The following is a 57,671-nucleotide window of genomic DNA, read 5'->3' on the forward strand; positions in this document are numbered from 1 at the left end:
ACTTAGGGTTTATTCTTTCAAACCTTCCCAGAATTCATTTTCCAGTGGCATTATGAAAGAGTACTAGTTACACTAGCCCCCATACAGTGGCGGGTCCGTGTCGGATTTTCACCGACTTCCCTATTAAGCTGATTACAAACTGTAATCTAGCACCTATTTTCAATCATTATTCGATTTTCACCTATCCTTACTATATTCGACATCGCCGTATTTATCAAACGGATATTTTTTTCCTCTCGTGAAGGGTTTATGTAGTTATGCCTATGACAACTGGTTGTATCGGACAAAAATGTACACAAACCTATCACACATATTGTTTGAGAGAGGAATATTATATCGAAAAGACTAAGCTTTCATAGCGTTTATAAATTTCACTTAATTAACGCCGCTTTAACTTATATGTAACGGAGTGAGAAAATACATGACAAACGTAGAAAGAGCCCTTCCTTTCCAAGGTATTTATAATTTTCGCGATTTAGGAGGATATAAAACAATAGATGGAAAAACAATAAAGTGGAGAAGGCTATTTCGTTCCGCCGAACTAAACGGGGCTACAAACGAAGATATCGTTCATATCTCAAAAAGTGGCATTCGTCATATTATTGATTTTCGTAATGAAGAGGAACTTGAGCATAAGCCAAACCCTACCATCCAAGGGATTACGCAACATCATCTCCCTATCATGCAAGGCCAGTTTGGAGAAGACTTAAAAAAGGCAAATGGTCTTATGTTTATTAAACAATTTATGGACAATAAACAACCAGGCGGCTTTCTTTCTGAAGCGTATAAACAATTTATCCAATCGTCAAAAGAATATGGTCAGATGTTTGACACATTATTACTAGGAGAACCAACACTCATTCATTGTGCGGCCGGAAAAGATCGTACAGGTATTGGTGCTGCTCTTATTTTGTTAGCGTTAAACGTACCGAAACAAACCGTTATGGATGACTACCTTCTCACAAATGACCATTTTACGCTTAGTCAATTAACCAAATCAAAGGACTTTTCTTTTCTTGAAAAAATGAATATTAACTTAGATTATATTGATGCACTTGTTTCAGCAAGAGCAGAATATTTAAATGCCGCTCTACAGGAAATCGATGTGCAATTTGGCGGTCTTGACTCTTACTTCCAAAATGCACTTGGTCTTACACCGGAGAAACGTTCCCAGCTGCATAGCATTTATTTAGAACATTATTGATTCGTTATTTCTTCTTGTCTCTTTCACTTTCTCTTCATTTTATATTCAAATCGCTCATAGATATGAATATAAAGTGAGAGAGGAGACAACATCGATGAGTACAGCTTATATACCTCCGTGGGAAGAGCATTTATTTTGGTTAGAAATTCTTCAGGACCATGCTTATTTTGTAAGAGACCATTTGTCACCTGAAGAAGTACAATGGGTCCAAATGGCCGATGAGTATGTTAACGCGTTTGGAAATGTATTACACCAACTAAGACAACTTGACCCTCAATTACCTCCTTCATCACCAGAAATGATGGAATTTTCTCAAATTTCACTTGAAGTGTCGCAAGGATATTACCAATTTGAAAGCTACATGCAACATTTACGACTACAAAATAAAGTGAATCTAAACCTTACTCCTACATACTTAAATGGGACTTTAAGTGAAAATCGGGAGTATTTACGAATCTTACATTATTACACTCAAGGTCAAGAATATCCACCAATGCCATTTGTGGATTTATTGGATTTATGGTTAGAAGATCAAGTCGGTCATGCCGTCCTTTTACGAAATATTATGGACCCAATTGAAATTGAAGTGACCAGTCAAGCAGACCAATTTATTTCTTTGTTTCGAGGATTTATTTTGCAAAACTTTCATTTGAAAGGTTTTTTACAAGTCATGCCACATGGTCTTCCACGCCAAGATCGACTTGCACGAGACGTTGGTAGAGCAAGCATTGATATGAACTTATTTATTGTAGATGTCGTACAACGGTACAAAGACACTGAAGTCTTAAACCGCACAACTTTACGATTCCTTGAACACCATTTTCCAGAGTCATGTTATTTCATAAAAAAATTAAGCGCTTATGCTCCAGAACTCGCAAATGAGGCGATGTATTGTTCTCTCCAAAAACCTTCTTTTCCTAACCTTAATGAAATGTAATTAGTTCATTATTCCTGAACAAATTCTCTACTACCCACCGAATTGGTGGGTTTTTACATAAAATTTTGCTTAATGAGGAAAAATTAGTTTGTCATGGTAGGATGGGGGTGTCTTATTGTTGAGACGACGACTTAATAAAATCAATCATATAAAAAAAGGACATCATGAAGTATTCACACCAGAACATAATGAAACTTTCTATCAACAATCCATTAGACAATTAAAAAACTCGTTTTCATATCCTAAAAATACGGATTTCAATTGTAGAACACTGTTTATTCATGCTTTAAACAGAGAAACAACTTTATTCTATATTGATGGTATGGTCGATTACAGTGAAATTGAATTTCATATTATTCAACCATTACAGCAATACTCTGGTTCTTATCAATTTGAGTTAGACCTCTCCACTACTTTAGCGGAAAAAGTTTTATCCGTAAAACATATAACGAAAACCGGTCAATATTCAACAATCGTCAATAGTCTACTTAATGGAGAAGCTGTGTTATTTGTTGAAAATATGCCTGTCGCACTTTTACTAAAGACAACAGCATTTGAAATTCGTTCTGTTGAACAACCTCAAACAGAAAAAGTCATTAAAGGACCAATGGATGGGTTTACTGAATCAGCTTCAACAAACCGTTCTTTAATTCGAAAACAATTACGATATGAGGACTTAATTACTGAAACGATTACAGTCGGGAAAAAGGCGATTTCTTCCGTCTCACTTCTGTACATTAAATCAATCGCTAATAATGAAATCATTGAAAATGTTCGAGATCGTATTAATCAAATTGACGTTGATATGGTTCAAGGCGTTGCTATTCTAGAACAACATATTGAAGAAAGACCATATTCAATATTACCTTCTATTCTTTATACCGAGCGCCCTGACAGAGCTGCGGCTTTTTTAAATGAAGGACATGTCGTATTAATAATGGACAATTCTCCGGCTTGTTTAATCGTACCTATCACTTTCTGGAGCTTTTTCCATACAGCCGAAGATACGTATCATCGTTGGGCATTTGGAAATTTTATTCGAATTGTGCGGCTTCTGTCCTTCTATATTGCTTTATTTATTCCCTCGCTTTATATAGCGATATCCAATTATCATATAGAGATGTTTCCAACTGATTTACTTCTCGCGATTGCAGCTACGAGAGAACGGGTACCTTTTCCTGTCATAGTAGAAGTGATCATGATGGAAATATCGTTTGAACTTATTCGTGAGGCAGGCATACGTATCCCAACACCGATCGGACCGACAATCGGAATTGTTGGAGCCCTCATTTTAGGACAAGCCGCAGTAGAAGCAGGGATCATTAGCCCCATTCTAGTTATTATCGTGGCCATTACCGGCTTAGCCTCTTTTGCTATACCAGATATTAACTTGAATTTCACTATTCGCCTAACAAGATTTATTTGTTTGTTTTTTGCTGCAACTTTAGGGTTTGTTGGGTTAAGTATCTTTATAATATTTGCTATAGCCTATGCAAGTAAGTCGAATTCTTTCGGAGTTCCTTTCTTTGCTCCAATGGCTCCACATTCTTCATCATCAAAGGATATTGTTGTCCGACCACCAGTTTGGAAACAATGGCTAAGACCATTTTATGTCAAGCCAGAGCAACAGCAAAGACATGACACTAAAGCAAAAGGAGGATAACATGATTCAGCCAACGGATGGAAAATTGGGTACCCGGGAATTATTCGCCATGCTAGCCCTTATGGTAGGAATTAAGCTTTCCGATGGTACTCCCATGATCCTTATAGAAGCAGGAATGAATGCTACTTGGATGATTCCAATCCTCTCGGGACTAATTGTTATCATCCCTCTTTTGTTTTTACTTTCATTACTAAAAGAACATAAAGATAAACATTTAGTCGATTTAACGTTCACCATCATGGGAAAATATATTGGTTTTTTATTTTGTTTGATAATGCTGGCTGCCATCGTATTTTCAAATGCTTTAAATGAAAGAACAACCGTAAATATCATTAGTACAATGTTTTTTCCTAAAACGCCGATTATTGCTATTTTTTTATTTTTAATAGGGGGAAGTTTTGCAATTGCAAAGCTAGGTCTGGAAGCAACCGGAAGAACGTCTTGGCTTATTTTACCTTATATTAAAGTTGTATTGTTCCTGCTGTTTATATTTATCATTCTTGATATTCGGGTTGAACATCTATTTCCTATCGCTGGTCCTGGGCTTGATGTCATTGTAAAAGAATCCTTCACGTACCAAACGATTTACTTTGAATTTATACTATTGGCTTTATTTTTCACATCGACTCGAACGGAGAAAAATTTTCGGATGGCCTCCTTATTTGGCCTTGCTTTCGTCGTTATGGAAATGGCTGTAACTTATGCATACTTTGTTATGATGTTCGATTATCCATCAGTAAGGGAAATTGCATATCCTTTTCAACAGCTAACGAGAATGTTAGAGGTTGGAACGATCATTACTAGTTACGAAGGGCTTTTCCTTGGTTTTTGGATTATTACATGTGTTCTTCGCTTCGCCCTTTATCTATTGTTTTCAGTCAAAATTGTTGCTTATATGTTTAACATTCAAGATTATAAGCCTTTATTACTTCCTCTTGCGACTTTAACTTTATTAATTGGACTACTACCAGAAAACCCGACAGATACAACGTATTTTTTACGAGACATCATTCTTCTGCAATTTATCTGGCAATTTATAATGGGATTGCCGATTATTTTATGGATTGTTTCAAAGGCAAAGGGGTATTTTCATGCGAAAAATCATTCTAACCTTACTATTAAGTAGTGTTATATTAATGGGCTGCTGGGATCGACAGGACCTTGAAGAATTCGGATATATTGTTGCAATGGGAATTGACTTAAACGATGATAACGAGCATATGGATGTTACATTTCAAATCGCAAACCCTGAAGCTGGTGAGACTCAAACAGCAGGTGCAACAGATGAACCCCCATCAGAAATTATTACGATTACTGCTCCTGATTTTATCGTCGCTCGTGATATGGTGAATTCCTTCATTTCAAGAGAAGTAGTGTTTACACACATGAAAGTATTAGTTGTCAGTGAAGAATTAGCACGTTCAGACCAACTAGTTGATTTTATTAAGCCTTCTATACGGGACCGAGAATTTGACCGAAGATTAACTTTTATTGTTTCTAAAGAAAAAGCTTCTTCATTTCTTCGAGCTAATAACCCAACTTTAGAAACAAGACCACATAAATACTTTGAGATGATGAAAGACCGATGGAAAGAAAGTGGCTTCATACCAGAAGCAACGATGCATGACTTTTTGCACCGACTTGAAGAGGATCAGGGACTTTTCCTAGCTATTTATAGTACATCAGAAAAAGAAGAGGGGACTGATGGCAACGAAGCTCGCTTTAAAGCTGGAGAAATTAATAAAGAAGGTGGAAACCCTGTTCAATCTTACGGAGCAGCCGTCATCAAAAAAGGAAAGATGATTGATTCAATTACCGCAGAAGAAACGAGACTTTCTCTTATGCTCAGACCTTATATTGAAGTTGGTTCTATGATTGCCACTTTTCAAGATCCAAATGAAGAGGATAAACATATTACTGTCCGAATCTTAAATGAAAAATCTCCTGAAATATCTATAAATACCGACCAAGATAATCCTATTATTGAAGTTATCCTCCCCATTCGTTTAGAGGTTTTGGCTATAAAAAGTGAGATCGATTATATTCAAGATTTACGAAAACAAGAGGAACTCAAAAACAGTATTGAAAATCAAATTAAAATTTCTGCTGACCATTTTATAAAGAAAACACAAGAACAATTTAAAGCTGACCCATTCCACTGGTCATTAATTGCTAGAAAGAATTTTTTTACGATACAACAATATTCAAATTATGATTGGATGAGTAAATATCCAAGTGCAGAGGTAAATGTCTCAGTGGAAGTCAATATTAAGGGCTTTGGAAAACAGTTAAGTCCTCTAAATAAATAGATAAGGAAAGGACAAAAAAAATGTATTGGATTTTACTACTCATATGTATTTTCACCAGTTACTATACGGTGATGTACTCGTTATGGTTACGTAAACATCATAAAGGAATAGGGGCTGTACTATTCTTATATGTCCTCATCATCCCTATACTAACATTACCTATATGGCTTTATACGAATAGATAATTATCTTTTATTAAATCTTCAGATCGAGCCAATCCTCTCATTCTTATTTTGCTTTTAAAATCATACGTTTAAGGGAATAAAGCTTATAAATAAAAAAGACAATGTTTGAGGAGATGGTGAGATGACAAAGCTTCCAGCTGGTCCAGCGCGACTTCCGTTTGCCGGGAACTTACTTCAATTCGGAAAAGACCCTTTACAGTTTGTAACAGAGTGCGTGGAGAAATACGACAATGTCATTCGTCTGAAAGTTGAGCAAAACCGTGACACATTTTTATTAACCGATCCAAAAGACATTGATTTTGTATTAAAAAATACAAATAAACTTTTTACAAAAGGCTACTATCGTGATCCTATCTTACATTTAGTGTTAGGAAATGGTCTTGTGACAAGTGAAGGTGATTTTTGGAAAAAACAACGACGTTTGACTCAACCTTTGTTTAGAATGGACGAAATTAAAACCTATACAGAGACAATGAGTGACCATGCGCAACAAATGGTGCATGCGTGGGAAAATGGTGAAATTGACATCCATGCAGAACTAATGGCTGTAACTATGCGTATTGTCGCCAAAACTTTGTTTGACTATGACACAAATGATCATGATGATAGCAACGAAATTAGCGAGTCGATGGAAACCGTTCAAAACGAATATAACAAACAAATGACAAGTGTTACAAAAATGGTCCTAGGTCTGCTGAAGCTCAGCCATGTAAAAACAGCTGGGGACAAACGACTACAAGAAGCTGTAAATCGTCTTGATCAAACGATTTATGAAATGATTGAACATCGTCGCCAAACTAATTTAGATGGACGCCATGATTTACTTTCCATTTTGATGAATGTAGAAGAGAATGGTGACCGCATGACAAACGAACAGCTACGGGATGAAATGATGACGTTTTTCCTAGCTGGTCATGAAACTACTGCTAACACATTAACATGGGCCTTTTACTTATTAGGACAACATCCAGATATTCTAGAACAGCTTCGTAAAGAAGTAAAGGAAAAAGTCGGAGATGCGCCACTTTCAATGGAAAACATTAGTGAACTTTCCTATATGGATAATGTGTTAAAAGAAGTGATGAGACTTTATCCAGCAGTATGGTGGATTTCTCGCGGGCCAATGCAAGATGTTGAATTAAATGGGTATCACATTCCAAAAGGAACTGATTTAGCATTAAGCCAATGGGCGATGCACCGGCACCCTGATTATTTTGACAATCCCCATTCCTTCGAACCTGACCGTTGGGAAGGTGATTTTGAAAAATCATTGCCGAACACCGTTTACTTTCCCTTTGGTGGTGGTCCTCGCATTTGTATCGGAAATCACTTTGCATTAACCGAAGCAAAAATTATTTTAGGAACAATCGTTCAGCAGTTTGATGTGTCGCTATCATCAAAAGAAGAAGTTCAAATTGAACCTGCGATTACATTACGACCGAAAAATGGTGTAAAGGTGAAGATTACAAGGTTATCATAAAAAAAACCGAGAAGCTCTTGTAAAATGAGCTTCTCGGTTTCTCGTTCGGACATTTGTTCCGTTATTTTAATCAAAACCGTTGATTTTCCAATGCTATCGGACATACGTTCCGTTATATCAACACATTATCATGGTTTCGCCTGATTTTTTGGCTAGTAACGGAACTAGTGTCCGATAGCAATCTCTAATGCTCATAATTCAAGCTAATAACGGAACCACCGTCCGATACGAGCTTCCTTAGCAATGTCCTATCTACACCTTACATCAGTGGGGCCGAAAATATTATAATTGCTACGATAAAGAAGAATACAGGGAGGACTGCATTCCCAACTAGCCCAAGAATCGAATATAATCTTTTATAATTCGCATTGCATACACCAATTATCCCTAAAATTAATCCAGCTAAGTAACCCACCCCTAAAACAAAGGCAAGGATAACTGATAATCCAAATTTCAAATCGGCCGCTCCAAATGTATCAGCTTGTTCTTGTGTGACTCCGTCGATAACAAGCATGTCTGTTAACTGATCATATGTATATGGAGTTTCTTCAGACAATGCAACATAATCGCCAACAGCTGACACCAACAATATTATAGAGAGCACTGAACCTAAAAACATAACCCCCGCTAGAATCGTAGAAATGATCCCTAAAACTGAATGTTTCTTTTCTGCTACTTCTTGCCATTCCGTATGATACGGTCCTCTTGGTGTTTGATAATCTTCGTTCATTTTTCCCTCTCCTTGTCGTGTCTGAATTTCATTCACATCTGCATTTCTATTTTATTAAAAAAAATGAAAAAACATTAATCGTTTTTTTTTTTGAAATAAGTCCTTTGACATTATAGCGCTCTTGTTTGGAAAAGTGAATATTTTTCCACAAAAACACTGGTTTATATTGAGTGACTTTAGGAAGATTTCCTATTTTTTAATAATTCATTTTCATCGTGCTCAGTCATGCGTTCGTTATATCAACGCATTTTCAAGGTTTCGCTTGAATTATGGATAATAACGGGCCCATACAGGGTCTCTATTAACTCTTAAATATATTAATTCACATACACATTTCAACAATTCATTAGATTTTCATGTAAAAAATGGATACATTTTTTACATATTCCACTTGGAAACTTGTGTTTTCGAGATGCCTGTATGCATTTTGAAAAATGCACAATTTATAGGTAACCTCCCAGTCTCCGTAGCATCCTCAAATGCTTCAAGCAAATAATCGGAAAAATGTCTGATACTTCTTCCTTAGTTACACTACCCTTTAACTTACATCAATGGGGCAAAAAAATTATTATATGCTACGATAAAAAACAAAATAGGAAGAACTACATTTACTACTAGCCCGATAATCGGATATATTTTTTTATGCTCTCTTTTACATACACCAATAATCCCCAAAACTAACCCAGCTAAATATCCGAATCCTAAAAGAAAAGCAAAGAACACTGAAAATCCAAATTTCATATCGGCCATTTCAAACATTTCCACTTGTTCCTGAGTAATTCCATCCAATAAAACCATGTTTATTATCTCCTCATAAGAATATGAAGTTTCTTCAGACAATGTAACATAATCTCCAACTGCTGATGTTAGTAATCCTAGAGCGATCAATGAACCAAATAACATAAACCCTGCTAGACTCGTCGAAAGGATTCCTAAAACAGAATGCTTCTTTTCTTCTACTTCTTGCCATTCCGTACGATATGGCTCTCGTGGTGTTTCATAACCTTCGTTCATTTTTGCTTATTCATCTCCTTATCATGTCTAAAATATCATTCAAATCCACATGCTTACTTTATTTTTTTAAAACTTTAATCATTCCTATAATGGAAATAAGTCCTTTGACATTATAGCGCTCTTGTTGGCAAAAGTGAATATTTTCACACAAAAACACTGCTTTATATTGAGTGGTATTCAGGAAATTTTACCTATTCAGGTCGGACATTCGTTCGGTTAACTTGGGAAATCCAGTAAAAATGATTTATTTCCTTAAATATAAACAACAAAATGTCCAATATATTCACCCCCGTCCAATCCAACTCAAAAACCACACGTCTAGGAGTCTAGGACGTGTGGCTCTCTTCTTTTTGCACCTTACTTAAACTGTCTTCTCCGCACCAATTCTTCACTAACTTGACTATACATTTTTTCAACACCTGAACTTGTCGCATCGAAGATTATCGCATCCTCTACGCTTATTCCTAAGCTAGTCGCCTCTTTGGCAACATCAAGATTAGCTCCAATGAATAAAAACTCCCATTGATGTTTGTCTTCGTGTTTTTTGATTAATTTTTTTACCTTTTTATAGGAATATTCCTGGCTCGCATTTTCATAGCCATCTGTTGTAATAACAAATAAAACTTTATTTGGACGGTTTTCTTTTTCTGTATTGTTTATTCTTGTGGAAACGGTTGTAATTGTTCTACCGATGGCATCTAGTAAAGCGGTACTACCTCTAACAAAGTAATTGTCTTTTGTTAATACTGCCGTGTCTGCTTCCACTCCATCCCATAGCATTTCATAATTATTGTCAAAAAGAACGGCTGTTACAACGGTTCTTCCTTCTTCTTCGCTTTGTTTTTTTACTAATGTATTAAATCCACCTATCGTATCTTCTTCTAACCCTGACATTGACCCACTTCGGTCAAGTAAAAAAATGATTTCTGTCGTTTGATTCATTTTCATCACCCTTTCGTTATTCATGGTATAATCATAACGAGAATGATGATGAAAATGGTCGCTTGAAAAGCGACATTTTGAGGTGACTATTATGCTTGATTCCACAGTACTTGAAGACATTCAATCGTATCTAGACTTACATCTTCAAATTAAATCGTTTGCACCGCTTGAATCTGAATTTATCGTTTCAGAAATGCTCAATACGACAGACTTAAAGTCGTTTATAAAAACAAAACGAAAACCTACACTAAAAAACGTTCTGTTTACCTATATTGATAAAAAAGGAAAAACTGATGCTGAAATTTATAAAAAAGCTGGTCTTGACCGCAGACATTTTTCCAAAATAAAAAATGAACCTCGGTATCGTCCAAAGAAAAACACGATACTCACCTTAGCCATAGCACTTGAATTACAAATTGATGAAACAGAAGATTTATTAAATTCGGCTGGGTATTCACTGTCACAAAGTGAAACATTTGATTTAATTGTTCAATATTTTATCGAAAACAAAATGTATGACATTCTCCTTATTAATGAAGCATTGGATCATTTTGAAGAAAAGCTGTTAGTTGAATAAAGAAAAATGCGTGAGCGTCTTTTCTTTCAAGCGATGGGCGAAGACCTGCCTGCTTTTCTAGAATAAGCTTTCAAAACTTCACTGCTATAACAAAATCTTTTTTATATGTAAAAAAAGCAAGCTTAATCTCCCTGCTTCTGATTAAACTCGCTTCTCTTTTTTAGTTATCGTTCTTTTATTCGGTTTGCCATGTCATAATATTCCTTTGCGATTTGTGGATACTCTTCAATGATATTCTGTTCTTCATTTGGGTCTTCAAGTAAATTGTACAATTCATGGCTGTCATTATAATTGAAAATGAGTTTGTAATTTTCATTTCGTATCATCCAACAATTTTCCCACTCACAATATTGATAGTCTTTATGGTGCCTTTCCTTCTCAACTAATAAAGGATAGAGCGACTTTCCATCTAGCTTATCTTGCTCATAGTAGACCCCTGCCATATCCAATATCGTTGGATAAAGGTCAACAAGTTCAACTAATCCTTCATAAAGGGCACCATTCCAGGTTGTCGCTGTTGGGTCTGAAATAATGAGCGGTACTCTAATTGAACTTTCATACATCACTTGCTTTTGAAACAACCCATGATCCCCTAACATTTCCCCATGATCGGATGTAAAAATGACAATTGTATTTTTATCTAAGTCTCTGTTCTTCAAACACTGCAACAGCTTCCCTACCCAATGATCTAAATGAGTGATCATCCCTGCATAATGCTTTTTCACTTCAACCACATTATTATCTGTCATGCCTTTTAAATGCTTTTCTTGTCTTTTTTTTATCCAATCCGGTTTTCCTGTATTCTTCGCTTTTATTGAAGGTGGAAATATCGTTTCATCATACAATTCATAATAGGACATAGGAGCATCCCACGGATCATGAGGACTTAAAAAATTGACCGAACAAAACCATGGATATTCTGTTGATACATTATCAATAAATTCACATGCTTTTTGTCCAATAAACGCATCTGCCACATCATCTTCCTCAAGAACTGACGGGGCTGAATACCAAACAGGTTGCTTATCTCGATGTTGATAATCAACCATATACTCTTCTAATTTCCCTCGTTCAAATAAATAATGTTGATACGAACCAACTAGTTCATGTTCATGAATAGGAAACGAGCCTGACCTTGACTTAGCAGAAGACATCTTCCCTTCCGTTTCAAATGGCATCGTATATCCTAAATGATAGTTTATCGGGGCATCCCCGTTTTTTCCGTATTGTTGATCTGGTTTGTGAAGCTCTAGCTTGCCTATCCCTGCCACCTGATAACCCGCTCTTCGTAATGCTTGCATATACGTTTTTTCATCTTTTGGAAAGTGAAAATGATTATTTAACACCCCTAATCGATGCGGATACTTTCCACTCATTACTGATGCACGACTTGGTACACATGTTGGACTATTGCATATGGCTTGGGTAAATCGAATACCTTGTTTCGCTAACTTGTCAATGTTCGGAGTACGCACAGAGGAATTCTGTGCGCATCCGATTGAGTCTGCTCGTAATTGATCGAACATAATAAGTAGAATATTTGGTTGCTGCTTTTTCATTTTATACAGCCATCACCGCTTTCATCTTTTTCTTTAGCATTCTTGCCCCTTGCACTTTCACTTGTAAACAAGGTGAAATTTCGATGTCATATTTTTTTCGTGCGATTACTTGCTTTAATTCAGCAATCGTATTGGCTTCTTCTTTAAATTCATTATAAATACTCCCGAATTGAAGACATTGATGCGTATCACTTCCAGCAACAACAGGAAGCTCGAGTGAATAAGCATATTGAAACAATTCATCTTTCATTTTTAAACCTTGATGATATAAATCGGTAGCATTTAAATCCAGCGCGTCTAATTGCATCAATTGTTCTTTAGGAAGATGAGATAATTTCTTAGACTCTCTAAATGGATGTGCACCAATTTTTAAAAGCTCATATTGGTCAGCTAGCTCTAGTAAACTAGCAAAAGAAATAAAGTTTTCTTTCAAACGATGTGCAGACAACTTCTCATTAATATCTAAAATGTCAGCTCTCGTCCCTATTAGTAATATATGACCAACTTCTGAAATATCGACTTCAATACCTGGGAACACTTTTACACCTTCAACTACATAATAATCTTCTATATATGGATAGTGCTGATCTAGAGTGTCATAGATAACTTCAAAATTAGTTGTGTTAAAATGTTCAGTTAAGGCAATAGCATCTAAGCGATTCTCTTTTGCCATTTGAATATGCTCTTGGAACCCCTCCAACGTAAACTCTGCCTTTTTGCTTAATTTTCCATGTGTGTGAAAATCTATGTTCATTCCTATACTCCTCCTTAAGACCGTGTTGCTTTATATTCTTCATATAATTCGTTCATTTCATCGATAATCTTTTGGCCTCCATCATTCAGCCAACGGTTTACAGCAGTCTCCACATCTTCCATTCCTCTACGTCCGACTACGATTTCTGTCATCATCTGCTCAAATTCAGCATCCAATTGACCACCGATTTTGACATTCGTTTCCGAAATTAAAGCTGGATTATCATCTTCCCATATATATTTTTCATTCATTTCATAATGAGCAGCAAGAGTTTGCTCAAATTCTTCCCCTAACCACCAATATGCTCTATGAAGTTCATTCCATCCACGAATAAGATTCGTCCCAATCGAGGCAGGTTCATGCTCATCCCATGCATCTAGTTTTTCTACCGTCCCATCTTCATGAACAGTATAATGAATACCTTCTATTCCATGGCGTGTAATCTCATAACCATCTGTAATGTTCCATTCATATATCGCTAGAATACGATGAGCCTTTTCTTTACTCACATTGGCATTGATGACCTTTTTGAAAAAACTAGAACGGGTTGGTGTTGTTCGACTCCCATCTGGACCTGCTGGCGGTGGGAAAAATGTTAATTCTGCGTTTGGATCATGTTCTTTTACATCAACAGCTTCTTTTTCATGAACACTGTTTGGATTCACATACTCAATTCCTGCAATGCCATTACTTAATCTTTCATTGGCATCGCGCCAATCTGTATGTAGCATGAAGTCTTTATCAAGTACTCCTTCTTCGTAAGCCTTTCTCATAAAAGAAATATATTCTGTTAATTCATCTAGTTGGGCTTGATATGGGACAAGTTCTCCATCGATATCTTTCCACTCACGCGCTAAGCCAAAAGCCCCACCACGCCAAGCTGTTCCATCTTCTGAAAAAAGACCCATTGCTGAAAAACCAATCGTATCATTTTTTCCTGTTCCGTTCGGGTCTTGGTGTGTAAAAGCATGGGCCACTTCATAAAACTCGTCAATCGTATCAGGAACATCTAATCCGAGAGTATCCAACCAATCTTGACGAATGGCTAACATATTTCTCGTTTGCAAACGGTATTCAGGTACACCGTAATAGTGACCAGATGGATTTAAAATTTCCCACGCCCATGTTGGGTATTCTGCTTCTAAGTCAGGATGGTATTGAAGCAATGGCTTTACATCGTAATAAGCGCCTCTCTCGGCCCAGTCAGAAAACATCCGTGGGTCATTATGTCCAAAACGCCATATATCAGGTAAGTTTCCGCTTGCTGCTAATGTACTTAAATACTCTTCAAAATCTCCACGGTCATAATATTGAATATCAAATGTCACATTAAACTTATCCTCAATTAATTCAAAGACAGGATTATCCTCATATGGAATAGGAGAACCTGTTGTTAACATTGAAATCGTTAAATGCTCCTCAAAATTATAAGGCTCGAAACTATCGTTGTTGCCTTCGCTTTCTATTTTTGTGTCTCGTTCCGTTTTTTCACTACTCGCTTCTTCTTGTTGAGCACAGCCACTTGTAAAAGCTAAAACTAAAAAGAACAGCACCACATTTATAAAACCAAACTTTTTCATTTCAATTCCCTCCACAACGTTTTTATTTTTTTCTCCACACCACATACTCAACTCAACATTCCTACACTACATCATTTGTTTTTTACCCTCTCCCTCCATGGAATACTAGTCTTTAACAGAGCCTAGTAGAAAGCCTTTATTGAAATATTTTTGAAAAAACGGAAAGATAATGAGCAATGGAGTAATTGTAATGACGATGGCAGCCATCGGAACAGCTGGGCTAAACAAAATATCAGCTGTTTCACTCCCTAATAAATCTTCATCTTGAATAATTAATCGTCGCAGCATAACTTGTAATGGCATTCGACTTTGGTCGTGCAAATATAAAACGGCGTCAAAATAAGAGTTCCAGTGGGCGACAATGTAAAATATCGTAAAGGTTGCCAAAGCTGGTTTTGCTAATGGCAATGCAATCGTAAAAAACAAGCGCCACTCCCCACACCCATCCATTCTGGCAGCCTCTTCAAGCTCCCGTGGAATATTTTTAAACAACCCACGCATGACAATTAAATAAAATGGCGAGATTGCACTTGTTAACCAAAGCGCCCAATAACTATCGAGCAATCCAAGACCATTTACAATTAAGTAAAGTGGAATCATGCCACCACTAAAAAGCATGGAAAACAACACTAAAAAATTGATAAACGAACGGCCAGGCAGCCATTCTTTCGATAAGGCATAAGCCATTAACGTCGTAAAAACCATATTAATTACCGTTCCAAAAACAGTAATAATAACAGCATTTTTAAAAGACCTCACAAAAATTTCATTATTCATTAAATAAATGTACGCATCAAAGGTTATTTCTCTTGGAATAATGAAAAATCCCCGTGTTACAAACTGACTTCTGTCGGCAATGGAGCTTCCGTACACATATAAGATAGGAAGTAAAACAGCTAAAGTAATAAGCGTTAAAATGATATATACGGCGATATCAAACATGCGGTCCTCTGTTAGCTTAAATCGTTTCATTAGTAGACCCCTTCTTTTCCTAACTTTTTCGTGATTTGGTTTGCGATAATCACCATCGTTAATCCAACCATTGATTTAAAGAGCCCAACAGCCGTTGTATAACTAAACTGACCACCAATAACCCCCGCACGGTACACATATGTATCAAACACATCCGAAACACTTAGATTCAAAGGGTTTTGTAATAAATAAATATGTGTAAAACTTAAATCCATAAATCCAGCCAGCCTTAAAATGAACATAATAATGACAAGATATAATATAGAAGGTATCGTAATATGCCACATCATTTGAACTCTTGAAGCCCCATCAACCTTTGCTGCTTCATATAATTGTGGATTAATAGAAGACATTGCCGCTAAATACACAATCGCATCCCATCCCATGCCATTCCAAATATTATGTATGACCCACAAAGGACGAAAATAAGTTGGGTCAGTCATTAGTTCGATTCTATTCCAGCCTGAATCAGCTAATAGATTGTTAATTCCACCAGACTGAGTGGAGAACAACATGACTGTAATGCCTACGATAACGACCCATGACACAAAATGTGGTGTGTACAAAATCGTTTGGATTGTTGTCCGAAAATAGCGAACTCTGACCTCATTTAACAGCAGTGCTAATATAATTGGAGCCGGAAAATAAAATAGTAAATCATAAATACTTAAAACAAACGTATTCCACAACAACTTTAAAAACATTCGTTCTTGAAATAGTCTTTCAAAATGAGCTAGTCCAACCCATTCACTTTGAAGAAAACCTTTAAACGGGTCGTAATTCATAAAAGCAACAGACAATCCAAACATCGGACCATATTTAAAAATGAGGAAGTAGAGTATCCCTGGTAATAGCATGAAATATAATGGCATACTTCTTTTTACTAACTTCATCTTTGACTGTTCTTTTATGTTTACAGATTGTTTCATATTCAGTGATGATTCCTTTTGCATCTGTGACCTCCCTTTGATGATGTATAGACATCTACTGTGACTGATGTTACTAGATATTCTTTAAGACAATATTGAATCAATGTAAAAAAATGATAAACTTTGTTACAAGTTTGTTAATTAACCTATTGAAAATACTAATATAAAGCCTTTTAACCTTTTATACACTAAATCATTTCATAAAAAAACATTTCTTCCACACATGTAAAATGCTATAATCAATTCAACATAAGAAGTCTAGAGGTGTTTAAATGAAAGTGCAAACTGAAAAACCAAGCTACCAACTTGTTAAAGAAAAAATAGAGAAAATGATTGATAATGGAGAAGTGAAAGTAGGGGAGAAATTCCCTTCAGAAATTCAAATGGCAAAGAAATTTAATGTTAGCCGCGAGACATTTCGTTCAGCAGTGAAGCTACTCGAAAGTGAAGGTCGTGTTTATGTCAAACACGGGGTTGGTACATTTATTACATCGCCGCTACCTTTTATAGAAAACAGTTTAGAAAAGCTAACAAGAATTGGACAACTCATCCAATTAGCTGGACTCATTGAAGGAGAACAAAAAGAATTTTTTGATATTGTTCCCGCTACAAAAGAATGGGCTGAGTATTTATCCATTCAAGAAGGTGACCTTGTTGTTCATCATGAAAGGATTCGAACCGCCAATGGAGAACCTGTCGTTTGTTCTTTAAATATCATGCCAAAAAGTATTGTCGGTGACACATTTGAACAAAAAGAACTTACTGGTTCATTAACTCTTTTTCTTGAAAAGGAATGTAATATTAAATTCATGCGTAGTGATACCGAATTAGAAGTTCCTCTTCATATCGATCGTTATTGTCAAAAATTACTCATTCACCCTCAAACGACCGTTATGTTATTAAAACAACTCCATTATGATGAGCTCAATCGTCCCGTCATGTTTAGTTACGATTATTTACGAAATGACATTTTTAAATTCCGAGTAAGACGTACACGATAAATCACCATACGAAAAGAGAGTTTAGGAAAAATAACATCCTTAAACTCTCTTTTGTTGTATAGACATCTTCTATTCATTTTTTACATTTTTATCGAAACTATTATTGTGAATACTCTGTAATACTACTTTTACAAAAATTTAACATAACCCTATAACCCTTGCTTTATAAATGTTTATATCCACTTTTCACTTTTTATCGATTCCTCTCTCCTTACGAAATTTTTCTAACAATGATAAAATGCATGTAATTATTAGATGTCTAGAGGTTAATTACATTTCAACACCCGTAAGGAGAGAAACTTTGATGCAAACTTTACTAGAGCTTGACTATTATTTATCCGTTGCGAAGTCTACCATTTTAAAAGCAAGCCACTTAATTCAATATCGCATACAAGAAAATAGATTTAACGTTTTCGAAAAAGCGAGCGAAACAGATTTAGTGACAAGTGTTGATAAAGAAATTGACCAGTTTATTACCACTCGCCTCAAACAACATTTTCCAACGCACGAGTTTATTACAGAAGAAGCGATTTCTCAACAAAACAGTGAACCTTCTTCCAATCAATTCACATGGATCGTTGACCCTATTGATGGAACAACAAATTTTATTCATGGCTTCCCTCACTTTTCCATTTCAATAGCACTGACATATGGACAAGATATTTTAATAGGCATTATATATGACATCATAGTAAATGATATTTATGTAGCTATTAAAGGCCAAGGTGCTTTTTTAAACAATAATTTAATCAGCTGTTCTTCTACCTTTGATTATAAAAATAGTTTACTATCTTTTGGATTTACCGATACAGACTGGAACGATAAAGAAACAATTCTTCCTCGTATCGAAAAACAAATTGGTACATGCCGTTCTCTCCGTATCTCTGGTTCTGCATGTCTTGACTTTGCCTATGTAGCTTCAGGAAAAATCGATGGCATGTGGTATAAAGGATTAAAGCCTTGGGATAAAGCAGCAGGAATTCTTCTTGTCCAAGAAGCAGGTGGAATATGTAGTGATTTTTCTGGTCGCACACACTCTCTATTAAACCGTGCTGAAATCGTGGCAACAAACAGATATATTCATAGCGAAGCCCTTACCTATTTATAGTCTTCCACATAAAAAGGAGAACGTTCCCATGCAAACAAACCAAAAAAAATCATGTTGTACACCACAAAGACAACAAAGTATCTCGGAAATAAGAAAGCGACGTAACCAAGTTACTGCCTCCCATACCTCTCACCCGTATAAAAATATGAAATACTTATCTGGCGGAACATTTATCATGGGGGCAGACTTAAATGAAGGATACTCTTCTGATGCAGAAGGACCAAAACGACCGGTTACAGTGGAACCTTTTTATATTTCACCCTACACAGTAACAAACGAACAGTTTCGCGTATTCGTTCAAGAAACAGGCTATGAAACGGATGCTGAGAAATATGGCTGGTCCTTCGTCTTCCACCTTCTTGTGTCCAAAAAAACCGCAAAAACCGTAAAGGAAATCGCACCACAAACACCGTGGTGGTGGGTCGTGAAGGGGGCTAGTTGGCAATGCCCTGAAGGACCAGACTCAACAATCGACTCCCGGCTTGACCACCCTGTCGTACATATCTCTTGGAATGATGCTATCGCTTATTGTTCATGGTCTGATTGTCGCTTACCAACAGAAGCCGAGTGGGAATATGCCGCACGCGGAGGCTTACAGTCGGCACGCTATCCTTGGGGCGACGAACTCTTACCAAACGGTGAACACCGCTGTAACATTTGGCAAGGAACATTCCCTCATGAAAATACAAATGAGGATGGCTATATAAGCACGGCTCCCGTTCATACTTTCCCACCAAATGGATTTGGATTATACAATATGGTCGGAAATGTGTGGGAGTGGTGCGCCAGTTCCTTTTATCCTCATTCACATCACGAGGACTATCTAAAAGTAAAAGCAATGCGCGGCGGCTCCTTCTTATGTCACGCTTCTTATTGTAATCGGTACCGCAATGCTGCAAGAAGTTCTAACACAGCCGATAGTTCTGCGAGCAATATTGGCTTTCGTTGTGTCATGTCTAAAGAAAAGAGGATGCTTTCATGAACGAAATGAACAAACCACTTCACCGCTTTTGTGAATGGTTGATGTCCTTAGCTTACCTAAACTTACTATGGATAATATTTTCTGCGGCTGGGTTCATTATTTTCGGGATCATTCCAGCTACGATTAGTATGTTTGCTGTTATCAGACAATGGCTGATGAAGGACACCCCACCAACAAGCAAAGCATTTTGGCTTTATTATAAAACGAACTTTTGGAAAGGAAATCTTCTTTTCTTTCCGTTTGTTGGCATCGGGTATTTATTACTCGTAAATTTCCGTTTGCATTTACTAGCAGACTATACATTACCTTTATTCTTGTTTTACTTTCTACTTATTGTTTCAGTAGTGTACGGACTTATATTTATATATATTTTTCCGATTTTTGTACATTTTGAATATCCTTCATCGTCCTATTATAAAAATTCGCTTTTATTCGCTTTTTCACATCCATACTATTCGGTATTGTTAGTCACACTCTCATATGGACACTTTTTACTCATGAATGTTATTCCGATATTCCTTTTATTTTTCGGTGTCAGCCTTTGGAGTTACGTGATGATGAAAGTAGGGTTAATTATGTTTACACCATTACAAGCACGTCCACAATAAGAAAAACGTGGGAGCGTCTTTTCGTTTCAAGCCAAGTGCGGAGCCCTGCCCGCTTTTGACAGTGAAACGTGCAGGTGCGCAGCCTTCGCTCATCTAGAATAAGCTTTCAAAGCATCAGTGCTAGACCATAAAAAAATCCCCCTAAATATAGGGGGACATAATTACACAACTATTTTTTCATTCGTTTGTATCTTTAGAAGAACTTGGCGAACTCTTCTTTCTTCCGCCTTTACAACTTTTATATGGAAACTTTGGTAGATGAATTCTTCACCTTCTTTTGGGATCCGTTGAAATTCCTCAATCACCCATCCACCAACAGTGTGATTATTCGTTTCTGGTGTGTCGATGTTTAAGAACCTTGCAAACTCATCAATCGATACATCTGCATCAATCATATAACTTGTTGAGTCAACTTGTTTTAATTGATTCACACTGACATCATGTTCATCCCAAATTTCTCCTACAATTTCCTCTAATAAATCTTCCATTGTAATTAATCCGGATGTTCCACCGAATTCATCAATGACAATAGCCATATGAATTTTTTGTTTTTGTAATTCATTTAATAACGTCGATATTTTCATCGATTCTACGACAAATAATGGCTTTCTTATGAGATTTCTAATATCGACATTTTCGCGCTTCTTAATATAAGCTGTTAAAAAATCACGCTCAGACAATATCCCTATTACATTATCAATTGTCCCTTCATAAACTGGAATTCTCGAATAATGCTCAGTTAGGAAAATATCCATAATTTCAGGAATCGGTTGATTGACTTCGACTGCAACCATATCTGGACGTGGCTTTAAAATGTCATGCACGATAATATCGTCAAACTCTAAAGACCGATGTACCATTTCTTTTTCCTGTTTCCCAATTACACCTTCGTCTTCACTGATTTGGACAATCATTTTGATTTCCTCTTCAGTAACCGATGGTGTATTTTCTTTATTTTTTATAAAGAAAGTGACTAATTTTTTACATTGCAAAAACAACCAAGTTACGGGATACAATACTATAATTAGATAAAATAAAATTCCCGATGTTTTAAGTGCGTACCCTTCTGCAAATTCTTTTGCTAACGATTTCGGGATAATCTCACCAAAAATTAACACTAAAATCGTCACCACAAAAGTACTAATAAAAACACCTAAACTCGGACCAAACACGTTGATGGCAATTTGTGAAGAAAGTGTTGCCGCTGCAATGTTCACAAGATTATTGCCCACCAACAAAGTCGACAGCGTCTTATCAAAGTTTTCAGCTATAATGACCGCCTTTTTCGCTCCTCTCCTTCCTTCATCTTCATAATTTTTGAGGCGAATTTTATTCACACTCGAAAATGCTGTTTCAGCAGAAGAGAAAAATGCCGATAAACCTAATAACATGACTAAAAACGCAATCAAACTCGACGGAACATCGTCCATCTAAACATCACACTCCAATGAAATAATAGTACTATTATATAGCGAACTTCCCCCGTTCACCACTAATATATCTTAATTTTTTTTGTTTTTTTAGCCAATATTTGTCGAAGGGAAAACGGATGCAACATGGAATAGTTATACATATGAATTTTTGTGGAAATGGAGGTAAAAACTTGGACGCACTAAACCAATTTACTCAAATGCACGATGAATTCATCGAAGTCTGGAATAAAGCTATGAAAACAGGAAACACAACCGCCCTAGACCGAATGACCGAAAATTATTATGTTGCTTTCTTTAATGGAAGCCACAATAAACCAATGTTCTTCACGAAGCAAGATTCATTAGACGGTATGAAACAATCTGTTGAGCATTTTTTAGGGGCGCAAAAACAGTTTAAACATCGAGTCATCCGACTTCGAAATAATGAAAATGCTGTTGTTTTTTATGAATTACTCGTGATTAAAGAAGAAGACATACTCGCAAGACTGTTTACAACCGAAAACTGGCAACTCATCAATGGCCAGTGGATGATCGTGAGGGAAACCGAAGAAGTGATTGCGTAATGTGCGGGTTAGGAATACAGGAGAAAACCGTATCGGACATCTGTTCCGCTATTTTACGTTTTTAGGCTGTTTTTTCAAACCTATCGGACATACGTTCAGTTATTTGGGCAGTAACCGTTAAAATCACTTCAATTTTCAGCTAATAACGGAACAGATGTCCGTTAGATTTTTGAAACTTATGTTTTTTGACTGAATAGCGGAATATATGTCCGTTAAAGTATGATAGATTAAGATAATAATGGGCTTTAGGATTTATCGTCATTCTACTTATCCCCATTACCACACAAAGCATTCCTCAGCCTCCTACCTTTTTTCCACTCCTAAAGAATTTGTTATTTCCCATTGTTTCTCCTTAACTCACTATACTGCACATGAATTCTATTTTCTGGATTCCTATCTACCGTGTACAGAACGATAAGAAACAATAGTTCTAATGGCTTCATTAAAAGATAAACGATATCTGCTGACCATTTCGAATGAATATGCCGACTAATTGGATATCCATACTTATCGTAAACCGCACGAATAACTTTATGTGCTCTCGGTACATATTGTTCTAAAATATTCTCAAATGCGTTCGCAACTAACAATTGACGATTTACAGGGATTCTCCTCCCCCTCCTTATCCCCGCTCGCACTGGCTTTACAATGTTAGGGTGACCGAGTGCTGATACGGTACATAAATAATGTCCATCATTATCCCTACTTATCATTTCTGGCTCTGGAGGTGGAATATTGGAGTAATTAAAAGAACTTGTATCAAGAAACACTCGTATAAAACTATCTGGTCGTTGACCAAATAAAATTAATATAAGATGTATGATTACCATGATTGGAAACAAAGAGACAATCCATACTTTCGACATGCGATTATAGTTATTTGTTATGTTCGCAAAAAATTGGAGAAATATATTTTTATATTTTATATCCATTTCTTCCCGTTCATAAAATTGATCTAGGGAATTTTTTAACCTTGCAATATATAGAAAGCATAATGAACTAAACCCAATTTGTAATAAATACACCGCCAAATTTAGCCCGTTATTTACTGTAACAGTATGAGCCAAATACATGATACCTAGAAATATATTAGTTATCACCAAAGTGCTACAAAACACATATACAATCGGTGAAAGCCAATCATAAAACAAGGTAATGCATGTAAAACTAAATAAGCCTAATGTTAACAAAATAAATATAGAAGGAACGTACTCTATCGCTAATGAAGCATAACCATTCTTAAAGCTCCCTGTTTGCTCATACATCTTTAAAGGTTTTCCCGCTATTTCTCCTGAACCATCAAGGGACAAACCAACGACTAACACATAATACATTGATATTGAAAAAATACTATCAAAAATTTTGTATTTGATTTGTCTTTCTTCTTGTTTTTGTGACCTAGGACTCGGACTCTTTATAAAGCTCTTTATCATTCGAATAAAACTATAAAAAGGCATTACAACAAATAATACATACATTAAAATAAGGTACATCTTATACACCTCTCAGCTTTATATATCATCCCTCCACTATATTAACATAAATATCCAATTGCAATATTCTTCTTTACTCCAAACAAAAAAGGTACTCGCTTTAACTACGAATACCTCTCCATTTAAATCCCTTTAATACTATTTAAAATCCCCTCTGCTACTTCAACATTAATCCTTATCGCATCCCAGCTAAATCCATCTTCGAATCCTTGATGACGGTCGTTATCGAGAAGTTTTATAAACATGACACTATAATAATCCAGTGGCATATGATGCACGGTTATCTCATACCCGTCATCATACTCCTTTATAGAAAAAGTTCCTTCTGTCACAAATCTTACATTTTCTTCGATATAACTATACGTATAATCATCCCTTAATATCATATAAAAATCATCACCATCATTCCAATGCCATGCTCCAAAAACTTCACTATCTATTAAATCCGTTTGCTCTAATCTAGAGCCCTGACTACTGACTGTTTCGCTAGGTGGTGCAATAATGGACTCACTGTTTGGAATTTCTGTTAGTTTAAGATGACTTAAAACTCCCCAATGTGTTCCGATATACCATGTAGAATCTCCGTCCATTTGATAAAGTTCTAAATCATAACCAAAATTCATGGTTATTTCATCTTCAGAAGTCGCTTTAACATTTCCTACTATCCATACAACTCTCATATCGCCTTCTGACTTATCATAGTCAATGATGTTATACGTTTCATAATCGGAATACACATAGTTTTCTGTTATTTCCCATGTCTTTAATCCAATTTGTTTGTCCATCTCCATCGTAACCAATTCCCGCGCTACTTTGAGCAAATCATTTTCATGACTCTCTAGTCCAAGCTCCATTTCGATTTCTTCATTTACCTTCTTCGCTTCTATCTCAGAATATGGCCGTTCTACATCATTTGTTGTAACTTGAACGACATTTTCATTTCCATCTAATACCATGAACACAACACCTGCTATTACCGATAGAAAACCAAATACAATACACGATACTAATAACGGAGAAAAAACATGGTTTCCTTTTGTAAGTTTTACGATGATGATAACTAACGCTAGTAAAATGAAAAGAAATCCTAAACTAAAGAAAAGCATATTTACTATATTCATTTTTCCAACTCCTGAATAGGTACTTAAAACTAATTCTATTTTACTATAAAACCTTTAAATATTATACTAAATAAAAAACGCGATAAGGATTCTTCCTTATCGCGTTTTTTTCAATATATTATTATCGAAGTGTATTCACAGCCGCTCTTTCAATCTCAAGACCTTGCTTATATCGCTCCATAAATTGTTCAAATCCTTCAACATCAATCGGGTCAGGTGACACCGTTTTGACTGTTTGGCCAGCAAACACATGGTCATTTAAAAAGCTCTCTAATGTTTCATTATCGTTTTTGTTTATCATATACGATCCTAACAATGCAATTCCCCATGCTCCACCTTCTCCCGCCGTTTCCATAACAGAAACAGGCACATTAAAAGCTGCTGCTAAAAAGCGTTGGCCGACACCTTCTGTTTTAAACAATCCACCGTGACCTAACACTTCGTCAAGTTCGACTTTTTCTTCTTTAAACAAAATATCCATTCCAATTTTCATCGCACCGAAAGCTGTAAATAAATGTGTTCGCATAAAGTTCGCTAAATTAAAAGTAGAACCAGTAGACCTAACAAACAACGGACGACCTTCTTCAAAATGGGTCATATGTTCTCCTGAAAGATAACCATAGGATAATAAGCCACCAGCGTCAGGGTCCCCGCTAAGAGCCGAATTAAAAAGAGTTTCATATAATTTTGTTTTATCAACTTCGATCCCAAGTGCTTTCGTAAATTCATCAAACAACCCAACCCATGCATTTAAATCAGAAGAGCAGTTATTTGAATGCGCCATTGCGACTAAGTTTCCAGTCGGTGTTGTTACAAGATCAATTTCTGGGTGTACTTTTGATAAATCTTTTTCTAACACGACCATTGCAAATGCTGAAGTTCCAGCCGATACATTCCCCGTGCGTTTGGCGATACTATTTGTTGCCACCATTCCTGTTCCTGCATCACCTTCTGGCGGGCAAAGTGGAATGCCGCTTTGTAGTTCACCGCTGACATCTAATAGTTTTGCTCCCTCTTCTGTAAGAGTACCAGCGTTTTCTCCTGCTACCAACACACTTGGCAAAACATCTTCAAGTTTCCACGGTAAGTTTTTCGAGGCAATTAATTCATTAAATTGCGTAAGCATCGTTTCATTATACTGTTTCGTACTTAGATCAATCGGGAATACACCAGACGCTTCCCCAACACCTAATACTTTTTCACCCGTTAATTTCCAATGCACATATCCAGCCAGTGTTGTTTGGAACGCAATTTGATTCACATGTTCTTCTCCATTTAAAATCGCTTGATAAAGATGAGCAATACTCCATCTTTGCGGGATATTATAGTTTAATAGTTCTGTTAACTGATTGGAAGCTTGCTCAGTCATGTTGTTCCGCCACGTTCGGAATGGAACGAGCAGTTCTCCTTCTTTATCAAAAACCATATAACCATGCATCATTGCACTAAATCCAATAGCTCCAATGGTTTTTATGCTCACACCATATTGTTCTTTCACGTTTTCAATTAATTGTTGATAGCTATCTTGTAAACCCTTCCAAACACTTTCTACAGAATACGTCCAAATATTATTAACCAATTGGTTTTCCCACTCATGACTACCAGAAGCGATCGGTACATTATCTTCTCCGATAAGAACCGCTTTAATTCTAGTTGATCCAAGCTCAATCCCTAGAACTGTTTTCCCACTTTCAATCATTTGTTTTACATCAATACTCATTTCATTTCCCCCAGTACACATAGTTTAGTAAAAATCCAACATTCTATGAAAACAAGAAGCAATATCTATCACATATCGTTGATACCATTATTATAAGAAATAACTTCCTAATTTACAACAAAAAATGTACGTACAACTTTATGTTATTTTTATATTAACTCACATTAAATACGTACAATTAAATGGTTTTAATATTAAAATCCAATACTTGTTTCACGTTTCTCAAATTCGGGTATACAAAAAGAGAATTTTTATCATTCCAGCATCTCCCTTATCATAAACATAGTCATGTACTTGTTTATGACGAGTTTCTTCATATTCAATAAGATTGAGTCAAATGAGAACTACTTCATTCTATCTTTTACCAAAACTTCTCCATAAAATGCCATAATCCCACAGAGAAAGAGAGAATCGAATCGCTATAAAGCTTGATATCATCATATTCTTAAAAAAAATTTATATTTTTAAGTTATTATTCTTTCTTTTTAATCGATAGTTTATTATAATGATTACATAACAATAATTATTCTCATCTAGACTATAGAGAAGAATAATTATAAAAACATTTTTTTCAAAAGAGAGGGGAAAAATATGGATACAAATAACACAGGTGGAAAATGCCCATTTGGTCATGGAAGTGCTACAACACCAAAATCTAGTGGTACAACAAACAGAGATTGGTGGCCAAATATGTTGAACTTAAACATTCTTCATCAGCATGACAGAAAGTCTAACCCAATGGGAGAAGACTTTAACTATGCAGAAGAATTTAGCAAATTAGATTACGATGCATTAAAGCAAGACCTTAGAGACTTAATGACAGATAGCCAAGATTGGTGGCCTGCTGACTACGGTCATTACGGACCATTCTTCATTCGTATGTCATGGCACGCTGCAGGTACATACCGTCAAGGCGATGGTCGTGGAGGAGCTAGCACAGGTAACCAACGTTTTGCTCCACTTAATAGCTGGGAAGATAACGGAAACCTTGATAAAGCTCGCCGTCTACTTTGGCCAATTAAGCAAAAGTACGGTAACAAAATTTCTTGGGCAGACTTACTTGTATTAACTGGTAATGTTGCGTTAGAAACAATGGGATTCAAAACATTTGGTTTTGGAGCTGGACGCGAAGACATCTGGCATCCAGAAGAAGATATCTATTGGGGTTCTGAAACAGAAATGCTAGGGAACAACCGTTACTCTGGTGACCGCGAACTTGAAAATCCTCTTGCTGCGGTACAAATGGGTCTTATCTACGTTAACCCACAAGGTCCAGACGGCAAACCAGATCCAATTGCAAGTGCTCGCGACATTCGCGAAACATTTGGACGTATGGGAATGAACGATGAAGAAACAGTTGCCTTAATTGCTGGTGGCCACACATTTGGTAAAGCACATGGTGCAGGTGATGCTTCTCATGTTGGTCCAGACCCAGAAGCAGCTCCAATTGAAGCACAAGGCTTTGGTTGGTTAAGTTCTCACGGAAGTGGAAAAGGTGGCGACACGATCACAAGTGGTCTTGAAGGTGCTTGGACTGCAAACCCAATCCAATGGGATAATGGCTATTTCGATTTATTATTTGGATATGAGTGGTGGTTAACAAAGAGTCCTGCAGGCGCATATCAATGGCTAGCTGTTGACCCAGACGAAAAAGATTTAGCTCCGGATGCTGCAGACGCATCTAAGAAAGTTCCAACAGTAATGTTTACAACAGACTTAGCATTACGTCATGACCCAGCATATGAGAAAATCGCTCGTCGTTTCCATGAAAACCCTGAAGAATTTGCTGATGCATTTGCTCGTGCATGGTTTAAACTTATTCACCGTGATATGGGACCAAAAGCAAGATACCTTGGCCCAGAAGTTCCACAAGAAGATTTAATCTGGCAAGATCCTGTACCAACAGTTGAGTATGATTTAACAGATGCAGAAGTAGCGGAACTTAAAGAAAAAATCTTAAACTCAGGTCTTTCAACTAGTGAGTTAGTAACGACAGCATGGGCTTCAGCTAGCACGTTCCGTGGTTCAGATAACCGTGGTGGTGCAAATGGTGCTCGCATTCGTCTTGAACCACAAAGAAACTGGGAAGTAAACCAACCAGAACAACTTGAAAAAGTTCTTTCTGTATATGAAAACATTCAAAGCCAATTAGATAAAAAAGTAAGCATTGCTGATTTAATCGTACTTGGTGGTACTGCAGCAGTAGAAAAAGCAGCTCAAGAAGCAGGCTTTGATGTAACTGTTCCATTCGCTGCAGGTCGTGGTGATGCAACACAAGAACAAACAGATGTAGAAGGCTTTGAAGTGTTAGAGCCAGTAGCTGACGGATTCCGTAACTACCAAAAGAAAGAATATAGCGTAACTCCAGAAGAACTTCTTGTTGATAAAGCCCAACTTTTAGGCTTAACAGCTCCAGAAATGACAGTTCTTATCGGTGGACTTCGTGTATTAGGTGCGAACTACGGTGGCACACAACATGGTGTATTCACTGACCGTGTAGGTACGTTATCTAACGACTTCTTCGTAAACCTACTTGATATCGGTGTAGAGTGGAAGCCAGTTGACCATAACCTTTACGAAGGCCGCGACCGTAACACTGGTGAAGTTGTTCGTACAGCAACAAGAATTGACCTTGTATTCGGTTCTAACTCGATCCTACGTGCACTTGCAGAAGTTTACGCACAAGATGATAACAAAGGTAAATTTGTAAGTGACTTTATCTCAGCTTGGGTTAAAGTGATGAACGCAGACCGTTTTGACCTTAAACTTAAAAAAGCTGAATTAGCAGGAAACTAATAAATAGAAAACCGTCATCAAATGTGATGACGGTTTTTTTTTTGAATTTGTGTCCTCTCTAGTGATAGAGAGGGCAGCGTGTAACTGTAGCGCAATGCCAAGAACTGCGATAAGTAGAGAATCGCGCATCGGACATCTATTCCGTTATATGACAAGAATTAGGATTTTTCCGATTCTTAACGGACATGTGTTCCGCTACTTAACCAATCCATCCAGAAAATCCTTACTTTTTCCCTATTTAGCGGAACACATGTCCGATAGCTATTGAAAAACTTGATTTATCTTATAAATAGAGGAATAGATGTCCGTACGTAGTTTTTGTCGTTATAAGAAAAACGCGGAGCGTCATTTCGTTTCAAGCGAAGTGCGGAGCCCTGCCCGCTTTTGACAGTGAACCTCAAGTGCTCTTCTTGGGGTGAAACGTGCAGGTGCGGAGCCTTCGCTCTTCTTGAAATAGCTTTCAATGCTTCACTGCTACACCAAAATTTTATACTTTCTTAACTTTTAAACAAAACACTACAATTCACATTGTAGTGTCCCTTTCATGTTCTTTATTGATTATGCCAATTATCACGCGCTTTTTGCGTATCTCTTATATTCTTTTGCACCGTTATAGCAGCAAACAAACTAAGAACAAAAGCCATACCATAAAAGCCTTTTTCACTTAAAATAATACTCCCCGCATTATATAAGCCGATTGCCATTAAAGAGATAGCAATTACTAATGCTAACCAACTTATCCCATAATAAATATTCGTAACAGGAATCCCTTCATCTCTATCTCTCACCGCTTTTTGTAATGAAACCGCTGAATATAAACCGAAAACTAAAACTGCAAAATAATACCCTTTTTCATTCAATTCCATACCTGCATTAAACAAACCAATTAAATATGAAGAAACCCCTAACAATAACGCAGCCCAAGTTGCTCCTTTAAAAGCAGCCGTCGGTTCACCTTCTCTTCTTTCCAATTTAGGTCTTGGCTTTTCAACGTGCTCTACTTGTTCAACAACCACTTCATTTTCTTCTGACATTTTACTACCCCCAATCATCATTTGTTAACCTTCTCACAACACATAAAAATAATATAAGTGCATGTGCCTTTTATTACTACCTCCATATTATACTTGGTAATAAAGAAACAATAAAGATATTTTTGGATCATTTTTCCACTATAATATTTACATCGCTTGTAAATTTCAATTTTCATCCGTGTTCATACTAATTTTATCGATTATTGGGATGCTAATAATACTTTATGTTGAGGGGGTGTATGGGATGACAAAACGGAATAATCAAGGCGGAAGCGCCAACCAAAGCGTACCAGAGCGAGGCGGACAATTACATGGTGATGCTGGCGATAACAACAAAGGCAATGATTACAACTCAAGACGTGGAAGCAAATCAAAACGAACACATTAAATTCGAATAACAACATGAAAAAGCAACTGAAAAAGGGCATTGTAGTTCATTAGATTAAATTAAAAGAAATGAGCTATTATTTGTGTAAATAAATAATAGCTCATTTCTATCACATCGTTTCCAAAAACAGTAAGTATCGCATTTTCCTCTTAGTTATTAGGCGGTCCAAGCTATCGGACATTCTTTCCACTATTTGAGGAAAAAACGCACTTCTTTCAGTTCTTACGGACATACGTTCCGTTATTTACCCGAAACAAGACAAATAGAGCTTGTTTTTTCTACTTTAACGGAACACATGTCCAATAACATTTGTAAATCGCTAGTTTTTGTTTAAATAGCTGAACGTATGTCCGCTAAACTGCAAAATGTGAAAGCACACCTCACAATTCAATCACTACCTCTTTTTCAAATGACTAATGTCATCGTTTGTTGCATACTCTTGAGAAACCGAAGTGACAATCTTTTCTATTTTACTCCTCGTCTATAGCTAGTCTACTCTTTGAAACAAATCTTTTATTGGTACAAACTCACTGGCAGTTAGTTCTGTCTTATTGAACATCCCATTCCGATTATGCAATAGGTATGCTTTGCTATCTGAATCCGTTTTAACAACCTTATATAAGTTATCTTTTATTACAATAGCGCAATTATTTTCAATACCCACTCCTGGTATTGTTTCTTGATTCAACATTTTATCAAACTGTTCATGGCCTCTTTCATTATAATGAGGACAATGTATCGCTGGTATTAACCCAAGTCCGATTGGTTGCTGATTGTCCCACCATCCATCAGGGTTATGTTCGCTTTTACCCTCACTATGACCTTTTTGAAACCAACAAATTGAACCCGCACTTAATCCAGAAAGAACTATGTTTTGTTCATATGCTTGTTTAAGATAGAAATCAACATTATCATCTCGCCACACTTCAAGCATCTTTACCGTATCCCCTCCACCTACATAAATGATATGAGCGGATAATATCTTTTGTTTTATTTCACTTTCATGCATTTTTCCCTTCACGAGCACCAATGTATCCACTTCACATCCAAGTTGTTCGCCATAAACCTTTTTCATAGTTGCAATATATCCCTCTGAATCATTACTTGCGGTCGGGATAAATAATACTCGTGGATGCAAAACCCCTGAAAATTGCACGATAAATTGATCAATATGCCATGTTTCGTGTAAGCTTATTTCCCCACCACCGATAGCTACTATTTTACCCATACTTCCACCCTTCCTACATCCTCATGTTAGCATTATAATTGGAATCGAATTCCAAATAAACAGCTTTTTTAACATTAATAGCCGGCTAAAGTAAATCTTCCAATATGAAGTTAAACCAAGATAAAATGTGAACCGTAGCTCTTTTCCTATACGACGTTTGTTGCTCTTCAACATCAGGGTGACTTTCGTATGAACCGTCATTTTGAACCTTTAAGCTTTCTGTCTCAATCTGTTGTTTTATATTTTTGCTAACTTCCTCAGCAAATGCAACACTGTCAATCACAACCATCATTTCCGTATTTAAAAACGCACTTCTTGGGTCTACGTTAAAAGAACCAATCGCCGTTAGCCTGTTGTCAATAATAAACGTTTTGGCATGTAGGGATTCGGAAGGTCCTTGGTATTCATACAGTTCTATATTACTATTTGTTATTTTTTCACGATATTTTGTATAACCTGAGAAAGCTAACACATTAGGCGTCGCTGCTAACGAGTTTGTTACGATTTGTATTTCTGAAGCAGAACTCTGCTCCATGTCCAGAAAGTTCATCATGTTATCATTCGGTATCACGTAGGGACTTTGAACAATGACGGATTCCTCCGCACTTTCTATTAAATGGGTCAACTCTTGCCACACCCATGGTTCTTTTACTAGTCGTTCAAGTGGATTATGAAGGAATAGGATTTGATTTGTTGACACCACTTTATTATTCCAATTGATTTCTTGTTGAAATAACGAAGAATGGTCTTTTTGCATTTCAGTGTGAAAATCTCTAAGTTCCCGTGCTTTTTCTTTTCCAAGCCTAGATTGTCTATCCGTGATTTCATCAACGGCATCCTTTGAAAATTCATGGTCCCAAACGTCATTATAATAATTTTTCATTTGCTTGATGACACTTTGATCTTTATTTTCTTTATCCATATTAACGATGAGTACATCACGGTCATTCGATGCCCCTTCATATCCATCATGACTAAAATATATATCACCAATGTTCCGGCCGCCAATCATTCCATACTCATAATCGACTAAAATTAGTTTATCATGTAGGCGATTGTTCCATGTCCATGGACGAAGAGCATCAAAAGGTTCATAGAACTTTAACTCAATATTAGGATGAGTAGAAAAGGCGTAGATAATGTCCTTCGAATGGTTGCGTAAATTATGAAAGAGACCATCAAGAAGAACCCGCACTTCGACTCCCCTGTCCGCTGCGTCAATAATACTAGCAAAGAACAATTCACTAGCAAGACCTTGATGAATCGTATAATAAGAAATATCTATGGATTCCTGTGCATTTTCCATTAAATGAATTCGAGCAGCACCTGATTCAACACGACCTTCTAGAAGAACTACTCCGTCCTGTGAAACTCCATCTCCAAAGAAGCGTTCGGCCTGATAACTCTCATGAATGAAGCTCGGTTGTGGACGAAGAAATGTAAATAAAACAACACCAGCCATGAAAGCATAAATTAAATATACAGAGAAAAATATGATAAGTATGCTAAGAACTCTTTTCCCCTTTTTCATTGTACACCTCACTTTTACGGCAACGAGTTTTAGGCATCCATCTCGTCATTGACTCCTCTTACCATTTTTTTATGTTTTTCTGTTAACGATTGTGACTTTAAATAGAGAGGCTACTTTGCAAAGTCATGTAAAATTGCGTAACATCATTTTATTGAAGTAATATGAACTGACTATGAACTAATTATCCAACACTAAAAAAGATTGAATCAAAAGAAATTCTTTCTTCTTTTAATTCAATCTCAGTTTCGGGTTTAATTTAGTTTTTCTTCTACAACAGGTAGAATGCGATATTCCCAGTTCGTACGGCATTCATATAATTTATAAAACCATTCCTCAGACTGTGTATCCTTTTCCATGTAGCCACATTGCTGTGGACCGCTGTTGAAGACATCTTGATAACTTTCTTCTCCAGGAGTATAGTGGCTCAAATCAGGAGTAACATCTATCCATCTATGTCCTACAGTCGCATCATATCTCGATTGCAAGTCGTAAATAATTGCACCCTCAGCAACATATGTAACAATTCTAATCTGGCTTTCGTTGTCACTTCCTTTTTGTCCAGCAATATCAATAAATTTTTCAAGCAAGGGAACATTTGTAAGTGTATTATCTTTAAGTACAATGTCTGTTTCGTTAGGTTTATAATCAATGTAATCATTATTAGTATTATAGTTTGGTGTTTCTTTTACGAGTTGCGGTATAGGCAAATCAATTCCATATCCTAGTCCTATTCCAAAAACCCATACGGAGAAAGCAACGAGGATATATAACCCTTTCTTCATAGAGAGATACATATACATTATTATGTTAAACAAAATGCACAAGCCTACATATACTGCTATTAATGTAAGAAATACAATGAAAAATAGCGATAAAAAGCCAATTCCTCTTGCTAACTCATGGTCTTCTCCAAAAATAAAAAAGAGCGAAAAAAATACTAAAATCAATATAACTATATGATATTTAATCAACACATAACCTAATAATATATTCCCAGTCAACCAGATAAGTACCTTGGTTATTCTCAAAAGAACATCCTCCAACTTCTAGCAATCATTGAAAGTTAATAGACTAAATGTAATAGTGACGATAAAACTAACGATTATACCTATGTCACAATCGGAATCAAATAATCAAACTGCTCGGCTTCTATGCTTGCATACCTTTCGAATTTAATGTTTGCTGGTTGAAAGCCGTACTTGATGACGACTTGAATATAAGAAAAACAAAGGAAGGCATCATCTGCTTTGCAATTTTGCATGACGGCAAATAGTGTTGGAGGGAACCGTTCCACTCGTATATCATCACAATCGAGTGGAGGCAAACTACCTACCACTTCAAATCCTATTTCTCCCATTATTTTTTCTTTTGTAATTTGGTCTGTTTTCACAAAAACATATTCACTTACATTCCAACCAAGTGATTGTAGCTGTTCTTTACTAGAAAGGAAAAATCGCTGAAACGGATGCGGTACTCTTTCTGCCTCAACTTGTTTCCAAACAATTTGCTTTTCTTTCTCCCATTTTGATAATAACAGAGTTTGGGCTTTATTAACTTGGATTCCATCTACATATTTACGGGCAGCATTTAATGTTGCCATTCTTTGATCTAAGTCTGCCTTCCAGCTCTCTATCAATGATTTCTTCGCTTGTTCATCGACTTCACTATACTGCTTTATTTCACTTATGGCTATATCTGCTTGTCTCAATGAATCTATCATTTTTGCCCAATGAATTTGGTCAGGAGTATATGCTCTATATCCATTTTCTAACCTAGTCGACGGCTTTAGCAATCCTTTTTTATCGTAAAATCGCAGTTTACTTGGGGGTAGTCCTGTTCTTTTTGAAAACTCTTGTATTGTGAAATGCATATGTACTCCTGCCAATATTTTAATTTTGGATATATGACCAAACATTAATCCGGTTATGGTCAGGGTCATAAATATGAAAGCCACCCCAGCCATTAATCGGATCTCCAGCAATTTCTGAAGGTTTTATTCCGTTTTTAATCAGTTTATTATATTCTTTAAAGAAAACTTCTGGTCGAATATCATAATAGATTCTTGCTTTATTGTCATTTGGCTTTTCTACCACGTCTTTTGTTTGCAAGAGCCATATATTATCCCAAAAGCATTCATGTAACGCATTTCGATCATATGCATCTTCTGTTTGTAAATGTGCATACCCGTTTTCCTCATCAATCGTTCTGACTTCAAAACCTAAATGCTTTTCATACCACTCCGCTGAAAACTTTGGATCTCTCACATAAATGATTGAGTTCACCGTTCCAAAGCCGACAATCCCTGATGGTGGATATTCTACAGTATCTTCTCCCCTTGATTCTTCCACAATTGTTAATTTCGTATTTTCAAAGGCATAGATGTCACAAAACTTTTGTCCATTCGGTAGCTCATTTATCTCCGTAAACGTAATATTTTTATCAGCTAGAAAATGTAGTGTTGCTTCTAAATCATACGTCGCAAATCCAAGGCTTACATTACCGACATTACTTTGGGATTGTAGGTGATCGTATTCACCTTCAAACGATTTAATCGTGACAACTCCAGACCTCGGCATCTTCATAAATGCTTTGCGACCAACCCAAGACATTACCTTATCAATACATGTCCACCCCAGTATTTCTTCATACCATTGAACCGCTTCATGAAACCGTTCTGGTTCCACCATAATAAATCCTCCGTCCCATCGATACATATTAATCACCCTTTCTATTCAATTTTTTACACTTATTAGGATAAAGGTTAAACTTAGTTTAATGTCAATACTATTTTTGATTTTTCTAAAAATAAGGAATAACAATTATTTATGTACATAATGTTTTACCTTTTGTAAAAACACGTAAATAAAACAAAGCAATACAAACGCAAACCCTAATGATACCCAACCCATAGTCTCTATTATATAGTCATTTTTCTCAGTTGCTAAAAACCCTAACTCAGTTAATAGCATATAATATGTAAAGTTACCTCCAAAATGGATGCCAATGCTTAACCATAATGATTTCGTCACAATAAAGGGCAATGTAAAAACAACTGTCATTATAAAATATCGAATCCAATAAGGAAGAGGCAATCCCCATTGTGGAAGATGGTACAACGTAAATAAGACACATATAATTAAGACAATCCATCTCCATGATAGGTATTCCTTAAGAATTTTTACTACATAACCTCGGAAAATGAGTTCTTCTACAAACGCTGTAAAACCTGCAGTGAATAGAGCAAATAAAAGAATAGGAATGATATTTTGTACAGAAACGAATTTAAGTGAAGCAATATCTAAAACAGACAAAATGACAAACACTACAAGATTTTAAAAAACAACCAATGAAAACTCCACTAATCAAAAAAGAGCCCCACTTACGATGACGATATAGCCCTAATTCATGGAAGCCATTAATAGAAATGAGCTTTACTAGTTTCAATGTCAAATAAAAAAATAACAGTGCTGTAAGAAGAAAGCCTATAGCTGAATTCACTATGAACGGAATGTAACTTAATATAAAGACATATAAACACGACGAGCTTTTTCATAATACTATTCACCACATTTCCACCTGCCAACAAACACATAGTTTCACGCCAAGCTTCCCCCATACATCGAAAACAAATAAAAACCATCTTCATCTGTTAACGTCCAGCCATCAAAATGTGAACTGGCATGAAACACATCTAAAAAAAGATCGTCACACTGGATAATAAGAAATGGGCATTGTTCAAATATATGAACGTCTTCAATTGTTTTCCCTTTCAATAATTCCTTTACCGCTTTCCACTCTATTTGGTTCGATTTGATATCTGTTTCTCCTAACAGAACTGAATCCACGTTGCGAATTCTCCAAGGACACTCGATAATAATAGCACCTTTTTCCAATTGAATGATGAAATGAACATCGGAATCAATGCCCGTTATTTTTTGTCCAATGATTTCCTTACATTCAACATTACTAAATTTCCCATGCCATAGCTTACGGGCCTGGGGAATGATCATCTTCTTAATCTTTTCCTCGGTGTAACCATTTTGATTGTCTCCATACTGAAAATCATCGATGGCATCGCTAATTCCTTGCCAATTCAGCTGTTCTTCCATCAAGTCATGTTCGATTGTACAATCGTACAATTCTTTTACAATTGAAATTGCAGTTTTATTTGGCAGCAATAATTGTTTATGTAGGCTTTTCACATGATAGAGAAAGCATTCTTTCTCTGAAGGGGGCGCTTGTTGCAACGCCTCCATAATATCAGCAAACATTTTTTCAATTTCAAAAATATTAAGTGAGCCTTCTACACTCATACTCGCTAACTTCTTTATCTCGAGGATATCCATATGTAAATGCTCCGTCGCCCACTCGATATAATCGGAAGCTTGAACTGTATGAGTATACTTTTTGTAAAACAAGTCTAAAAGTTCTATATCAAACACCTCTAAGTTCAATTTAATTTCATAAATGTATAAATACTATATAACTTGTTGAATTCCCCTTTTATTTAATAAAAAAAGACTGGATTTTTAATCACCCAGCCAGAATTCTTAGAGATATTAATTCAATATGAAGACTTCTGAAATTAGAATCCTTCTACGTTTGTTATAACTGTTCATCCAAAAATATATCTTCAAGTGATGGCTCTTCCACTTCTACACGAAGGACATCTATCTTATATTGATTAAATGCTCGTATCATTTCTGAAATCTTTTTTTCTTCATTAACTGTAATCGTTACATAGTAGTCTTCCATTACTACATCTGTTCCAACTGATTCTAGCCATTGATGTAGTGTCATCTTGTTCCTTTTTTCTATTCGGGAATGCTTGAGCTTTACGGTGATTTGTGAGCTATAATATCCCCTGAGTTCATCCATTGTACCAATTTTAACAATTTGTCCTTCTTTCATAATCGCTACTCTTGTACACAGTTTTTCTACTTCATCAAGGTTATGAGATGTCATGAAAATCGTCTTCCCTCTTTTTTGCAAATCGTTAATTAGTTGATGGATATGTATTACAGATTCAGCATCTAATCCAGAAGTTGGTTCATCAAAAAAGATTAAGTCCGGCTCATGTACGATCGCTTGTGCAATACCTAATTTCTTTTTCATACCAAAAGAAAATTTAGCAACCTTTTTATTGGCATGTAATTCCAAGCCCACCTTCTTTAAAACTTCCATACACTGTTCTTTTTCAACTTTCTTTCCAGAAAGAGAAGAAAGATATTTTAAATGTCCTACTGCCGTTAAAGAGGCATATAATGAAGAATAATCAGGCATTACACCGATTTTTTTCTTCACTTGATGATTTGGACCTTTGACACCTAGTAAAGAATATGTTCCAAAGCTTGGTTGTATAATGCCAGTTAACATATTTATAAACGTTGATTTCCCTGCACCGTTACGACCTAGAAAACAAAAAATTTCTCCTCGTTCAACAGTAAGATCAATCCCTTTTACAACTGAAACCCCACCATACATTTTTTTTAATTGTTTTGTTTCGATAGCATTCATCAGCATTCCCTCCTTTTAAATACCTGGTTAGCAATCAAGAGCATGCTTCCGGCAAGTAACAAAATAATTACAAAGGTAAAATCATCTCTCACTAAATAATAATATGGTGTGAGATACTTCATCGAACCAATCCATGTATTCGAAGTCAAAGAAAACCAAAATCCAAAAATAGGTGCAACCACTCCAATGATAATTCCTAAAAACATCGTAATTCCAGGCTTTGTAATTAGGGAAGAAAGTAAAATTGCTAGGGCAATTTGGAATGATAATAAACTCATTATTTGCGAAAATATAAAAACATTAAAAGTCTTTGAAAAAATACTAGTTAGTAAAAATGCTACGGTTAGGCAAATCAGCCAAAACAGCCAAGTGCCGAGAAACTTCCCTAAAACAATAGAGGTTCTTGACGTTCTTGTTACTAGAAATCGCATAGTACGATCGTAAATTTCTCGGTTAATGCTATCATGCGAGAGCCCCATGATAAATAATTGACCAAAAAATAAGATTATAAACAATATACCAAATGTATGAACGTTTTCCGCTTCATTTACTGTAAGTTCTGTCGCAACCGTTAACAAATCCGCGTATTTTGCTGAATAAAAGGCAGTAACTAACAACAACACAATAATAATGATTGATTTAATTCCTTTAAATAAACTAATAAACTCTCTTTTTCCAATAACGTACATTCCTCATTTTTCCTTTCATGACCAATTTTCCTTATTAACCATAATACTTTCTCATTTTAACTATTTATCTTTGGTTCACATGACCCTGCTTATCGAAAATCAACAAATGAACCGAACATAACCAGTTATGTGTGAGCATTTAATACAATCAACACAATATTGGAACTCGCACTCAAACTCTCTCACCCTTTCAACTAAATATTTAATCTACTATGATTATAAGCACTCTTTCTTATCGCTTTTGAAATTCCCCCTTAATATTTCCTTAATTTCCACACTTTTGATAAGTAAATGGTATGATTACTTATATATTTCATGAAATAGGAGCGTCCCAATGAACGATTCACGATTATTAATTGTCGATGATGAACAAGCAATCTTACATATGTTAACAACAATTTTGAACAAAGAAGGATTCAAACAGATAGATACGACTTCTACTGCCGAAGAAGCTCTCAGCTTATGCCAAATAAAGCGTTACGATTTAATCTTTTTGGATGTTATGCTTCCAGGTCGAAGTGGATTTGAAATTTGTCCCTTAATTCGCGAAACAACGAATGCACCTATTTTCTTTCTAACTGCATGTTCAACCGATTTAGATAAGCTTTCTGGCTTTGCCCTTGGAGCGGATGACTATATTACAAAGCCTTTCAATCCACTTGAAGTCGTTGCAAGAGTAAAAGCACACCTGCGGCGACATTCAGGTAAGTTATCTCCTCCTTCTCAAACGATTTATCAGTATGGACAACTTATAGTCAACACACTATCTGCAGAAGTTACGGTTATGGATAGAAAGGTAGAATTGCCTGCTCAAGTTTATCAACTCCTACTTTTCTTTTGTAAACATCCAAATCAGCTATTCAGCAAAAGTCAACTATATGAAAAAGTTTGGGGTGAAGAATATTTAGGCGAAGACAATACAGTTATGGTACATATAAGAAAACTGCGTGAGAAAATCGAGGATAACCCTAGTAAGCCCGTTCAAATTATTACGGTTAGAGGGCTGGGTTATAAATTGGTTTCTGATGGTGGCAAATATGAACATACATAAACGTTTTATCATACAGTTTTTCGTTCAACTTATTCTTATTTTCACCTTTTTTTCATTTATTCTAGTGTTTGTTTGGGCATTTATTGGATATTCTATTGCGAAAAGTGAGTACACACAAGACTTTTCAAAAGCAGATAATTATTTTTTTTCAGACAAAATATCGATTCAAGATGACAATGTGACATTTGATCATAAGTTAAAAGAAATGACAAAGAATCAAAACGGTTGGCTTCTTGTTGTAAAAGGAAATGGAGAGGTTATTGGATCTTACAACACTCCGTACCAATACCCTACACATTTTAAGGAAAGCGAGCTTGCTGCTATTATTTTTCAAAACAACTCTACTCCTATAGAATACACGCATTGGAAATTAGATGAAACGCACCAGCAACCACTTTTGCTTTTATTCGGTCGAAAACATACTGAGACAATTTTGCTAAACGAGGTGAAGTCTGATATTGATTGGAATAATCGTCAGCTTAACCTTTCCACCCAATTAACTCAGTTCATGGATGAGGAAAAAGCCTGGGTTCAATTGCTTAATCCAGTAGGAAAAGTAGAGGATGAATACGGGACAGATAACCAACTAAGTATCTACTCTATTGAGGACTTGGTTAACTTATCGGGATCTCCACAAGTTTCAGTTGCTTCTTACTTTAATGTAGAAACAGAGCAAACAATTATTGTCGGCATTTCTAATTCGAATTTGGACTCAACTACAGGCGTACTGAAAACAATCGGAAATACATTATTAATCGTTCCCATCATGTTATTTCTTCTGTTGATAGTGGGAACATTCTGGTATGCTCATAAATTTGGAATTCCATTAATTACGATGATAAAGTGGATTCAAAACCTTGGTAGCGGTATATATAACCATCCGTATGAATCTAGTATCTATAATAAAAATGGGAAACTAAAAAGAAAATATCAAATGTATAAGGAACTGATTGCAACACTTGTCCAATTAACAGAAACTTTACAACAAAATGAAATTGACCGCAGGAAAATGACAAAAACAAGAGAAGAATGGATCAGTGGAATCTCTCATGACTTAAAGACTCCTTTGTCTTCCATAGCAGGTTATGCGAAAATGCTTGAATCCAAAGAGTATACTTGGTCAGAAAAAGAGACAAGAGAGTTTTCTGGAATTATATCAAAAAAATCAGCCTATATGATGGATTTACTAGAGGATTTAACATTATCATACCGGTTAAAAAATAAAGCTTTTCCAATTGCGAAAGAAATTGTAGACATCAACGAATTCCTTCGCCGTTCCATTATTCATTTTATCAATGACCCATCTAACAACCATATTAAATTCGCCTTTTCCCCCTATAACGGGAAGGCTTTAGCAACCATTGACCCAAAGTGGTTTCAAAGGATTATTGATAACCTATTAGCGAATGCCATCAATTATAATCCTTCTGGTACTACTATTAAAGTATCTATCGACATAATTGAAGAACATCTTATGAAAATAACAATTGAAGATGACGGTATAGGTATGGACATAGAAACTTTAAATAAACTATTTCAACGCTATTATCGTGGCACCAATACGAACGATACTATTACGGGAACAGGGTTAGGGATGACCATAACAAAACAGTTAGTTCAGCTTCATGATGGCTCAATTAAAGTAAGTAGTAAGCCTCAAGAAGGAACAACAATACGAATCATTTTTCCAGTTTAATTCGTGGAAAAAACAAAAAAAGGCCCCTTAAATAAACTTGGAAGATCATTTTTTAAGTCTATTTCAAGGGGATACTATTAAGTTAGTACTTAAATAATATTACCGCTCGAAAAAGGAGAGCTTTATTTCAAATAAGGCCATTGCTCATCATCCCAATACAAAGGTCTTATTTGTAATGTCGGCTTCCCTTCCTCTAAGGCATCATAGGCATGATTGACGAGAATCGATGAGTCACCTGATAAGAAAACCGCACAATGTCCTGGACCAATCCAGCGCTCATCTCCTGCATCAAGTAACGTTCCTCCTCCTTCCATCATAGAAGTACCGTCTTTATCAACATATGGACCGACGATTTCCTTCGAACGTCCCACAACGATATTGTATGTACTATCGACTCCACGACAGCAAAAATCAAAGGATACAAATTGATAATAAAAGCCGTTGCGATATACGATGAAAGGTGCCTCAATCGTATTCGGTTCTTCTTGTCGACTCGAGATAGATAGGAGTTCTGCCCCTTCTTGCGGCTTCATCGTTTCAGGATCCAACTTAATTAATTTATTTCCTGACCAGAATGATCCAAAATTTAGCCAAGGCTGTCCTTGATGATCCACGATTAAGTTTGGATCAATCGCATTAAAGTTATCGTCAGCTGTTGAATGAATCACATATCCTTCATCTTTCCACTCATAATCAGGATGGTTCGGGTCAATTGTTTTGTTCGTTACTAGCCCTATCGCAGATGTATTCTTACCAAACGTAGAAACTGAATAGTACAAATAATACATTCCATTATAATAAGAGATATCTGGCGCCCAAAGACTATCTTCTTCTTTTTCAGGAACATACTCTTTACTCCATTCTGGTAAACTTTCAAAAATTGAACCTTCCGCCTTCCAATTCGAACCATCTTTTGATGATTTTATCTGAACACCACGCCCTGTATGGAACACATACCAGCAATCGCCTTCTCTAGAAATAACCGGGTCGTGTGCCCATAATTGACCTTTCAAATCCCAGTCTATTTCGTAAAAGTTAACGCCCTCAAATGGTTTTGAATTAAACATAAGAATATCCCCTTCCTTGGTTAGTCATTAATATAAACATTAATTAAATTTGGTAACGCTTCCAAATCCAACACTACTAATCTAACTTTCATATCCCCTCCTAGAATAACTTCTCCTCTAGTACAATTCTGCATAATCGATAAAACCATCACTATACTATCCTTATCATAACTTTAACTAAAAAATTATTCAATTAATATTTATACTAATAATAAAAGGAATCATCACTACTATATTGCAATGTATAGTGCGTTTTTTTTTTACACAAAAAAAGAGCCTTTCATCAAGACGAAGACTCTAACAAACGTTTACATTCATTAAATTTACACTTTAGTTCCTATCCCCCACTCCGACTTTCTGAAAAGATCTCATGGTTGGAAGCCGTATCATCAACAGCAACCTTTTGCCCACATTAATCAAACGTGAATGTAATTTTTTTAATCGGATTCCCGCTTTGATGTTCGGAAGTAAAAATAATACGAGACTTCTGATACACATCTTTTAAAATCAAATGGTGTCCTTCGTTATCCGACTTTTTTTCATACGTGTATTCTGAAGAATATTCCCACACTTCTGGATCATTGACGTAGACATCAATGACTTCATTGAAATCATAATAAAAGCTCTCTGCTTTACTTTCATTTATAACAACTTTAGATAATTCAGTTCCTTCTTTATTCAAGTAATACGTTGAGTCGACATATTCAAATTGCATCCCTTCTGTAGTTTCGTTTTCAGATATAGGGTAACCATATCGTTCAATTAAATAATATCTATCTGTATTAGACCTAATAAACAAAGGCGATTCAAAATACAAATCTGTAAATGCAATTCCCTCATTGTTCTGCACTATCTCATGATTTACATTCTTTAGACGGGTGCCCACAAGTAATGACGTGTCTTTCGAATGAAATCCAACTTGGCTCAATTCAGGGGCATTCACCATGTTAAATATGTAAATACTATTTCCATCTCCATCTTCATATTCGTCTACATATTTTGGATTTCCTTTATCATTAGACAGGAAGGCTTTTGCTTCTTCAACCGTAAACTCAATATCCAGCCCTTCTAATTGAGTACTCTCCCAATGATGTAGCTTCCATATATCCTTATCTTTAACAAACTCAAACTCCCACTTATAACCACTTAATATACCCGCTGCTGGTTCAAATGCCGTTATTTTTAACTGCTCATCATTTTGTTCAAAAGCAAATCGAACTTCTGTGTTAACAAGAGGTCGAAATGAACCACATTTACAATAGTATTCTTTTACAAAATCGCTCAAAATAATAGAAGAAAATTCATCGGTAACCATGTTTTCTACTTGATTTTCTATTAAAATATAATCTGGACTTTTAGTTTGTCCCCATGAATGTTCCATTCCAATCATATCAAGTTTACTAAATAAAGAATCTAACGTGCCGTTGACAATCTCTTTAGCTTCTTCCTCACTCAGCACTTTTGGTGTTTCTTCCACATTTTCAACAGTTTCTATATCAAGACTCTTATCTTTTAGACTATCTGAACTGTGAGTAGAATTAGATTGGCAACCAACTATCATACTACCAATGATTACACTTACTATTGATAAACGAAAAATAGGATTCATTCAAATTACCCTTTCCATTTGGTTATTGATTATTTAACTACTATTATACAATTTAATAAGGGATTTTTGCCCTAATTTGTTTTTCATTCCCACGATTTCTTTTTTTTAATGGAAAATAAGCCAAATAAAAAAATAGAAAACTCGTCATGTTCATATAATTCAAGCTGAGTGTGGTTTAAGAAATTATAAGAACCCCCATATTCAACATCTATTTTAACTCATTATTTTTTTCTTACAGTCATCCAAGTCTATATTTTATTCTCTTTACTTGCAAGTGTTTCTAGACCTTCTTATTAATAATAATGATAGTATCGCCATCGACTATCCAGTGTACCATTGGGGCTTGGTTTATTTATGCTTGTGGTCGGGCGGTCATCGATTATTTAACTTCTCTATTAAATCTCTATAGCATTCCTCTATTAAACCTTCATTTCCATTGTAATAAGGTTCTGTTCCGAATTTGTAAAGAGAATAAGCATATGCATGAATGATATGTTTTGCATCATAAACGTGATGAAGTTCTTCATCTCTTGCTTTGTTTTTTACTAAATTAATATTTTGGGTTTCCATTAGAGTGTTTTTTGACTCAAGAAGAGATGAAGTATCGATATTCGGCTTTAAAGTATCATCTTCAATTATTTTTTCAATGCTCAATATTATATTTTCTAAGTTCTCTTTTAAAACATATTCATCAGCCTCTTGATTTTCTGATAAAACTTCAAGTAAATCCAGGGTTAATAATAAATCATTCCGAAAGTTAGCATAAAAGTTTCCTGCTTCTGCGTTTTTTGTTTCAAACTTAAATGTTGCCAGCAATAAAGTGAGAATAATAGCCGCTACAATCATAAATCCAAGGTTTTTCCTGCTTTTCATAAAAATAACCTCCCCATAGTCGTTTCAATCTCTGAAAAGGTCCGTATAGTGGATATGTGATTCCTCACAGTCACTAATAAGGACCGACAACTATAGCCTAGGCTACACGAATAGACTATTTGAAACAATATAAAATTCACTTTCCCCAGAAAAAATGTTCTAAAGAGGATTCACTTTTAAGACTTGCTTTCCAAATTTCCTTAACACTCTTGATAAAATCCAAATACTCTTTCTAATTATTGGTGGTTATTGAGCCTTCTGAAAGTTTTGCATCTTCATTATCATAATATGAAATATCTACTTTCTACATTTTTAAATGTACAGTATATATCTCCTATTTCCTTGTCCGGTCCCCGTAACACAACCACGGTACTCTGTACATAATATTACAACATTCCGATTTAAACACAAATTAAACTAAAATGGTAACTGGCTCAATACAACACTTATCCATTCAAAATTTCCTTCACTCTACCAACAATTCCACTTTCAAGCTTTACTTTTATACCATGAGGATGAGTCGCTGAATTTGTCAGTATATTTGCGACTATTCCTTCCGTTAACTCCCCAGAGCGCTGGTTTTGTTTTTCTACGATTCTCACTTTGGAACCTGGCTTTATATGATCTCTTTTTGTTCCAGTCATTTTCTATTACTCCTTTGTCCTAAATTTATGTTCTATTAGGCGTTTTTACTTATATTAATTTCTCTTCGATGCTGACAAACGTGACTTTTAGCAGTCTCTATTGATTTTAGCATATAAAAAAAGGACCCTATAATAGAGTCCTTATCGTACTTATGCTTTGTTTACGTTTGTTGCTTGAAGTCCACGTTGACCTTGCTCTGTATCAAAAGTTACACGTTGACCTTCTTCTAGACTTTTAAATCCTTCGCCTTGGATCGCTGAGAAATGTACAAATACATCGTCTCCACCTTCGATTTCAATAAAGCCAAATCCTTTTTCTGCGTTAAACCATTTTACTGTACCTTGTTGCATGTTTGTTTCCTCCTGTGTGGACTTACTCCACGATTTATTACTATTGATGTTCAAATAGATATCAAAGGCGAGAGTTTAAAACTTTTCTTTCCCTGTATACCGAACAAAAATAACTTCTTTAACAATAACAGATATAATTACGAATAGCAAATCGTTAGTGAAATTATTTATTGCATTTATTGTCTCTGAACAAAACCACATGGGGTACGGAAGTATAAATTACCCAGCTGTTCGGTGTCATAGTTGCGGATATACAGGTGTCATTCATGATAAATGTCCAAAATGCGGAACTGAGAATGAAGAAAAAATAGGATACATGCCAATTCATTAAATAGATGTGACAGGAATCCACTTTTTTAATCCCTGCTCTTTTTAGAACTGTTTACAATACGTATGCCCTTTTAAAATAAAAACCCCCTAAGCTCTAGCTTAGGGAAGAAACCACTTTACAAGTAAGCAACGGGGGGTTCATTAGGAAGTAAGGGCTCGTTTCTCTTTTATGAAGCTGGTGTTGCATGAAATTAATTAAATACTTTACAGATACTTAATATCTGTAATTAAACAAAAAATAATCAGTTATTCCTCTTTCTTTGCAATAATCATATAAAGAGCTTCTGCCGGAAATAATTTCTCTTTCACCTTAAATCCTGCTTCCTTCATTTCTCGCTCCATTCCTTCCAACGTAATTCTCGGAGCTTTCTTTGAACTTCCTTTTGGTTCAAGCTCCAGACAAATGAGATATCCATCTTTTTTCAGTAAATGTTTCATTTGCTGTAATACCGGTGCAAGTGGCTTTATTTCATGCAATACTAAAGATGCAATGATTATATTGATAGAGTCTTCACGTAAAGGAAGGGCCTCTAAACTTCCATGGACTGGGACAATGTTTGTGAGCTGTTCCTTTAAGGCTTTTTCCTTTATAATTTCAAGCATGGCTGTGTCGGTATCCAAAGCGTATACGTTGCCCTTTATCGTTTTTGCTGTAGGAATAGAAAAATAACCAGTTCCGGCACCGAAGTCCAATACAGTGTCATTTTCTTTAAATGGGATTATTTGAAGTAGCTGTTCTGGGGAAAATTGTTTTCTCCGTTCAGGACTTTCCAAATATGTTACTTTTCCTTTGTTGTGCTTTCCATGTGAATGTTCCATATTACTCCTCCTTTTTTTTGCTGTTTTTTTAATTGTGCTGTTTCTCGTCGTTAAACTTTTCTTCTATTAGGTCTGCATTCACAGCAATGGCAGCCATAGACCCTTCACCCGCTGCCAATATTAATTGGGTGGGGCCAGCAATTCGCGTATCTCCACAAGCATACACCCCTTCAATGTTCGTCCGTTTCCAGTTGTCCGTTTCAATTCCGCCCTGCTCGTTTAATGTGTATTCGAGCGAGTCAAAAGAAGCAGCCTGTATCCACTCTGCAGTTATAAATCCTCCTTCACGGTTTACTTCTGTTTCATCTTCCAGCTGAATTTTTTCCAACATCCCCTCTTCACCAATGAGAGTGACAATCTTCTTATCATTAATCCGGATGCCTTTACTTTTTAGCAATTCTTGTTCTTCTTGAAAAAGTACATTACTGCCGTTCGTAAAAATAATTACGTCATCTGTCCAGTTGGATACAACTTTTGCCATATGAAATGCCTTTTTATCATCTGCAATCACCGCTAGCGGACGATCTCTTAATTCCCAGCCATCACAGAAAGGACAACTAAATAGGCTCTTGCCATAGAACTCTTTTACCCGTGGGATTTCAGGAAGAACTTCCTTAAATCCTGTTGCAAGAATGACCTTCTTGGCAGTAAATACTTCTCCTTTCTCTGTTTCCACCTGGAAGAATTCATTTTCCTTATTTATGCGATACACTCGTTGTTTTTCAATCGTCACGTCCGGGTACTTGCTTAATTCTGCCTGGGCGATCCTTTTGAATTCCTGCGGATGGATACCGTCCCTTGTGATAAATCCATGGGATTCGGAAGTCACCGCATTTCTCGGTTTGTTGTCATCGAACAGGATCGTTTGGCGTCTTGATCTGCCAAGTACTAAAGCAGCATTCAACCCAGCCGGTCCTCCACCAATTACAGCACAATCTACCATCATCTTGTTCACTCCTCAAATAATCATTTTATTTTTTTGCTAGTTTCTGTAGGGATTCTGCTTCTTTTGCAATATCAATCAGCAACTTTGAGGCCAGTTCATCTTTCATATTTTCCTCTGCCTGCCTCATGACGCTCTCAATCAAACAGCCTTCATGATGAATGGTGCAATCAAATAGGCTAGTCTCCCCTTCAATCGCATGAATCACATCTAAAAAAGATATTTCATGCTTTGTTCTTGAAATTTTGTAGCCTCCCTTCGCACCAGGCGTAGACTCGATTAAACCCGCTTTCGTAAGTTTAGTTAATACTTTAGAAAGGTACGTCGGGGAAAGATGTTGCATTTCAGCTAATTCCTGCACTCCCACCGAACTCCCGCTAGGCTGCAACATTAGATGTATCATCGTATGCAGGGCATAATTGGTCGCGTTTGAATACTTCATACATAACCTCCTCACTTTAAAAAGATATTAAAGACTCATAATATCTATAATATAGGTAAATTTATCACTAGACTTGAACGAAGTCAAACTTTTGGCTTTAATATTTTTCTTTACTACATATAAGGAAAAGAGCAATCCCTCTCTGTAAAGGATTACTCTTTTCCTTAATAAAATGTATTTCACTATTTTTCCGTTTAATGCTAAACAAACATGTTAGTAGTCAATAGCACTCCACGTGTGATTTAAGAGTCTTTTGATACTGATAAATCTAATAGTCGTCATTACAGATTCGTTTCTATCGTCTTACAACACTAGCAATAAGCGAAATAATAAACAAGACGACGAAAATATAAAAGATAAATTTAGCAATCTCAATTGCTGCACCAGCTATTCCGATAAAGCCGAAAAAAGCGGCAATAATTGCAATGATAAAAAATATGATTGACCATCTTAACATTATATCCACGCCTTTCTTTGTTTGTATATATAAATACCCACCTTATTAAAGCGTAAACATAAGTGTTTATATTTTTATATGTCCGACTTTTTTAGTTGATGAACGTTGAAAAAACTTTCTCTTCCAAATCCTATATTTCTTATTCAAAGAATCGTTTTTTTATACTATGAGTAAAAAGGTAGTGTGTTAGTTGAAAGTTCCATGTAACAAAATTTGTAATAGTTGCAAGAAATCAATCTTCTATAGCATCGATCATGTTTTGTATCCAACCCGGCAAAAAGTTCACCTACTTTCTATTTCAATTCAAGATAAATAACCTCATTATCCGAGTTGTTCCTGCTTATTGTTTTTAGTTGTAAAATTCCTTCGAAAAGTTCGTTTGGAATGGCCAGTATTACATCTCCTTCTGTTTCGGAATTTCTGCCCATACGACGTTCTAATGTTGCCTGTTGCAGCTGATAATTAACAACTTCGTTAAGTATTGGATCATTATTAAAAAGAATTTGGCTATTTTTATCTAAGATGAAGGCTTCAAGTCGTTGTGTAGCTGTTTCACTCTCAAGAGCGTGTGACATAGAGATTATCACTTGTTTGTAATCGTTAATTAAATCTAGGTTCATGTTTTGAATTTCACGATCATAACGATCGATGAAATCAATTACTGAACTCTCTGTAAACTTAGTTACTTCTATTGACTCAATTGTACGAGTAAATATTGCATCATGTCCTGAGCGATAATTTTCATCTGTATAAATTTGTACGGGCAATTCAACTGACTCATATTTCCTAATAACCGATGTTTCTTCTTCATCACTACTAGGATTTGTCTTACTGTCATTTGAACAAGCGGTAATAAGCGATATACTTAACATCGCAATCGCCAATTTGCGGTATTTCATCATGTTCCCTTCTTTCTCGACTTTTTTAGCAACTACACAAGAAGATATTACCAGAAAAAAATGGAAATTTCTCACCTTTTAAAAAAAAAAAACTTTATTCCTATATTTTACCAAAAGGTATGAAAGTCAATTAACCATAATTCCTATTTGTCTGTTCCAAACGCCTCTAGAGTGTAGATATTAAAAAAACCTCAAGTGAACAATACTTAATACAACAAAATATTCAACATACGTAAAGCGAATACTTTGTTGAATGAGAAGGAAATGATATCTCATACTTTTGTATTTTTTAATTTGTAAGGAATAATAAATAACAAAAAGAATTACTAAATTTATAAAGTTCCATCTAATTTATTTGATAAAATAGATGTTAATTTTTAACTTATACAAAGCTGATTCCCCACGGACCATGCTCGCTCTGCTCTTCAGTAAGCCACTACTCTCATGAGCTACTCCTATTGCCAATTCACCAATACTCTTCAGCTTACCATAACACCTTTTTTCCTTTGTTTGTAAAAATATAACGATACACATAACAAACCATCACTATTAGGTAAACTTTTGCTTCGACGATCGTATTTGAATATAATGTTTGGATTTCAGCAGGTCGCAGTACTTGTTCTTTGTATACTTTATTAAACAGGTGATATATTTCTGCATCTATTTCACTTGGCAACGTATCACAAAGACATTTACCTACAGCTCTTCTTTTGGATTCTCTATTATTGCTTCAGCAGCTCTATTTATAAATCAAATTCCACTTTCAAGTACGGTTCAAAGACCACTCAACAATCAGACCCTGTTCACTTTACATATTACAAAAAATTTACAAATCATCTATATCCAAAACTAATGGCATTAGTTATAATATACTTAAAACTAATACCATTAGTTTTAATGCCGATTTATATAAGGAGTGGAAAAAATGAATCAGACTGCTGGTCCAACGTTACAAGAAACGCTGAACAAAGCAACACCATTGAAACCTGTTTTACGTCCTATCGCTGTTCTCTCACTATTTTTGTCTGGGATTTTATTCTTTTTGTATCCGGCACTTCGACCATTTTCAGACGAGGCAACATTGCAAGGTGCCGCTGCCTTTGCTTCAAATGCTTGGATGCTTTCTCATGTTTTAGGGATTATCGCTTTTCTGTTATTGCCTTTAGGATTAATAGGGTTATATAACACAATAGAAAATAACAAAGCACGAAAAGTAGCGTTAACTGGAGTACTTTTAAGCTATTTAGGGATGGGATTCACTTTGCCGTTTTACGGTGCTGAGGTATTTGCGCTTTCGGTCATTGGTCAAAAAGCACTTCTTCAACAAAGTGCTAGTGTTCTAGAACTAGCAAATGCGATTCGATTTGGTCCTGGCTTTCTAATGATTTTCCTTGGGCTCATGCTGCTTGCGCTCGGTACTATCCTGATTGCAATTGCCATCTGGAAATCCCAAACGATGACAAAATGGACTGGGATGCCGCTTGCAGTTGGAATTGTTTTATATCTTCCCCAATACCTTGCCTCACAACCACTTCGAATCGCACACGGTCTGCTGATTGCAATCGGTTGTATTTGGATTGCCGTTGAGATATGGAAGCACCGGACATATGAGAAGTAGTCGACCAACCTGCAAAACAGACGACTGTCATTATCGGGCTCAAAGGAGAAAAATAGGTATAGGCAAGCAAATTCGATTTGGTTAAAAGACGGAAACAGACCAAAACATACTAATAAAAAAAATATTTAGATATGTTCTTATGTTGTCCCGATGAGTTTACGAAAGCGTGGGTGTTCCGAAAGAATAGAAGATCTTAGCCTTTTAACAACAGGATGTTGCGATGAAAAAAAATCATCTTTTGAATTGTAAAGTTCAATTAATTCTCCTTTTTCAAGTACACCTATACGGTCAGAAATGGAAAAAGCCACTTTAATATCATGGGTAATAAAAAGATACGCTAAACCGAAGTCCTGTTTCAATTTCTCTAATAATTGTAAAATTAAGCCTTGTGTTACCATATCCAAACTACTTACTGATTCATCAAGAACAATTAACTTTGGATTAAGAGCGATCGCTCTAGCAATGTTTATTCTTTGTAGTTGTCCGCCACTAAATTGATGTGGATATTTTTTTAAATCCTTTTCACTTAATCCCACTCTTTCTAAAAGCTCAATAATTCTTATTCTTTGTTCTCTTTTTGTTAATTTTTCATAGTTTTCTAGTGGTTCACTAATAATATGTTCAGCTGTCATCCGCGGGTTAACTGCTGAATATGAGTCTTGAAATACAACTTGTAAATCACGACGTAGTTTTTGTTGTGTTGCTTTCCCTATATTATATATATCATATCCTTGAAACAAAACTTGACCTTGTTGTGGAGGTTGAATTCCGAGAATTACTTTTCCTAAAGTACTTTTTCCGGCTCCGCTTGTACCTATTAAGCCCAAACATGTTCCCTCTTCAATAGTAAAGGAAATATCATTAAGAACTTTATTTGATAGGGTGTTTTCTTTAAATAGTTTCTTAGAATTAAAGCTAAGGTGTACTTGTTTTACCTGTAATAAGCTCAATGGTTTCACCTTCCGAGTATGTAATCGGTAATCACAACATATAAGTATATGGTTGTTTCTCAGAATATAAGGTCGGCCTTGTTCTTAATAACTGCCTCGTATACTCGTGTTTTGGGTTATCAAATAATTCTAACACATTTGCTGATTCAACAATTCTACCATTTTGCATTACAATACAATCATCAGCCATCTCTGATATAACTCCTAGATCATGAGAAATAAGTAAAATCGCGGTTCCATATTCCGTACGTATTTTATCTAATAATCGCAGTACTAATAACTGGCTATGAAGATCAAGGGCTGTAGTTGGTTCATCAGCAATAATCACAGAAGGTTGTAAGCATGCTGCGATAGCAATCATCACTCGTTGAAGCATTCCGCCACTTAATTGGAAAGGGTAGCTTTTTAATAACTTATTGGGGTTTTCCAAATTCACACTTTCCAAGACATCCATCGCAAGCTCTTTTGCTTGCTTTTTAGTTAATGACGTATGAGATTTAATTGTTTCAATAAATTGATGACCAATCGTAAAAACAGGAGTAAATGCATTCATCGGGTTTTGCATAACGAAAGCAATATCTTTCCCGCGAATTTTTCGCATTTCTTTGTTTTCAAGGCCATTTAATTCCTTTCCTTCTAGAGTAATACTTCCCTTGATTTGCAAATTATTTTTATCATGTAACTGTAGGATGGACATACTTGTAACGGTTTTACCACAACCACTTTCCCCAACAAGGCCTAGAATTTGACCTTTTTTCACCTCAAAATTAATATCCTGTATAAGTGTGGAAACACCTTTGCTTGTGGCTACATGCACATGCAAATCTTTCACACATAAAACATCTCTTTCATTTGAATTCATCATTTAACAATCCTTTTCATTAGCGACGTTTAACCCCAAAACGTTCAGATAGTGACTCCCCTAATAAATTGAAAGTAACAACCACTAACATTATCATTAATCCTGGGTAAATCATTAAAGCTGGGTGTGTCCGAATATAAGATTTCCCTTCATGAATCATCGCCCCCCATTCCGGTGTAGGTGGTTGCACTCCTAACCCTAGAAATGACATGGAGGATAAACTCATAATCGCCCATCCCATTTCAAGTGTGCCCATTACCGCTAGTGGTGGGAGAACATTAGGAAAAATATGTTTCTTTACAATGGTCCAAGTAGAAGATCCACTGATTTTCGCAGCCATAATATAGTTTCGTTCTTTCAGGCTTAATACCATTCCACGTATTATCCTAGCGTAATAAACCCATTGTACAAGAATTAGCCCTAATACAACTTGTTTAAGACCCGCCCCCCAAATTCCTACAAAACCAAGAACAAACAAAAGACTTGGAATTGCCATTAGAGCATCACCGAATCTCATTAACAATTGATCTATCCAACCACCAAAATACCCTGCAAGAATTCCGATAATCAAACCAATGCTTAATGCTGATATAAAAATAATTAAAGCATACCCTAACGAAATTCTTGCACCATGTAAGATACGTGAAAATGTACATCGACCTAAATGATCTGTTCCTAATGGATATGTTAGAGAAGGTTGTTGTAGTTTATGAACTAAATTGACTGCAATTGGATCATTCGGTGCAAGCCAAGGAGCAAAGATAGTAATAAACAATAATACACACAAAATAACTGAACAAATGACAATCACTTTTTGACTTTTTAATTTTTCACGGAACGTTGCTATCATTGAAACTGTCTTCCTTTTCTAGATATGCGTGGATCAATATACATTTGGATTAAATCGACAATTAAGTTACTTATTAAAAATAGGGCCGCCGCTAACAGCACATAACCTTGGATCACAGGAATATCACGATTAAAAACAGCATCTATAAAATACCGTCCAAATCCTGGCCATGAAAAGACGACCTCCACAATAATCGCTCCGGTCATTAAGTTCCCTAAATTCATTCCAAGTCCAGAAATCATCGGAGAAATGGCAATTCGAAGTACATGTTTTCCCATGATAATTTTTTCAGGAAGTCCTCTCGTTCGGGCAAAAAGCACATACGACTCTTGTAAGTTTTCAAGAACACTTGCACGTAGTAATCGGGTATATAAAGCGATTAAAGGGAATGCCAGTGTAATTGAAGGTAAAACTAAATGTTCCCAGGAGCCTTTACCCTCAACTGGGAATAGGTCTAGTTTTACAGAGAAAAAGAAAATAAATAAATATCCAAGCCAAAATGATGGAATGGATGCACCAATAAAAGAGAGGAATCGACTAAAATGGTCAATTCCACTATTTTTCTTTATTCCTGCTAAAAACCCCAAGGGAACACTTATTAAAATAGCTATGAAAAGACTCCCTACTGTTAACTGGATCGTCGCTGGCATTCTAGAGGAAATTTCCTCCCATACTGGTTTATTCGTAACATAAGATATACCAAAATCAAGTTGGCATATTTTAATAATGGCATTCACATATTGGGTTAGGAGAGGTTGGTCTAAACCAAACTCATGTCTTTTTTGTTCCAACATCTCTTCTGTTGCTTGAATATGAGCTGCGGCAAAATATGCTTCAGCAGGATCCACTGGTGATAAATTAATCATTGTAAATGTTAGTAATGTCGCCAAAAGAAAAATTGGAACAATCATAAAAATCCGTTTCAAGACATAAGTGCCCATGAATACCTCTCCAGTCTCTTACTCGTTTACGCTAATTCCTGTAAACGGATGTTCATCCCGGTTAGCAGGAAATGTAAAATTAGAAATATCACTTTGATAAATAGCTATTTGTTTAATATACGAAATAGGTACAATCGCACCTTGTTCTTGTAATGAGCTTAATATTGTAGTATATAATTCTTGGCGTTCAGCTTCATCCGTTGTTTGTTTTACTTTAGTAATGTCATTTAATAGATCCTCTTTATTAGGGTAAGCTGAAATAGCTTCACTAAATCCAAAACCTTCTGTAGAAATGATATTTACGAAGGTATGTGGATCATAAGGAGACCCGTAGTTGCTAAAGAAGTTCATATGGAAATCATTTGCTTTGAATCTTTCTACTTGTGTTGTAAGTTCCACTCCAACAATATTTAAACTAACCCCTAGTCCTGCCCACTCAGATTGTAATGTTTCAGCCATTGTTTTTTGAATGGATTCAGCAGAATTATACATTAATTCAATTTCTAATAGTTTCCCATCTTTTTCTCGAATGTTTTTTCCTTCTGGCAACTTCCATCCTGCTTCATCTAATAATTCTTTAGCTTTTTCAACATTATAATCAACCGCAGTTACATTCACTTTTGAAGTGTAAGGATAATTTGTTGGTAAGAGATAGTCAGCCTTTTCTTCCAACCCAGATGTAACGCCTTCGACCATAGCTTGTTTATTAAATCCAAAATGTAATGCTTGACGAACACGCTCATCTGAAAGCTGTTCAGTATTTGTATTCATAACTAACTGCCTAGTAGCAACAGGCTCAGAAACGCTAGTCTCATAGTTTCCTGTTGATTCTAATTGGTTAAAAGAATCAATATTAATAACGCCTTCACCATAAATGAGATCTAAATCTCCTTTTTCAAAAGAAAGTACTCGTGTTTCAGCATCTGGAATGACTTTAACAGTAATTTCCTCCACAGAAGGTAGTTCACCCCAATAATTATCATTACGTATAAAAGTAGCATATTCATCTACTTTATAATCTTCCAAAATCCACGGTCCTGTTCCAACTGGATGAACTACACCTTTTGAAGTATCACCATCTTCTGGAAAGCCCGCTTCACCAAGGAATCGAACTGGACGGACGACTGCTAACTCCTGGATAGTAGGGTAATAGGCTTCAGTTAATGCTAATTTGAAATTATACTCATCAATGATTTCTATTTTATCAATCTTTGATATTACT

General features: G+C 35.9%; 56 protein-coding genes and 1 riboswitch (2 of these 57 cut by a window edge). Of the genes, 18 read left to right on the forward strand and 38 right to left on the reverse strand.

Features of this window, described 5'->3' with window-relative positions; translation table 11 throughout:
* Nucleotides 1-172, reverse strand: a riboswitch (cobalamin riboswitch); it reaches 30 nt to the left of the window's first position.
* A gap of 249 nt (nucleotides 173-421) precedes the next feature.
* The 6 genes from T323_RS26395 (at nucleotide 422) to T323_RS0108750 (ending at nucleotide 7,778) form a co-directional block, all read left to right on the forward strand.
* Nucleotides 422-1,204, forward strand: coding sequence for a tyrosine-protein phosphatase (locus T323_RS26395; protein ID WP_035178223.1), 783 nt, complete (start codon nucleotides 422-424; stop codon nucleotides 1,202-1,204).
* Nucleotides 1,205-1,298: 94 nt separating this feature from the next.
* Entirely contained in the window at nucleotides 1,299-2,141 is an 843-nt protein-coding gene (locus T323_RS0108730) for a DUF2935 domain-containing protein (protein WP_026672935.1), read from the forward strand.
* A gap of 118 nt (nucleotides 2,142-2,259) precedes the next feature.
* Nucleotides 2,260-3,804 carry a spore germination protein gene (locus tag T323_RS26400; protein ID WP_245613703.1) on the forward strand — a complete coding sequence of 515 codons (1,545 nt, stop codon included), beginning with the start codon at nucleotides 2,260-2,262 and terminating at the stop codon, nucleotides 3,802-3,804.
* A 1-nt stretch (nucleotide 3,805) separates the two neighbouring features.
* Nucleotides 3,806-4,930 (forward strand): GerAB/ArcD/ProY family transporter, encoded by a 1,125-nt coding sequence (locus T323_RS0108740; RefSeq protein WP_026672936.1) that lies wholly within the window; start codon nucleotides 3,806-3,808, stop codon nucleotides 4,928-4,930.
* A complete protein-coding gene (locus tag T323_RS0108745) occupies nucleotides 4,896-6,113 on the forward strand; it encodes a Ger(x)C family spore germination protein (protein WP_026672937.1) in 1,218 nt (405 codons plus the stop codon). Before T323_RS0108740 ends, T323_RS0108745 begins: the two co-directional genes overlap by 35 nt.
* A 306-nt stretch (nucleotides 6,114-6,419) precedes the next feature.
* Nucleotides 6,420-7,778 (forward strand): cytochrome P450, encoded by a 1,359-nt coding sequence (locus T323_RS0108750; RefSeq protein ID WP_026672938.1) that lies wholly within the window; start codon nucleotides 6,420-6,422, stop codon nucleotides 7,776-7,778.
* Nucleotides 7,779-8,037: 259 nt separating this feature from the next.
* Here the strand turns inward: T323_RS0108750 and T323_RS0108755 are convergent, their stop codons facing one another.
* The 3 genes from T323_RS0108755 to T323_RS0108765 form a co-directional block, all read right to left on the reverse strand.
* Nucleotides 8,038-8,508 (reverse strand): hypothetical protein, encoded by a 471-nt coding sequence (locus T323_RS0108755; protein ID WP_026672939.1) that lies wholly within the window; start codon nucleotides 8,506-8,508, stop codon nucleotides 8,038-8,040.
* Nucleotides 8,509-9,051: 543 nt separating this feature from the next.
* A complete protein-coding gene (locus T323_RS0108760) occupies nucleotides 9,052-9,522 on the reverse strand; it encodes a hypothetical protein (protein WP_026672940.1) in 471 nt (156 codons plus the stop codon).
* A gap of 357 nt (nucleotides 9,523-9,879) precedes the next feature.
* Nucleotides 9,880-10,464, reverse strand: a complete 585-nt coding sequence (locus T323_RS0108765; RefSeq protein WP_026672941.1) for a vWA domain-containing protein — start codon at nucleotides 10,462-10,464, stop codon at nucleotides 9,880-9,882.
* Nucleotides 10,465-10,555: 91 nt separating this feature from the next.
* Between T323_RS0108765 and T323_RS0108770 the strand changes: the two genes are divergently transcribed.
* Complete coding sequence (locus tag T323_RS0108770; protein ID WP_026672942.1) at nucleotides 10,556-11,041, forward strand: hypothetical protein; 486 nt, start codon at nucleotides 10,556-10,558, stop codon at nucleotides 11,039-11,041.
* 164 nt (nucleotides 11,042-11,205) lie between these two features.
* Here T323_RS0108770 and T323_RS26405 read toward each other — a convergent pair whose 3' ends face one another.
* The 5 genes from T323_RS26405 to T323_RS0108795 form a co-directional block, all read right to left on the reverse strand.
* Nucleotides 11,206-12,600 (reverse strand): sulfatase family protein, encoded by a 1,395-nt coding sequence (locus T323_RS26405; protein WP_051556459.1) that lies wholly within the window; start codon nucleotides 12,598-12,600, stop codon nucleotides 11,206-11,208.
* Between the two features lies 1 nt (nucleotide 12,601).
* The gene (locus T323_RS0108780; RefSeq protein WP_026672943.1) at nucleotides 12,602-13,354 is read right to left on the reverse strand and encodes a PHP domain-containing protein; all 753 of its coding nucleotides are present in this window, start codon (nucleotides 13,352-13,354) and stop codon (nucleotides 12,602-12,604) included.
* A 14-nt stretch (nucleotides 13,355-13,368) separates the two neighbouring features.
* Nucleotides 13,369-14,934: an extracellular solute-binding protein gene (locus tag T323_RS0108785; protein ID WP_169737885.1), complete on the reverse strand. Its 1,566-nt coding sequence runs from the start codon at nucleotides 14,932-14,934 to the stop codon at nucleotides 13,369-13,371.
* A 105-nt stretch (nucleotides 14,935-15,039) separates the two neighbouring features.
* Nucleotides 15,040-15,906, reverse strand: coding sequence for a carbohydrate ABC transporter permease (locus tag T323_RS0108790; RefSeq protein WP_026672945.1), 867 nt, complete (start codon nucleotides 15,904-15,906; stop codon nucleotides 15,040-15,042).
* On the reverse strand, nucleotides 15,906-16,859 hold the full coding sequence (locus T323_RS0108795; RefSeq protein WP_084309210.1) for an ABC transporter permease: 954 nt from the start codon (nucleotides 16,857-16,859) through the stop codon (nucleotides 15,906-15,908). The genes T323_RS0108790 and T323_RS0108795 overlap by 1 nt, the downstream gene beginning before the upstream one ends.
* 248 nt (nucleotides 16,860-17,107) lie before the next feature.
* On the opposite strand from T323_RS0108795, the gene T323_RS0108800 reads away from it, so the two are divergent.
* From T323_RS0108800 to T323_RS0108815, 4 genes are all read left to right on the forward strand, one after another.
* The gene (locus T323_RS0108800; RefSeq protein WP_035178228.1) at nucleotides 17,108-17,836 is read left to right on the forward strand and encodes a GntR family transcriptional regulator; all 729 of its coding nucleotides are present in this window, start codon (nucleotides 17,108-17,110) and stop codon (nucleotides 17,834-17,836) included.
* A gap of 304 nt (nucleotides 17,837-18,140) precedes the next feature.
* The gene (locus tag T323_RS0108805; RefSeq protein WP_035178230.1) at nucleotides 18,141-18,944 is read left to right on the forward strand and encodes an inositol monophosphatase family protein; all 804 of its coding nucleotides are present in this window, start codon (nucleotides 18,141-18,143) and stop codon (nucleotides 18,942-18,944) included.
* Nucleotides 18,945-18,972: 28 nt separating this feature from the next.
* Nucleotides 18,973-19,926 carry a formylglycine-generating enzyme family protein gene (locus T323_RS0108810; protein WP_026672949.1) on the forward strand — a complete coding sequence of 318 codons (954 nt, stop codon included), beginning with the start codon at nucleotides 18,973-18,975 and terminating at the stop codon, nucleotides 19,924-19,926.
* Complete coding sequence (locus T323_RS0108815) at nucleotides 19,923-20,534, forward strand: YesL family protein (RefSeq protein ID WP_026672950.1); 612 nt, start codon at nucleotides 19,923-19,925, stop codon at nucleotides 20,532-20,534. Before T323_RS0108810 ends, T323_RS0108815 begins: the two co-directional genes overlap by 4 nt.
* A 161-nt stretch (nucleotides 20,535-20,695) precedes the next feature.
* Here T323_RS0108815 and T323_RS0108820 read toward each other — a convergent pair whose 3' ends face one another.
* Nucleotides 20,696-21,964 (reverse strand): hemolysin family protein, encoded by a 1,269-nt coding sequence (locus T323_RS0108820; RefSeq protein ID WP_026672951.1) that lies wholly within the window; start codon nucleotides 21,962-21,964, stop codon nucleotides 20,696-20,698.
* 173 nt (nucleotides 21,965-22,137) lie between these two features.
* Between T323_RS0108820 and T323_RS0108825 the strand changes: the two genes are divergently transcribed.
* Nucleotides 22,138-22,530, forward strand: coding sequence for a hypothetical protein (locus T323_RS0108825; RefSeq protein ID WP_026672952.1), 393 nt, complete (start codon nucleotides 22,138-22,140; stop codon nucleotides 22,528-22,530).
* A gap of 332 nt (nucleotides 22,531-22,862) precedes the next feature.
* On the opposite strand, the gene T323_RS0108835 is transcribed toward T323_RS0108825, so the two are convergent.
* The 3 genes from T323_RS0108835 to T323_RS0108845 form a co-directional block, all read right to left on the reverse strand.
* Complete coding sequence (locus tag T323_RS0108835) at nucleotides 22,863-24,023, reverse strand: DUF6688 domain-containing protein (RefSeq protein ID WP_026672953.1); 1,161 nt, start codon at nucleotides 24,021-24,023, stop codon at nucleotides 22,863-22,865.
* 122 nt (nucleotides 24,024-24,145) lie between these two features.
* Nucleotides 24,146-25,144, reverse strand: coding sequence for a hypothetical protein (locus T323_RS0108840; RefSeq protein ID WP_026672954.1), 999 nt, complete (start codon nucleotides 25,142-25,144; stop codon nucleotides 24,146-24,148).
* A gap of 121 nt (nucleotides 25,145-25,265) precedes the next feature.
* Entirely contained in the window at nucleotides 25,266-26,864 is a 1,599-nt protein-coding gene (locus T323_RS0108845) for a xylulokinase (RefSeq protein ID WP_026672955.1), read from the reverse strand.
* Between the two features lie 591 nt (nucleotides 26,865-27,455).
* Between T323_RS0108845 and katG the strand changes: the two genes are divergently transcribed.
* On the forward strand, nucleotides 27,456-29,660 hold the full coding sequence (gene katG, locus T323_RS0108850) for a catalase/peroxidase HPI (RefSeq protein ID WP_026672956.1): 2,205 nt from the start codon (nucleotides 27,456-27,458) through the stop codon (nucleotides 29,658-29,660).
* A 551-nt stretch (nucleotides 29,661-30,211) separates the two neighbouring features.
* On the opposite strand, the gene yiaA is transcribed toward katG, so the two are convergent.
* The gene (yiaA, locus tag T323_RS0108855; RefSeq protein WP_026672957.1) at nucleotides 30,212-30,694 is read right to left on the reverse strand and encodes an inner membrane protein YiaA; all 483 of its coding nucleotides are present in this window, start codon (nucleotides 30,692-30,694) and stop codon (nucleotides 30,212-30,214) included.
* Between the two features lie 244 nt (nucleotides 30,695-30,938).
* On the opposite strand from yiaA, the gene T323_RS28790 reads away from it, so the two are divergent.
* Complete coding sequence (locus tag T323_RS28790) at nucleotides 30,939-31,082, forward strand: imidazoleglycerol-phosphate dehydratase (RefSeq protein ID WP_156942420.1); 144 nt, start codon at nucleotides 30,939-30,941, stop codon at nucleotides 31,080-31,082.
* Between the two features lie 487 nt (nucleotides 31,083-31,569).
* Here T323_RS28790 and T323_RS0108865 read toward each other — a convergent pair whose 3' ends face one another.
* The 9 genes from T323_RS0108865 to T323_RS0108905 all read right to left on the reverse strand — a co-directional run bounded on the left by T323_RS0108865 (nucleotide 31,570) and on the right by T323_RS0108905 (nucleotide 40,047).
* Nucleotides 31,570-32,310, reverse strand: a complete 741-nt coding sequence (locus T323_RS0108865) for a Type 1 glutamine amidotransferase-like domain-containing protein (RefSeq protein WP_026672958.1) — start codon at nucleotides 32,308-32,310, stop codon at nucleotides 31,570-31,572.
* 85 nt (nucleotides 32,311-32,395) lie between these two features.
* On the reverse strand, nucleotides 32,396-33,841 hold the full coding sequence (locus T323_RS0108870; RefSeq protein WP_035178236.1) for a phospholipase D family protein: 1,446 nt from the start codon (nucleotides 33,839-33,841) through the stop codon (nucleotides 32,396-32,398).
* Between the two features lie 251 nt (nucleotides 33,842-34,092).
* Nucleotides 34,093-34,869 (reverse strand): hypothetical protein, encoded by a 777-nt coding sequence (locus T323_RS0108875; RefSeq protein WP_026672960.1) that lies wholly within the window; start codon nucleotides 34,867-34,869, stop codon nucleotides 34,093-34,095.
* Nucleotides 34,870-34,949: 80 nt separating this feature from the next.
* Nucleotides 34,950-35,711 carry a helix-turn-helix domain-containing protein gene (locus T323_RS0108880; RefSeq protein WP_026672961.1) on the reverse strand — a complete coding sequence of 254 codons (762 nt, stop codon included), beginning with the start codon at nucleotides 35,709-35,711 and terminating at the stop codon, nucleotides 34,950-34,952.
* 19 nt (nucleotides 35,712-35,730) lie between these two features.
* A complete protein-coding gene (locus T323_RS0108885; RefSeq protein ID WP_026672962.1) occupies nucleotides 35,731-36,555 on the reverse strand; it encodes a VOC family protein in 825 nt (274 codons plus the stop codon).
* A gap of 105 nt (nucleotides 36,556-36,660) precedes the next feature.
* Nucleotides 36,661-37,152, reverse strand: a complete 492-nt coding sequence (locus T323_RS0108890; RefSeq protein ID WP_169737886.1) for a CPBP family intramembrane glutamic endopeptidase — start codon at nucleotides 37,150-37,152, stop codon at nucleotides 36,661-36,663.
* A 285-nt stretch (nucleotides 37,153-37,437) separates the two neighbouring features.
* The gene (locus T323_RS0108895; protein WP_245613704.1) at nucleotides 37,438-38,187 is read right to left on the reverse strand and encodes a hypothetical protein; all 750 of its coding nucleotides are present in this window, start codon (nucleotides 38,185-38,187) and stop codon (nucleotides 37,438-37,440) included.
* 259 nt (nucleotides 38,188-38,446) lie between these two features.
* Nucleotides 38,447-39,358, reverse strand: coding sequence for an ABC transporter ATP-binding protein (locus T323_RS0108900; RefSeq protein ID WP_026672965.1), 912 nt, complete (start codon nucleotides 39,356-39,358; stop codon nucleotides 38,447-38,449).
* A complete protein-coding gene (locus T323_RS0108905) occupies nucleotides 39,358-40,047 on the reverse strand; it encodes an ABC transporter permease (protein WP_026672966.1) in 690 nt (229 codons plus the stop codon). Before T323_RS0108905 ends, T323_RS0108900 begins: the two co-directional genes overlap by 1 nt.
* A gap of 334 nt (nucleotides 40,048-40,381) precedes the next feature.
* Between T323_RS0108905 and T323_RS0108910 the strand changes: the two genes are divergently transcribed.
* Together T323_RS0108910 and T323_RS0108915 are read left to right on the forward strand one after the other, a co-directional pair.
* The gene (locus tag T323_RS0108910) at nucleotides 40,382-41,098 is read left to right on the forward strand and encodes a response regulator transcription factor (RefSeq protein ID WP_026672967.1); all 717 of its coding nucleotides are present in this window, start codon (nucleotides 40,382-40,384) and stop codon (nucleotides 41,096-41,098) included.
* Complete coding sequence (locus tag T323_RS0108915) at nucleotides 41,085-42,794, forward strand: sensor histidine kinase (RefSeq protein WP_026672968.1); 1,710 nt, start codon at nucleotides 41,085-41,087, stop codon at nucleotides 42,792-42,794. The genes T323_RS0108910 and T323_RS0108915 overlap by 14 nt, the downstream gene beginning before the upstream one ends.
* Nucleotides 42,795-42,916: 122 nt before the next feature.
* Here the strand turns inward: T323_RS0108915 and T323_RS0108920 are convergent, their stop codons facing one another.
* The 5 genes from T323_RS0108920 to T323_RS0108945 form a co-directional block, all read right to left on the reverse strand.
* The gene (locus tag T323_RS0108920) at nucleotides 42,917-43,861 is read right to left on the reverse strand and encodes an arabinan endo-1,5-alpha-L-arabinosidase (protein WP_026672969.1); all 945 of its coding nucleotides are present in this window, start codon (nucleotides 43,859-43,861) and stop codon (nucleotides 42,917-42,919) included.
* Nucleotides 43,862-44,273: 412 nt separating this feature from the next.
* Nucleotides 44,274-45,470 carry a hypothetical protein gene (locus T323_RS0108930; RefSeq protein WP_026672970.1) on the reverse strand — a complete coding sequence of 399 codons (1,197 nt, stop codon included), beginning with the start codon at nucleotides 45,468-45,470 and terminating at the stop codon, nucleotides 44,274-44,276.
* Between the two features lie 372 nt (nucleotides 45,471-45,842).
* On the reverse strand, nucleotides 45,843-46,343 hold the full coding sequence (locus tag T323_RS0108935) for a hypothetical protein (RefSeq protein WP_026672971.1): 501 nt from the start codon (nucleotides 46,341-46,343) through the stop codon (nucleotides 45,843-45,845).
* 446 nt (nucleotides 46,344-46,789) lie between these two features.
* On the reverse strand, nucleotides 46,790-46,987 hold the full coding sequence (locus tag T323_RS0108940; protein ID WP_026672972.1) for a YwbE family protein: 198 nt from the start codon (nucleotides 46,985-46,987) through the stop codon (nucleotides 46,790-46,792).
* 150 nt (nucleotides 46,988-47,137) lie between these two features.
* Complete coding sequence (locus T323_RS0108945; protein ID WP_026672973.1) at nucleotides 47,138-47,338, reverse strand: cold-shock protein; 201 nt, start codon at nucleotides 47,336-47,338, stop codon at nucleotides 47,138-47,140.
* A gap of 157 nt (nucleotides 47,339-47,495) precedes the next feature.
* Between T323_RS0108945 and nrdD the strand changes: the two genes are divergently transcribed.
* Nucleotides 47,496-47,669 (forward strand): anaerobic ribonucleoside-triphosphate reductase, encoded by a 174-nt coding sequence (nrdD, locus tag T323_RS28795; RefSeq protein WP_281175733.1) that lies wholly within the window; start codon nucleotides 47,496-47,498, stop codon nucleotides 47,667-47,669.
* A gap of 245 nt (nucleotides 47,670-47,914) precedes the next feature.
* Here the strand turns inward: nrdD and T323_RS0108950 are convergent, their stop codons facing one another.
* From T323_RS0108950 to T323_RS28800, 6 genes are all read right to left on the reverse strand, one after another.
* Nucleotides 47,915-48,487 (reverse strand): class I SAM-dependent methyltransferase, encoded by a 573-nt coding sequence (locus T323_RS0108950; RefSeq protein ID WP_026672974.1) that lies wholly within the window; start codon nucleotides 48,485-48,487, stop codon nucleotides 47,915-47,917.
* A gap of 28 nt (nucleotides 48,488-48,515) precedes the next feature.
* Nucleotides 48,516-49,433, reverse strand: a complete 918-nt coding sequence (locus tag T323_RS0108955) for an NAD(P)/FAD-dependent oxidoreductase (protein ID WP_026672975.1) — start codon at nucleotides 49,431-49,433, stop codon at nucleotides 48,516-48,518.
* Between the two features lie 25 nt (nucleotides 49,434-49,458).
* Entirely contained in the window at nucleotides 49,459-49,872 is a 414-nt protein-coding gene (locus T323_RS0108960) for an Rrf2 family transcriptional regulator (RefSeq protein ID WP_026672976.1), read from the reverse strand.
* Between the two features lie 295 nt (nucleotides 49,873-50,167).
* A complete protein-coding gene (locus T323_RS28340) occupies nucleotides 50,168-50,329 on the reverse strand; it encodes a DUF1328 family protein (RefSeq protein WP_026672977.1) in 162 nt (53 codons plus the stop codon).
* Between the two features lie 293 nt (nucleotides 50,330-50,622).
* Nucleotides 50,623-51,228, reverse strand: coding sequence for a hypothetical protein (locus tag T323_RS0108970; RefSeq protein WP_026672978.1), 606 nt, complete (start codon nucleotides 51,226-51,228; stop codon nucleotides 50,623-50,625).
* Between the two features lie 484 nt (nucleotides 51,229-51,712).
* Complete coding sequence (locus tag T323_RS28800) at nucleotides 51,713-51,904, reverse strand: hypothetical protein (RefSeq protein ID WP_026672979.1); 192 nt, start codon at nucleotides 51,902-51,904, stop codon at nucleotides 51,713-51,715.
* A 249-nt stretch (nucleotides 51,905-52,153) separates the two neighbouring features.
* On the opposite strand from T323_RS28800, the gene T323_RS0108980 reads away from it, so the two are divergent.
* Complete coding sequence (locus T323_RS0108980) at nucleotides 52,154-52,846, forward strand: hypothetical protein (RefSeq protein WP_026672980.1); 693 nt, start codon at nucleotides 52,154-52,156, stop codon at nucleotides 52,844-52,846.
* Between the two features lie 137 nt (nucleotides 52,847-52,983).
* On the opposite strand, the gene nikE is transcribed toward T323_RS0108980, so the two are convergent.
* The 5 genes in view from nikE to nikA are tightly spaced (at most 31 nt apart) and all read right to left on the reverse strand, a layout consistent with a single transcriptional unit that may run on beyond the window.
* Nucleotides 52,984-53,796, reverse strand: a complete 813-nt coding sequence (gene nikE / locus T323_RS0108985; protein WP_026672981.1) for a nickel import ATP-binding protein NikE — start codon at nucleotides 53,794-53,796, stop codon at nucleotides 52,984-52,986.
* Between the two features lie 31 nt (nucleotides 53,797-53,827).
* Nucleotides 53,828-54,658 carry a nickel import ATP-binding protein NikD gene (gene nikD / locus T323_RS0108990; protein ID WP_026672982.1) on the reverse strand — a complete coding sequence of 277 codons (831 nt, stop codon included), beginning with the start codon at nucleotides 54,656-54,658 and terminating at the stop codon, nucleotides 53,828-53,830.
* Between the two features lie 19 nt (nucleotides 54,659-54,677).
* Entirely contained in the window at nucleotides 54,678-55,508 is an 831-nt protein-coding gene (nikC, locus tag T323_RS0108995) for a nickel ABC transporter permease subunit NikC (protein ID WP_026672983.1), read from the reverse strand.
* On the reverse strand, nucleotides 55,505-56,449 hold the full coding sequence (gene nikB, locus T323_RS0109000; protein WP_026672984.1) for a nickel ABC transporter permease subunit NikB: 945 nt from the start codon (nucleotides 56,447-56,449) through the stop codon (nucleotides 55,505-55,507). The genes nikC and nikB overlap by 4 nt, the downstream gene beginning before the upstream one ends.
* A gap of 18 nt (nucleotides 56,450-56,467) precedes the next feature.
* Nucleotides 56,468-57,671, reverse strand: the 3' portion of a protein-coding gene (gene nikA, locus T323_RS0109005; RefSeq protein WP_026672985.1) for a nickel ABC transporter substrate-binding protein. The gene runs 419 nt beyond the window's last position; only the last 1,204 of its 1,623 coding nucleotides appear in the window; its start codon lies beyond the right edge, outside the window; the stop codon is at nucleotides 56,468-56,470.

It is taken from the genome of Alkalihalobacillus bogoriensis ATCC BAA-922, assembly GCF_000621445.1.
GTDB lineage: Bacteria > Bacillota > Bacilli > Bacillales > Bacillaceae_F > Bacillus_AO > Bacillus_AO bogoriense.

Bases quoted from the DNA above. Each gene is read 5' to 3' on its own strand.
- T323_RS0108730 (WP_026672935.1), top strand. From the start codon at position 1,299: ATGAGTACAGCTTATATACCTCCGTGGGAAGAGCATTTATTTTGGTTA.
- T323_RS0108760 (WP_026672940.1), bottom strand. From the start codon at position 9,522: ATGAACGAAGGTTATGAAACACCACGAGAGCCATATCGTACGGAATGG.
- T323_RS0108865 (WP_026672958.1), bottom strand. From the start codon at position 32,310: ATGGGTAAAATAGTAGCTATCGGTGGTGGGGAAATAAGCTTACACGAA.
- T323_RS0108805 (WP_035178230.1), top strand. From the start codon at position 18,141: ATGCAAACTTTACTAGAGCTTGACTATTATTTATCCGTTGCGAAGTCT.
- yiaA (WP_026672957.1), bottom strand. From the start codon at position 30,694: ATGTCAGAAGAAAATGAAGTGGTTGTTGAACAAGTAGAGCACGTTGAA.
- T323_RS0108905 (WP_026672966.1), bottom strand. From the start codon at position 40,047: ATGTACGTTATTGGAAAAAGAGAGTTTATTAGTTTATTTAAAGGAATT.
- T323_RS28790 (WP_156942420.1), top strand. From the start codon at position 30,939: ATGACAAAACGGAATAATCAAGGCGGAAGCGCCAACCAAAGCGTACCA.
- nikD (WP_026672982.1), bottom strand. From the start codon at position 54,658: ATGAATTCAAATGAAAGAGATGTTTTATGTGTGAAAGATTTGCATGTG.
- T323_RS0108745 (WP_026672937.1), top strand. From the start codon at position 4,896: ATGCGAAAAATCATTCTAACCTTACTATTAAGTAGTGTTATATTAATG.
- T323_RS0108840 (WP_026672954.1), bottom strand. From the start codon at position 25,144: ATGAATATAGTAAATATGCTTTTCTTTAGTTTAGGATTTCTTTTCATT.
- nikC (WP_026672983.1), bottom strand. From the start codon at position 55,508: ATGATAGCAACGTTCCGTGAAAAATTAAAAAGTCAAAAAGTGATTGTC.
- T323_RS0108795 (WP_084309210.1), bottom strand. From the start codon at position 16,859: ATGCAAAAGGAATCATCACTGAATATGAAACAATCTGTAAACATAAAA.
- T323_RS0108870 (WP_035178236.1), bottom strand. From the start codon at position 33,841: ATGAAAAAGGGGAAAAGAGTTCTTAGCATACTTATCATATTTTTCTCT.
- T323_RS0108750 (WP_026672938.1), top strand. From the start codon at position 6,420: ATGACAAAGCTTCCAGCTGGTCCAGCGCGACTTCCGTTTGCCGGGAAC.
- T323_RS0108755 (WP_026672939.1), bottom strand. From the start codon at position 8,508: ATGAACGAAGATTATCAAACACCAAGAGGACCGTATCATACGGAATGG.
- T323_RS0108800 (WP_035178228.1), top strand. From the start codon at position 17,108: ATGAAAGTGCAAACTGAAAAACCAAGCTACCAACTTGTTAAAGAAAAA.
- T323_RS0108900 (WP_026672965.1), bottom strand. From the start codon at position 39,358: ATGAATGCTATCGAAACAAAACAATTAAAAAAAATGTATGGTGGGGTT.
- T323_RS0108950 (WP_026672974.1), bottom strand. From the start codon at position 48,487: ATGGAACATTCACATGGAAAGCACAACAAAGGAAAAGTAACATATTTG.
- T323_RS0108930 (WP_026672970.1), bottom strand. From the start codon at position 45,470: ATGAATCCTATTTTTCGTTTATCAATAGTAAGTGTAATCATTGGTAGT.
- T323_RS0108820 (WP_026672951.1), bottom strand. From the start codon at position 21,964: ATGGACGATGTTCCGTCGAGTTTGATTGCGTTTTTAGTCATGTTATTA.
- T323_RS0108770 (WP_026672942.1), top strand. From the start codon at position 10,556: ATGCTTGATTCCACAGTACTTGAAGACATTCAATCGTATCTAGACTTA.
- T323_RS0108885 (WP_026672962.1), bottom strand. From the start codon at position 36,555: ATGTATCGATGGGACGGAGGATTTATTATGGTGGAACCAGAACGGTTT.
- T323_RS28340 (WP_026672977.1), bottom strand. From the start codon at position 50,329: ATGTTAAGATGGTCAATCATATTTTTTATCATTGCAATTATTGCCGCT.
- T323_RS0108780 (WP_026672943.1), bottom strand. From the start codon at position 13,354: ATGAACATAGATTTTCACACACATGGAAAATTAAGCAAAAAGGCAGAG.
- T323_RS0108980 (WP_026672980.1), top strand. From the start codon at position 52,154: ATGAATCAGACTGCTGGTCCAACGTTACAAGAAACGCTGAACAAAGCA.
- T323_RS0108935 (WP_026672971.1), bottom strand. From the start codon at position 46,343: ATGAAAAGCAGGAAAAACCTTGGATTTATGATTGTAGCGGCTATTATT.
- T323_RS0108810 (WP_026672949.1), top strand. From the start codon at position 18,973: ATGCAAACAAACCAAAAAAAATCATGTTGTACACCACAAAGACAACAA.
- T323_RS0108920 (WP_026672969.1), bottom strand. From the start codon at position 43,861: ATGTTTAATTCAAAACCATTTGAGGGCGTTAACTTTTACGAAATAGAC.
- T323_RS0108895 (WP_245613704.1), bottom strand. From the start codon at position 38,187: ATGGATATCCTCGAGATAAAGAAGTTAGCGAGTATGAGTGTAGAAGGC.
- katG (WP_026672956.1), top strand. From the start codon at position 27,456: ATGGATACAAATAACACAGGTGGAAAATGCCCATTTGGTCATGGAAGT.
- T323_RS0108845 (WP_026672955.1), bottom strand. From the start codon at position 26,864: ATGAGTATTGATGTAAAACAAATGATTGAAAGTGGGAAAACAGTTCTA.
- T323_RS0108945 (WP_026672973.1), bottom strand. From the start codon at position 47,338: ATGCAACAAGGTACAGTAAAATGGTTTAACGCAGAAAAAGGATTTGGC.
- T323_RS0108835 (WP_026672953.1), bottom strand. From the start codon at position 24,023: ATGTACCTTATTTTAATGTATGTATTATTTGTTGTAATGCCTTTTTAT.
- nikB (WP_026672984.1), bottom strand. From the start codon at position 56,449: ATGGGCACTTATGTCTTGAAACGGATTTTTATGATTGTTCCAATTTTT.
- T323_RS0108910 (WP_026672967.1), top strand. From the start codon at position 40,382: ATGAACGATTCACGATTATTAATTGTCGATGATGAACAAGCAATCTTA.
- T323_RS0108740 (WP_026672936.1), top strand. From the start codon at position 3,806: ATGATTCAGCCAACGGATGGAAAATTGGGTACCCGGGAATTATTCGCC.
- T323_RS26405 (WP_051556459.1), bottom strand. From the start codon at position 12,600: ATGAAAAAGCAGCAACCAAATATTCTACTTATTATGTTCGATCAATTA.
- T323_RS0108955 (WP_026672975.1), bottom strand. From the start codon at position 49,433: ATGATGGTAGATTGTGCTGTAATTGGTGGAGGACCGGCTGGGTTGAAT.
- T323_RS0108790 (WP_026672945.1), bottom strand. From the start codon at position 15,906: ATGAAACGATTTAAGCTAACAGAGGACCGCATGTTTGATATCGCCGTA.
- T323_RS0108940 (WP_026672972.1), bottom strand. From the start codon at position 46,987: ATGACTGGAACAAAAAGAGATCATATAAAGCCAGGTTCCAAAGTGAGA.
- T323_RS0108970 (WP_026672978.1), bottom strand. From the start codon at position 51,228: ATGAAATACCGCAAATTGGCGATTGCGATGTTAAGTATATCGCTTATT.
- T323_RS0108815 (WP_026672950.1), top strand. From the start codon at position 19,923: ATGAACGAAATGAACAAACCACTTCACCGCTTTTGTGAATGGTTGATG.
- T323_RS26395 (WP_035178223.1), top strand. From the start codon at position 422: ATGACAAACGTAGAAAGAGCCCTTCCTTTCCAAGGTATTTATAATTTT.
- T323_RS0108915 (WP_026672968.1), top strand. From the start codon at position 41,085: ATGAACATACATAAACGTTTTATCATACAGTTTTTCGTTCAACTTATT.
- T323_RS0108785 (WP_169737885.1), bottom strand. From the start codon at position 14,934: ATGAAAAAGTTTGGTTTTATAAATGTGGTGCTGTTCTTTTTAGTTTTA.
- T323_RS0108880 (WP_026672961.1), bottom strand. From the start codon at position 35,711: ATGCATTTCACAATACAAGAGTTTTCAAAAAGAACAGGACTACCCCCA.
- T323_RS0108960 (WP_026672976.1), bottom strand. From the start codon at position 49,872: ATGAAGTATTCAAACGCGACCAATTATGCCCTGCATACGATGATACAT.
- T323_RS0108765 (WP_026672941.1), bottom strand. From the start codon at position 10,464: ATGAATCAAACGACAGAAATCATTTTTTTACTTGACCGAAGTGGGTCA.